General features: G+C 70.9%; 55 protein-coding genes and 2 pseudogenes (2 of these 57 cut by a window edge). 30 read left to right on the forward strand and 27 right to left on the reverse strand.

The window, feature by feature from the left end:
• The 7 genes from YWY_RS0111005 to YWY_RS0111035 all read right to left on the reverse strand — a co-directional run.
• Nucleotides 1-354: the beginning of a S1 family peptidase gene (locus tag YWY_RS0111005; RefSeq protein ID WP_028847640.1), read on the reverse strand. It extends 444 nt beyond the left edge of the window; 354 of the gene's 798 nt are visible here — the first part of the coding sequence; its start codon is at nt 352-354; the stop codon falls past the left edge of the window.
• A gap of 324 nt (nt 355-678) precedes the next feature.
• Nucleotides 679-1,668 carry a S1 family peptidase gene (locus YWY_RS0111010; protein WP_084609191.1) on the reverse strand — a complete coding sequence of 330 codons (990 nt, stop codon included), beginning with the start codon at nt 1,666-1,668 and terminating at the stop codon, nt 679-681.
• A gap of 53 nt (nt 1,669-1,721) precedes the next feature.
• Nucleotides 1,722-2,522 carry a S1 family peptidase gene (locus YWY_RS0111015; protein WP_028847642.1) on the reverse strand — a complete coding sequence of 267 codons (801 nt, stop codon included), beginning with the start codon at nt 2,520-2,522 and terminating at the stop codon, nt 1,722-1,724.
• A gap of 350 nt (nt 2,523-2,872) precedes the next feature.
• Entirely contained in the window at nt 2,873-3,958 is a 1,086-nt protein-coding gene (gene glpX, locus YWY_RS0111020) for a class II fructose-bisphosphatase (RefSeq protein WP_028847643.1), read from the reverse strand.
• Between the two features lie 69 nt (nt 3,959-4,027).
• A complete protein-coding gene (locus YWY_RS0111025; protein WP_028847644.1) occupies nt 4,028-4,270 on the reverse strand; it encodes an exodeoxyribonuclease VII small subunit in 243 nt (80 codons plus the stop codon).
• Complete coding sequence (gene xseA, locus YWY_RS21510) at nt 4,267-5,559, reverse strand: exodeoxyribonuclease VII large subunit (RefSeq protein ID WP_084609192.1); 1,293 nt, start codon at nt 5,557-5,559, stop codon at nt 4,267-4,269. Before xseA ends, YWY_RS0111025 begins: the two co-directional genes overlap by 4 nt.
• Nucleotides 5,556-6,221 (reverse strand): lipid droplet-associated protein, encoded by a 666-nt coding sequence (locus tag YWY_RS0111035; RefSeq protein ID WP_028847645.1) that lies wholly within the window; start codon nt 6,219-6,221, stop codon nt 5,556-5,558. The genes xseA and YWY_RS0111035 overlap by 4 nt, the downstream gene beginning before the upstream one ends.
• Before the next feature lie 341 nt (nt 6,222-6,562).
• On the opposite strand from YWY_RS0111035, the gene YWY_RS0111040 reads away from it, so the two are divergent.
• The gene (locus YWY_RS0111040) at nt 6,563-7,525 is read left to right on the forward strand and encodes a 4-hydroxy-3-methylbut-2-enyl diphosphate reductase (protein WP_156899203.1); all 963 of its coding nucleotides are present in this window, start codon (nt 6,563-6,565) and stop codon (nt 7,523-7,525) included.
• 95 nt (nt 7,526-7,620) lie between these two features.
• Here the strand turns inward: YWY_RS0111040 and YWY_RS0111045 are convergent, their stop codons facing one another.
• The 4 genes from YWY_RS0111045 to YWY_RS0111060 are packed head-to-tail and all read right to left on the reverse strand — an operon-like array spanning nt 7,621 to nt 10,428.
• Nucleotides 7,621-8,022, reverse strand: coding sequence for a hypothetical protein (locus YWY_RS0111045; protein ID WP_028847647.1), 402 nt, complete (start codon nt 8,020-8,022; stop codon nt 7,621-7,623).
• Nucleotides 8,015-8,380, reverse strand: a complete 366-nt coding sequence (locus YWY_RS0111050; protein ID WP_028847648.1) for a hypothetical protein — start codon at nt 8,378-8,380, stop codon at nt 8,015-8,017. Before YWY_RS0111050 ends, YWY_RS0111045 begins: the two co-directional genes overlap by 8 nt.
• A gap of 12 nt (nt 8,381-8,392) precedes the next feature.
• On the reverse strand, nt 8,393-9,469 hold the full coding sequence (locus tag YWY_RS23275) for a DUF6542 domain-containing protein (protein ID WP_051310154.1): 1,077 nt from the start codon (nt 9,467-9,469) through the stop codon (nt 8,393-8,395).
• Between the two features lie 41 nt (nt 9,470-9,510).
• A complete protein-coding gene (locus YWY_RS0111060; RefSeq protein WP_028847649.1) occupies nt 9,511-10,428 on the reverse strand; it encodes a DNA recombination protein RmuC in 918 nt (305 codons plus the stop codon).
• A 145-nt stretch (nt 10,429-10,573) separates the two neighbouring features.
• Between YWY_RS0111060 and YWY_RS21520 the strand changes: the two genes are divergently transcribed.
• Both YWY_RS21520 and YWY_RS0111070 read left to right on the forward strand, forming a co-directional pair.
• Nucleotides 10,574-11,758, forward strand: coding sequence for an exonuclease SbcCD subunit D (locus YWY_RS21520; RefSeq protein ID WP_051310155.1), 1,185 nt, complete (start codon nt 10,574-10,576; stop codon nt 11,756-11,758).
• Nucleotides 11,755-14,706, forward strand: a complete 2,952-nt coding sequence (locus YWY_RS0111070; protein WP_028847650.1) for an AAA family ATPase — start codon at nt 11,755-11,757, stop codon at nt 14,704-14,706. Before YWY_RS21520 ends, YWY_RS0111070 begins: the two co-directional genes overlap by 4 nt.
• A gap of 6 nt (nt 14,707-14,712) precedes the next feature.
• On the opposite strand, the gene YWY_RS0111075 is transcribed toward YWY_RS0111070, so the two are convergent.
• Together YWY_RS0111075 and YWY_RS0111080 are read right to left on the reverse strand one after the other, a co-directional pair.
• Complete coding sequence (locus tag YWY_RS0111075; RefSeq protein WP_028847651.1) at nt 14,713-15,219, reverse strand: methylated-DNA--[protein]-cysteine S-methyltransferase; 507 nt, start codon at nt 15,217-15,219, stop codon at nt 14,713-14,715.
• The gene (locus YWY_RS0111080) at nt 15,216-16,742 is read right to left on the reverse strand and encodes a DNA-3-methyladenine glycosylase 2 family protein (protein WP_028847652.1); all 1,527 of its coding nucleotides are present in this window, start codon (nt 16,740-16,742) and stop codon (nt 15,216-15,218) included. Before YWY_RS0111080 ends, YWY_RS0111075 begins: the two co-directional genes overlap by 4 nt.
• Nucleotides 16,743-16,849: 107 nt before the next feature.
• On the opposite strand from YWY_RS0111080, the gene cutA reads away from it, so the two are divergent.
• From cutA to YWY_RS0111115, 7 genes are all read left to right on the forward strand, one after another.
• Entirely contained in the window at nt 16,850-17,167 is a 318-nt protein-coding gene (gene cutA / locus YWY_RS0111085) for a divalent-cation tolerance protein CutA (RefSeq protein ID WP_028847653.1), read from the forward strand.
• Between the two features lie 179 nt (nt 17,168-17,346).
• Nucleotides 17,347-18,429, forward strand: a complete 1,083-nt coding sequence (gene ychF / locus YWY_RS0111090; protein WP_028847654.1) for a redox-regulated ATPase YchF — start codon at nt 17,347-17,349, stop codon at nt 18,427-18,429.
• 15 nt (nt 18,430-18,444) lie between these two features.
• Nucleotides 18,445-19,320: an alpha/beta fold hydrolase gene (locus tag YWY_RS0111095; protein ID WP_038045011.1), complete on the forward strand. Its 876-nt coding sequence runs from the start codon at nt 18,445-18,447 to the stop codon at nt 19,318-19,320.
• A 169-nt stretch (nt 19,321-19,489) separates the two neighbouring features.
• Nucleotides 19,490-19,813: a nuclear transport factor 2 family protein gene (locus YWY_RS0111100; RefSeq protein ID WP_028847656.1), complete on the forward strand. Its 324-nt coding sequence runs from the start codon at nt 19,490-19,492 to the stop codon at nt 19,811-19,813.
• Between the two features lie 9 nt (nt 19,814-19,822).
• On the forward strand, nt 19,823-20,356 hold the full coding sequence (locus YWY_RS0111105; RefSeq protein WP_028847657.1) for a putative immunity protein: 534 nt from the start codon (nt 19,823-19,825) through the stop codon (nt 20,354-20,356).
• 109 nt (nt 20,357-20,465) lie between these two features.
• Nucleotides 20,466-20,999, forward strand: coding sequence for an MmcQ/YjbR family DNA-binding protein (locus tag YWY_RS0111110; protein WP_028847658.1), 534 nt, complete (start codon nt 20,466-20,468; stop codon nt 20,997-20,999).
• Between the two features lie 45 nt (nt 21,000-21,044).
• Entirely contained in the window at nt 21,045-21,236 is a 192-nt protein-coding gene (locus YWY_RS0111115; RefSeq protein ID WP_028847659.1) for a hypothetical protein, read from the forward strand.
• Nucleotides 21,237-21,355: 119 nt separating this feature from the next.
• Here the strand turns inward: YWY_RS0111115 and YWY_RS0111120 are convergent, their stop codons facing one another.
• Nucleotides 21,356-21,670, reverse strand: coding sequence for a 4a-hydroxytetrahydrobiopterin dehydratase (locus YWY_RS0111120; protein ID WP_028847660.1), 315 nt, complete (start codon nt 21,668-21,670; stop codon nt 21,356-21,358).
• A 53-nt stretch (nt 21,671-21,723) separates the two neighbouring features.
• Between YWY_RS0111120 and YWY_RS0111125 the strand changes: the two genes are divergently transcribed.
• Nucleotides 21,724-22,767: a thiamine ABC transporter substrate-binding protein gene (locus YWY_RS0111125; RefSeq protein WP_028847661.1), complete on the forward strand. Its 1,044-nt coding sequence runs from the start codon at nt 21,724-21,726 to the stop codon at nt 22,765-22,767.
• 6 nt (nt 22,768-22,773) lie between these two features.
• Here the strand turns inward: YWY_RS0111125 and YWY_RS0111130 are convergent, their stop codons facing one another.
• Genes YWY_RS0111130 through YWY_RS0111140 form a run of 3 tightly spaced genes read right to left on the reverse strand, consistent with a single transcriptional unit; the run spans nt 22,774 to nt 25,840 of the window.
• Nucleotides 22,774-23,640 (reverse strand): ABC transporter permease, encoded by an 867-nt coding sequence (locus YWY_RS0111130; RefSeq protein ID WP_028847662.1) that lies wholly within the window; start codon nt 23,638-23,640, stop codon nt 22,774-22,776.
• On the reverse strand, nt 23,640-24,668 hold the full coding sequence (locus YWY_RS21525; RefSeq protein ID WP_051310156.1) for an ABC transporter ATP-binding protein: 1,029 nt from the start codon (nt 24,666-24,668) through the stop codon (nt 23,640-23,642). Before YWY_RS21525 ends, YWY_RS0111130 begins: the two co-directional genes overlap by 1 nt.
• Nucleotides 24,669-24,676: 8 nt before the next feature.
• Nucleotides 24,677-25,840, reverse strand: coding sequence for a LolA family protein (locus YWY_RS0111140; protein ID WP_028847663.1), 1,164 nt, complete (start codon nt 25,838-25,840; stop codon nt 24,677-24,679).
• Nucleotides 25,841-25,979: 139 nt separating this feature from the next.
• Here YWY_RS0111140 and YWY_RS0111145 point away from each other — a divergent pair, with 139 nt between their 5' ends.
• The 4 genes from YWY_RS0111145 to YWY_RS0111160 all read left to right on the forward strand — a co-directional run bounded on the left by YWY_RS0111145 (nt 25,980) and on the right by YWY_RS0111160 (nt 28,810).
• Nucleotides 25,980-26,672, forward strand: coding sequence for a response regulator transcription factor (locus YWY_RS0111145; RefSeq protein WP_028847664.1), 693 nt, complete (start codon nt 25,980-25,982; stop codon nt 26,670-26,672).
• A gap of 14 nt (nt 26,673-26,686) precedes the next feature.
• Complete coding sequence (locus YWY_RS0111150; protein WP_051310250.1) at nt 26,687-28,042, forward strand: sensor histidine kinase; 1,356 nt, start codon at nt 26,687-26,689, stop codon at nt 28,040-28,042.
• The gene (locus tag YWY_RS0111155; protein WP_028847666.1) at nt 28,039-28,431 is read left to right on the forward strand and encodes a (deoxy)nucleoside triphosphate pyrophosphohydrolase; all 393 of its coding nucleotides are present in this window, start codon (nt 28,039-28,041) and stop codon (nt 28,429-28,431) included. The genes YWY_RS0111150 and YWY_RS0111155 overlap by 4 nt, the downstream gene beginning before the upstream one ends.
• 76 nt (nt 28,432-28,507) lie before the next feature.
• Nucleotides 28,508-28,810 (forward strand): YciI family protein, encoded by a 303-nt coding sequence (locus YWY_RS0111160; RefSeq protein WP_028847667.1) that lies wholly within the window; start codon nt 28,508-28,510, stop codon nt 28,808-28,810.
• 522 nt (nt 28,811-29,332) lie between these two features.
• Here YWY_RS0111160 and YWY_RS21530 read toward each other — a convergent pair.
• Complete coding sequence (locus tag YWY_RS21530; protein ID WP_038045012.1) at nt 29,333-29,527, reverse strand: hypothetical protein; 195 nt, start codon at nt 29,525-29,527, stop codon at nt 29,333-29,335.
• A 187-nt stretch (nt 29,528-29,714) separates the two neighbouring features.
• Between YWY_RS21530 and typA the strand changes: the two genes are divergently transcribed.
• Together typA and YWY_RS0111175 are read left to right on the forward strand one after the other, a co-directional pair.
• Nucleotides 29,715-31,616: a translational GTPase TypA gene (gene typA, locus YWY_RS0111170; RefSeq protein WP_028847668.1), complete on the forward strand. Its 1,902-nt coding sequence runs from the start codon at nt 29,715-29,717 to the stop codon at nt 31,614-31,616.
• 113 nt (nt 31,617-31,729) lie between these two features.
• Nucleotides 31,730-33,457 (forward strand): ABC transporter family substrate-binding protein, encoded by a 1,728-nt coding sequence (locus YWY_RS0111175; protein WP_038045124.1) that lies wholly within the window; start codon nt 31,730-31,732, stop codon nt 33,455-33,457.
• Between the two features lie 145 nt (nt 33,458-33,602).
• On the opposite strand, the gene YWY_RS0111180 is transcribed toward YWY_RS0111175, so the two are convergent.
• From YWY_RS0111180 to YWY_RS0111200, 6 genes and pseudogenes are all read right to left on the reverse strand, one after another.
• Nucleotides 33,603-34,601: an ABC transporter ATP-binding protein gene (locus YWY_RS0111180; protein WP_028847670.1), complete on the reverse strand. Its 999-nt coding sequence runs from the start codon at nt 34,599-34,601 to the stop codon at nt 33,603-33,605.
• Entirely contained in the window at nt 34,594-35,631 is a 1,038-nt protein-coding gene (locus tag YWY_RS0111185; RefSeq protein ID WP_038045013.1) for an ABC transporter ATP-binding protein, read from the reverse strand. The genes YWY_RS0111180 and YWY_RS0111185 overlap by 8 nt, the downstream gene beginning before the upstream one ends.
• Nucleotides 35,632-35,636: 5 nt before the next feature.
• Nucleotides 35,637-36,404, reverse strand: a pseudogene (locus YWY_RS24660) (ABC transporter permease); the annotation flags it as partial.
• A gap of 303 nt (nt 36,405-36,707) precedes the next feature.
• Nucleotides 36,708-36,941 (reverse strand): annotated as a pseudogene (locus YWY_RS24795) (ABC transporter permease); the annotation flags it as partial.
• The gene (locus tag YWY_RS0111195; RefSeq protein WP_028847672.1) at nt 36,934-37,857 is read right to left on the reverse strand and encodes an ABC transporter permease; all 924 of its coding nucleotides are present in this window, start codon (nt 37,855-37,857) and stop codon (nt 36,934-36,936) included. The pseudogene YWY_RS24795 and the gene YWY_RS0111195, both read right to left, overlap by 8 nt.
• Nucleotides 37,858-37,991: 134 nt before the next feature.
• Nucleotides 37,992-39,629: a peptide ABC transporter substrate-binding protein gene (locus YWY_RS0111200; RefSeq protein WP_028847673.1), complete on the reverse strand. Its 1,638-nt coding sequence runs from the start codon at nt 39,627-39,629 to the stop codon at nt 37,992-37,994.
• A gap of 379 nt (nt 39,630-40,008) precedes the next feature.
• Here YWY_RS0111200 and YWY_RS0111205 point away from each other — a divergent pair, with 379 nt between their 5' ends.
• From YWY_RS0111205 to YWY_RS0111220, 4 genes are read left to right on the forward strand one after another with little or no spacing between them, the layout of a single operon-like run.
• On the forward strand, nt 40,009-40,290 hold the full coding sequence (locus tag YWY_RS0111205) for a hypothetical protein (protein ID WP_028847674.1): 282 nt from the start codon (nt 40,009-40,011) through the stop codon (nt 40,288-40,290).
• Nucleotides 40,287-41,120, forward strand: a complete 834-nt coding sequence (gene mshB, locus YWY_RS0111210) for an N-acetyl-1-D-myo-inositol-2-amino-2-deoxy-alpha-D-glucopyranoside deacetylase (RefSeq protein ID WP_038045015.1) — start codon at nt 40,287-40,289, stop codon at nt 41,118-41,120. Before YWY_RS0111205 ends, mshB begins: the two co-directional genes overlap by 4 nt.
• Nucleotides 41,117-41,707 carry a hypothetical protein gene (locus YWY_RS24120; RefSeq protein WP_342665109.1) on the forward strand — a complete coding sequence of 197 codons (591 nt, stop codon included), beginning with the start codon at nt 41,117-41,119 and terminating at the stop codon, nt 41,705-41,707. Before mshB ends, YWY_RS24120 begins: the two co-directional genes overlap by 4 nt.
• Nucleotides 41,592-42,359, forward strand: coding sequence for a hypothetical protein (locus tag YWY_RS0111220; RefSeq protein WP_342665120.1), 768 nt, complete (start codon nt 41,592-41,594; stop codon nt 42,357-42,359). Before YWY_RS24120 ends, YWY_RS0111220 begins: the two co-directional genes overlap by 116 nt.
• 86 nt (nt 42,360-42,445) lie before the next feature.
• On the opposite strand, the gene YWY_RS0111225 is transcribed toward YWY_RS0111220, so the two are convergent.
• Nucleotides 42,446-43,234 carry a site-2 protease family protein gene (locus YWY_RS0111225; protein ID WP_028847677.1) on the reverse strand — a complete coding sequence of 263 codons (789 nt, stop codon included), beginning with the start codon at nt 43,232-43,234 and terminating at the stop codon, nt 42,446-42,448.
• Between the two features lie 313 nt (nt 43,235-43,547).
• Here YWY_RS0111225 and YWY_RS0111230 point away from each other — a divergent pair, with 313 nt between their 5' ends.
• Complete coding sequence (locus YWY_RS0111230; protein WP_028847678.1) at nt 43,548-43,832, forward strand: WhiB family transcriptional regulator; 285 nt, start codon at nt 43,548-43,550, stop codon at nt 43,830-43,832.
• A gap of 60 nt (nt 43,833-43,892) precedes the next feature.
• Nucleotides 43,893-47,255, forward strand: a complete 3,363-nt coding sequence (locus YWY_RS0111235) for a glycosyltransferase (RefSeq protein ID WP_342665110.1) — start codon at nt 43,893-43,895, stop codon at nt 47,253-47,255.
• Nucleotides 47,256-47,262: 7 nt separating this feature from the next.
• Here the strand turns inward: YWY_RS0111235 and YWY_RS0111240 are convergent, their stop codons facing one another.
• Nucleotides 47,263-47,697: a metallopeptidase family protein gene (locus YWY_RS0111240; protein WP_028847680.1), complete on the reverse strand. Its 435-nt coding sequence runs from the start codon at nt 47,695-47,697 to the stop codon at nt 47,263-47,265.
• A 216-nt stretch (nt 47,698-47,913) separates the two neighbouring features.
• On the opposite strand from YWY_RS0111240, the gene YWY_RS0111245 reads away from it, so the two are divergent.
• The 6 genes from YWY_RS0111245 (at nt 47,914) to YWY_RS21545 (ending at nt 53,326) form a co-directional block, all read left to right on the forward strand.
• Nucleotides 47,914-48,276 carry a DUF3499 domain-containing protein gene (locus YWY_RS0111245; RefSeq protein ID WP_028847681.1) on the forward strand — a complete coding sequence of 121 codons (363 nt, stop codon included), beginning with the start codon at nt 47,914-47,916 and terminating at the stop codon, nt 48,274-48,276.
• 63 nt (nt 48,277-48,339) lie between these two features.
• Complete coding sequence (locus tag YWY_RS0111250) at nt 48,340-49,698, forward strand: phosphomannomutase/phosphoglucomutase (protein ID WP_028847682.1); 1,359 nt, start codon at nt 48,340-48,342, stop codon at nt 49,696-49,698.
• 25 nt (nt 49,699-49,723) lie between these two features.
• Entirely contained in the window at nt 49,724-49,945 is a 222-nt protein-coding gene (locus YWY_RS0111255; RefSeq protein WP_028847683.1) for a Trm112 family protein, read from the forward strand.
• Complete coding sequence (locus YWY_RS0111260) at nt 49,942-51,036, forward strand: hypothetical protein (RefSeq protein ID WP_028847684.1); 1,095 nt, start codon at nt 49,942-49,944, stop codon at nt 51,034-51,036. Before YWY_RS0111255 ends, YWY_RS0111260 begins: the two co-directional genes overlap by 4 nt.
• A gap of 1 nt (nt 51,037) precedes the next feature.
• Nucleotides 51,038-52,258, forward strand: coding sequence for a mannose-6-phosphate isomerase, class I (gene manA / locus YWY_RS0111265; RefSeq protein WP_028847685.1), 1,221 nt, complete (start codon nt 51,038-51,040; stop codon nt 52,256-52,258).
• 99 nt (nt 52,259-52,357) lie between these two features.
• Nucleotides 52,358-53,326 carry a cation diffusion facilitator family transporter gene (locus tag YWY_RS21545; protein WP_051310158.1) on the forward strand — a complete coding sequence of 323 codons (969 nt, stop codon included), beginning with the start codon at nt 52,358-52,360 and terminating at the stop codon, nt 53,324-53,326.
• A 47-nt stretch (nt 53,327-53,373) separates the two neighbouring features.
• Here the strand turns inward: YWY_RS21545 and YWY_RS0111275 are convergent, their stop codons facing one another.
• On the reverse strand, nt 53,374-55,734 hold the full coding sequence (locus YWY_RS0111275) for a hypothetical protein (protein ID WP_038045016.1): 2,361 nt from the start codon (nt 55,732-55,734) through the stop codon (nt 53,374-53,376).
• A gap of 142 nt (nt 55,735-55,876) precedes the next feature.
• Here YWY_RS0111275 and ahcY point away from each other — a divergent pair, with 142 nt between their 5' ends.
• Nucleotides 55,877-55,939, forward strand: the start of a protein-coding gene (gene ahcY, locus YWY_RS0111280) for an adenosylhomocysteinase (protein WP_028847687.1). The gene runs 1,413 nt beyond the window's last position; the window shows 63 of its 1,476 coding nt (coding positions 1-63); it begins with the start codon at nt 55,877-55,879; its stop codon lies beyond the right edge, outside the window.

Consider the following 55,939-nt stretch of genomic DNA (forward strand, 5'->3'; position numbering starts at 1 on the left):
GCTGGTGCCCAGCCAGCCGGGATGGACGACGAAGCGGTCCGGCTGCACCAGCTCGCCGCCGGAGGTGCGGTCGTTGCTGCCGATGCGCAGCCTGATCTGAGCGGGCCGGAATCCGTCGACGCAGTGCGCGGCGGTCAGCACCCACTCCGGGGCGATGACCGACCCGCCGCAGAAGTGCTCGCCCGAGTACTGCAGCGAGGCGACGAACGAGTATTCCTCGGTGGCCTGTGTCCCGCCGACGATCAACGGCTTGACGTCGGCTGCGGTGTCTGCGAAAGCGCTCGGCGCCGTCAGCCAGCTCACCGCGGTGGCCACCGCCGCGACCAGACCGGTGACCAGAGAGCGTTTCCGCATGCGGTGATTTCTCCTTCCGTAGGGAGCCGGCTCGGCCGACAGCTCTGACAAGTGGAAGGTAAGTGCGGCCCGCTCCGCAACGACACCTGCGAAAGTAGGGGCGCGGCCTGCCGTTTCCCCGGAGGCCAACGGTTTTGCATTCACGGACAATGGGCCGGGTTTCCTCCCGGGTCGGCTTTCCTCCGCTCGTCGGCATTTGCAGCAATGTGCTGCGAGGGTGAGCACGGCCGAGGACCAGCGCGGGGTTTCGCTTGTCGAGGTGTTGGGCCGGCTGGGTGCTCGGCGTGCTGTCCGGCGTCGCAAGTCTTCGCCCGTTCGACGCGGTCAGGGCCGTCCGCTCACGGCACCGTCGGTGGCGTTCGCGATCCATTCGCTGTGGGCAGGTGCGAAGGTGTAGATCGTTGGGGTTTTCCCGCACCCGTCGGCGTCCCCGCCCAAGCGGCTGGCGACCCCTACCAGCACCCAGGCATTGCCTTCCTTGGTGATCATTCCGGTGCCGGAGTCGCCGAAGCAGGGACCGGAGCCGGCCGTCGGCCCGGCGACGCACAGCTCGTCGTCCGGGCTGATCGACGCGTCCCGGCACTCGTGCGGCTCGATCACGGTCACGTCCAGCTCCTGCAGGATGTCGGGACCGTAGTCGTCGGGATCGTTCGTGGTCCGGCCCCAGCCGAGGACGCGCCCGTCGGTGCCGACGTCGGCCGAGGTGCCCAGCGTGATCGGCTCGGCTGTCACCGGCTTCGCCAGCTTGACCAGCGCGATGTCGTCGGAGCCGTCGTGCCAGCCCGGGTGGACGACGATCGTGTCGGCCCGCGCCTCTTCACCGCCTGACGTGCGGTCGATACTGCCGACGCGCAACGTGAGCTGGGCGGGCTGGACGTCGGCGACGCAGTGTGCGGCGGTCAGCACCCACTCCGGAGCGACCAGGGAGCCACCGCAGAAGTGATCGCCGGAGTTCTGAATCGAGACGGCGAACGGGTAATCCTCGGTGGCGTCATGCCCGCCGAGGATGAACGGTCTGACGTCGGAGTTGCCGTCCGCGAAAGCAATCGGCGCCATCAGGCTGCTGAGCACCGCGACTGTCGCAGCCGCCAGTCCTGCCCACAGCAATCGTTTCGTCATGCGGTGTTTCTCCTTCCTCGGTGCGCGAGCGCACCTGAACGCCCGGGCACGGAAGGTAAGTGCGGGATCGGAGGAAAAACACCTGCGAAAGTAGGGCAATGGCGAGAATCGCCCGGCGGATTGTTGTGCTGTGATTTCTTGCCTCCTTACGCAACCTTGCGATGCCTGACGCGTCCGTACCAGTTGCGTGCGCATGAAGAAGGGTCCACCGGTGACCCGGCGGACCCCTCGCTGGTGCTGCGTGAGAATCAGCTCGCTGCGCTGACCGCGCCTCCGGTGACGTCGTTGATCCAGTCGGCGTGCGCGACGGTGCTGGTGTAGATCGACGGTTCGATCGCGCACGTGGAGCTGCCGCCGGAGCGGCTGGTGGCGCCGATCAGCACCCAGTTGCCTCCTTCCTTGGCGATCTGCGGGCCGCCGGAGTCGCCGTAGCACGCGCCCGAGTCACCGCCGGGGTTGTCGGTGCACAGCTCGGTCGCCGGGTCGATGTAGCCGCCCCTGCATCCGCTCGGGTCGACCACCGACACGTCCAGTTCCTGCAGGTAGTCCGCGCCGTTGTCGGCGCCGGGGAACGGCGTGGTCTGGCCCCAGCCGAGGATGCGTGACGTGGTGCCGACGTCGGCCGAGGTGCCCAGCGCGATCGGCGTGGCCTGCACCGGCGCGGCGAGCTTGATGACCGCGATGTCGTTCGCGATGTCGTAGTCCGGGTGGATGGTGATGGAGGCAGCCCGCGCCACTTCGCCGCCGGAGGTGCGGTCGTTGCTGCCGATGCGCAGCTGGATGGACGACGGGCTGGTGCCTTCCACGCAGTGCGCAGCGGTGACCACCCATTCGGCCGCGACCAGCGACCCGCCACAGAAATGCCTGCCGCCCTGCTGCAGCGAAACGATGAACGAGTATTCCTCGGTGGCTTCGTGCCCGCCGACGATGTAGGGCTGGACGTCGTCCTTGGTGTCTGCGGGTGCGGCGAGGGCGCCGGTTGCCGCCACACCACTCACAGCCGTGGCTGCCGCCGCCAGGAGTCCCACCACCAGAGAACGTTTCCGCATGTTCTCTTCCTCCTTCCGTCGTCGCCGGCATCCGCCGACGGAGTGCATTGGTGACGGAAGGTAGGGGTCATGACCGAACGTGTGACACCCGCGAAAGTAGGGATCCGTCAACTGTTTACGTTTGGTCGCGAAAAGTCGTGAACCATGTTCTCGATGACCTGTGCGGCGTTCGCGCATGGGAAAGCCCCGACGTCCGGGTCGGATCGCCGGGGCCGTGGTGGACCGAGTGAGCGGCCGGGCCGTGCTCGAGGAGCGGATCGCGTGCCCGCCGCCTGCTGGGAGGGCGGCGCGGTGCTCACCGGAGCCCCGGCAGCAATGCCGGCGTGCCCGCCGCCTGCTGGGAGGGCGGGCTACGGCAGTGGCGGCACAGCCCGCTCGTCGCCCTTCCGGTCGAAGTCGACCGAGGAGTAGGCGCGCAGCTTGGTCAGCCGGTGGTAGCCCTCGATCATGCGCACCGTGCCCGACTTCGACCGCATCACGATCGAGTGCGTCGTCGCTCCGCCGGACCGGTAGTGCACGCCACGAAGCAGGTCGCCGTCGGTGACGCCGGTGGCGCAGAAGAACACGTTCTCGCCGCTGACCAGGTCGTCGGTGGTGAGCACCCGGTCGAGGTCGTGGCCCGCGGCGATCGCCTTCTCCCGCTCGGCGTCGTCCTTCGGCCACAACCGGCCCTGCAATGCGCCGCCCATGCACTTCATCGCCGCCGCGGCGATGATGCCCTCCGGGGTGCCGCCGATCCCTACCAGCATGTCCACACCGGTGGTGGGCCGCGCCGTCGCGATCGCCCCGGCCACGTCGCCGTCGGTGATGAACCGGATCCGAGCGCCCGCCTGGCGCACCTCCTCCACCAGCTTGGCGTGCCGTGGCCGGTCGAGAATGCACACCGTCACGTCGCTGACGTCGGTGTTCTTGGCTTTCGCCACGCGCCGGATGTTCTCCGCAACCGGCGCGGTGATGTCGACGACGTCCGCCGCTTCCGGGCCGACGGCCAGCTTCTCCATGTAGAACACCGCGGACGGGTCGAACATCGCGCCGCGCTCGGCCACCGCCAGCACGGCGAGCGCGTTCGGCATTCCCTTGCTCATCAGGGTGGTGCCGTCGATCGGGTCGACCGCGACGTCGCACTCCGGCCCGTCGCCGTTGCCGACCAGCTCGCCGTTGTACAGCATCGGGGCCTCGTCCTTCTCGCCTTCGCCGATCACCACCACGCCGCGCATGGACACGGTGCTGATCAGCTGGCGCATGGCGTCGACCGCCGCTTGGTCCCCGCCTTCCTTGTCACCGCGGCCGACCCAACGGCCGGCCGCCATGGCGGCTGCCTCGGTGACCCGGACCAGTTCCATGGCCAGGTTGCGGTCCGGGGCCTCGCCCCGACGGGCGCCGGACCGGTCTGCGGTGGGGCTCGAGGTCTGCGGAGCCGGGTCGGTCGCGCTCATGGTGTCCTCCCGTCGTGACGCTCGTGGATACTCGCGAATCGCCGAGGTCTGGTCGGCTGTCGTGCGGCGTTACTCGCCCTCGCCGGGTTTGTCGGGGTCCTCGCCGACGGAAGCCAGCTTGTCGTCGATGCGTTTGCGGGCGCCTTCCAGGTGCCGCTCGCACACCCGGGCGAGTTCTTCGCCCTTCTCCCACAGCTCGAGGGACTCTTCCAGCGACAGGCCACCCGCTTCCAGCTCGCGCACCACCTCGAGGAGCTGGTCGCGAGCCTGCTCGTAGCCGAGCGCGGAATAGCCGTTGGATTCGCCGCTCATGGTTCGATCCTGGCAGACGATTCGCTGTCACCGGTATCGGGCGTGACGGTGTCGACAACCGCGTGGACCGCGCCGTCGGCCAGCCGCACGCGCAGTTCGGCGCCGACGGCGGCATCCTCCACCGAGCGCAGCACGGTCAGCGATCCGTCCGGCCGGCGCACCTGCACCACGGCGTAACCACGCGCCATCGTCGCCGCCGGTCCCAGCGCCGCGAGCCGGCCGCGTGCGGTGGCCAGCTTCGCCTGTTCGGCGGACAGCGCGGTCAGCACGGCACGGCGGACGCGCTCCCGGGCCAGCCGTATCTCGTCGGCGCGGCGATCCAGCGGGCCGTACGGATCGGCCAGCACCGGGCGGCTGCGGATCTGCGCAAGCCACTCGCACTGGGTCTCCACCCAGCCGCGGAGGGCGCGGCGGCACCGCTGACGCAGTTCGGCGACGCGCTCCGCCTCCACCGCGACGTCCGGCACGATGCGCTTGCCCGCATCGGTCGGCGTCGAGCAGCGCACGTCGGCAACCAGGTCGAGCAACGGGGAATCCGGCTCGTGGCCGATGGCCGACACGACCGGCTTGCGGGTGCGCGCCACCTCGCGGCACAGGCGTTCGTCGGAGAACGGCAGCAGATCCTCCACGCTGCCGCCGCCACGAGCGATGACGATGACGTCGACATCGGGGTCGGCGTCCAATTCCTGCAAGGCACGGACGATCTGCGGGACGGCCATGGGCCCTTGGACCGCGGTGTTGTAGACGGTGAACCGGACCGCAGGCCAGCGGGCGTGTGCGTTCGCCAGCACGTCCCGTTCCGCGGCGGACGCCCGGCCGGTGATGAGCCCGACGCCTTTGGGCAGGAACGGCAGCGGGCGCTTGCGTTCGGGGGCGAACAGGCCCTCGGCGGCCAGCAGCCGGCGCAGCCGCTCGATGCGGGCCAGCAGTTCGCCGATGCCGACCGTGCGGATCTCGGTCGCCCGCATGCTGATGGTGCCCCGGTTGACGAAGAAGTTGGGGCGCGCCTGCACCACGATGCGCGCGCCGTCCCGCAGCGGCGGCTGCACCTCGTCGAGCAGCCCGACCGGGCAGGTCACCGTCAGCGAGACGTCCGCGGCCGGGTCACGCAGGGTCAGGAACGCGGTCCTGGTGCCCGGCCGCGCGGTGATCTGAGTGATCTGGCCTTCCATCCACACGTGCCCGAGCCGGTGGATCCAGTCGGCGATCTTGCGCGCGACGGTGCGTACCGGCCACGGCCGGTCCGGCGTCGGGCGCTCGCGATCCACCTGCGCGGGCTCGGCCGTCACGGCGCGGAGTCACCTCCGGTCAACCGTTCGATCCGCCGCTGCAGCATCCCGGCGTAGGACGGCCGGTTCGAGCTGGCCTTTTCGTAGGCCAGCAGTTCGGACAGCTGCGTGACGTCGAACGTGCGCAACCTGGCGCGCAGCTGCGCCAGGGACAGCTGGTCGTAGTTCGGCAGCCAGCTCGGCGCCCGCGGGCCGTCGCCCTGCTCCGGGTCGTCGTTCGGGTCGGCGTCGCGGGCGGCCACCTCGCGCGCTTCCGCCTCCCACGGAGACTCCTCGCTGTCCTCGACGGCCGTCCGCTCGCTTGCGGCCGCGCGGTCGAACAGGCTGGTGCGGGCGCTGGCCGCGGAGCCGGAGCCATTGCGCTCCGCCCGCGGCGCCGGGACGGAGACCACGCTCGCGAATTCCTCGGCGGTCTCCTCCAGGTCCTCGTCGAACGTCGCCCAGCTCGGGGTTTCCTCCACCGGCCGGAGCGCGGACAGCGCCTCGTCGCCCTTCAACGCCAGCTCGGTGATGTGCTGCTGGACGCGCATGGACGTCTGCAGCACGTGGCTGACCACGGTGATCGGCAAGCCGATCAGCTGACGGGGCAGATCCTTGGCGCGCTCGCGGGCGGTGACGAACAACCCGGCCGCGACCCGTACCGGCAGGGGAAGTGGCTTCATGCGCCCAGTCTCTCTCACCTGAGTGGCGGACCCAACCCTGAGGTGACGGAACTGTGGATGAGTCCACCCCTGTGGAGAACTGCCCCGCCCCAAGCCGGCGGAGGGCCGACACCGCACCGCTGGTCATGCGCATGGAGCAGTGCGGGCTGTGGCCGGGCGCGATGCCCTGGCCACGCGATGACGAAGGACGAAGGTGTCCGTGGCGGGCTCGTGGCCGCCAGGGGTGCCACGGCTCACCTGCGGAGGCTTCCTCGGTCCGGTTGCACGTGGACAGCACCATGACGGTGCCACGGCTCACCTGCGGAAGCTTCACCCGGGTGGATGCCCGTAGGGTAGGGGGCATGAGTATGGGCAAGCGGGTGTTGCTGGCCAAGCCGCGCGGCTACTGCGCGGGGGTCGACCGGGCGGTCGTCACCGTGGAGAAGGCCCTGGAGAAGTACGGGCCGCCGGTGTACGTCCGCAAGGAGATCGTGCACAACCGGCACGTCGTCGACACCCTCCGCAAGCGCGGCGTCATCTTCGTCGAGGAGCTGTCCGAGGTCCCGGAAGGGGCGCTCGTGGTGTTCTCCGCGCACGGTGTCTCGCCTGCCGTGCGCGCCGAGGCGGCCGCCCGCAACCTCCGTACCATCGACGCCACCTGCCCGCTTGTCACCAAGGTGCACAAAGAGGTCAACCGCTTCGACCGCGAGGACTACGACATCCTGCTGATCGGCCACGAGGGCCACGAGGAGGTCGAGGGCACCGCGGGGGAGGCGCCGCACCGGGTCCAGCTGGTCGACACCGCCGACGACGTCGACAAGGTCACCGTGCGCAACCCGGAGAAGGTGGTGTGGCTGTCCCAGACAACGCTGTCGGTGGACGAGACGATGGAGCGGGTCGAACAGCTGCGCAAGCGCTTCCCCAAGCTGGCGGACCCGCCGTCGGACGACATCTGCTACGCCACGTCGAACCGGCAGACCGCGGTCAAGGCCATGGCCCCCGAGTGCGACCTGGTGCTGGTCGTCGGATCGAAGAACTCGTCGAACTCCAACCGCCTGGTGGAGGTCGCGCTGCAGGCCGGGGCCAAGGACGCGTATCTGATCGACTACGCCGACGAGGTCGACGAGAAGTGGCTGGACGGCGTCGAGACGATCGGCGTGACCAGTGGCGCGTCCGTTCCGGACGTGCTGGTGCTGGAGCTGCTGGACTGGCTGTCCGAGCGCGGCTGGCGCGACGTCGAGGAGATCACCACCGCCAGCGAGAAGATCTCGTTCGCACTGCCCAGGGAGCTGCGCGACGCCAAGCAGCGGTCGCAGGTGCGCTGACCGCGTGGTCCCGTCAGCGGCCGGAGCCCGCGTGCCGGCTCGAGGACCCCGTCCGGTAGCCGGATGGTGCAGCCGAACCGGTGCGGCACGTCAGTTCACCGCGCCGTGCGCCGCAGCCAGTACAGCCCGAGCAGCGGCAGGACCACCGGAATGAACAGGTAGCCCTGGCCGAACACCGACCAGACCGTGGCGTCGGGGAACCATTCCGGGCGCAGCAGGCTGAGCGCGCCGATGCTCAGCACACCGGCGAGCTCGACGCTGCACGCGGCGAAGGCGATGCGGCGGGACACGGCGTTCCCCTTGGCCAAACACACCGTGGCCAGCACGTACACCAGCGCGGCGAACGCGGACAGCAGGTAGGCCAGCGGTGCCTGCTCGAACCTGGTGGCGATCTGCACCCCGGACCGCGCCGTGGCGGCGATCGCGAAGATCGCGTACACGGCGACCAGCAGCCGTCCGGGGCCGGAACGGGTGGTGGTGGCCAGATCGTCAGCCATGGGCAGCGTCCCAGATCTGATTCAGCCGCACGATGAGTACGGGGATCACCAGCAGCCCCACGATCAGCACCGTGTTGCCCCAGCGGCTGGTCTCGTTGCGCGCCCACAGCACGGCCAGCGGCAGCACGGCCGCGGCACCCAGCAGATAGCCGACGAACGTCGCGGTGTCCACGTCCCGTTCCGTCGACGCCACCAGCACGATGCTCCAGACCAGCAGCACCAACAGGCCGAGCTCGATCAACCCGAACAGGCTGAACAGCACACCGCCCGGCCGCCGCCCGCGCACCAGCGGGATCAGCAGCAGCGCAGCGGTCACCAGCGAGGCCCCGATCAGCGCCTCGGGCAGAACGTCAGGCATTGCGCAGCTCCGTCAGCCGGACTCGTCGGGATCCCACCGTCGGCTCCGCGGCGGAGGCGGTTGCCGACGCGGGCGAGGTGGTTCCGGACCTTCGCCACGCGGTGGCGGTTTGCGCGCCGGGCCACCCGCCGACGGGGGTGGCACCCGACGACGCGGCGGCACACCCGATGGCCCGCCCTCCGCCTCCCACGGCCTGGTCGGGGGCGGAGTGCGCCTGCCACGCACCGGGGGCCTGCCCACCGGGGCGGCCCGATCCGGACGCGGGTGCGGCCCGCTGTCCTGCATGCGCCGGGCAGGCGGCTCCCGCCGCGGGTGCGGGCCGGAATCGCGCAGGCCAGCGTCACGGCCACGGTTCGGCGCTGCCGGCTCGCGGCGGCGCGGGTCCGCGGGCCGTGCTGGCGGGGTGCTCCGCTCGCGGCTACCGGGCCTGCCTGTCACACCGGCAGCGCCGCGCGCCGCGTCGTCACCCCGGCCGGGACGACGGTCGTCGGCAGACGGGCGGCGCTCGTCCGCCGAGGAACGAGCGCGAGCGGAACGGGGCCGCGGTTCGTCCTCGTCGTCGGCATCGGCCGAGCCACGCTTGCCGTCCGGATCGGCCTTGCCGGAGCCGCGCTCGCGCCGCTGGGGGTCGCGCTCGCGCAGCAACCGGAAGATGCCGATCAGCAGCGTCGCCCCGCTGGTCAGCGCCATGGCCGGGAACGTGTTGATGACCGGGACGCCGTAGTCGAACAGGAGCTCCTTCATGCCCAGCTTCTCGGGCATGCCGTTGGTGGCGATCTCGCCACCGAGCAGCACGAGGGTCAGTACCAACGGCGGCTGCACGATCGGGCCGAACAGGTTGCGGCGGCGCACCCAGCACACCGCGGCAACACAGCCGACGAAGTAGGCCGCCTGCGTGATCAGCGTCGGCGGTTTGTCGCTCAACTGCCCGTCGGCCGCCACCCCGAGCGCGGTGACGCCGATCGCCAGCAGGATGGCGCTCCACCACGGCAGACCGCGGGACTGACCCAGGATCGGACGCTCGTCCCACGACGCCACGTCGGCGTCGCTCGGCGCGCGTTCGTCCTCGCGTTCGGTCCTGGTAGGCACTCGCCAACGGTAGCGTGAACGCGTTACGCGTTCGTGAAGACCTAGGCCGACAACGGCTCCCCGTCGTCTCTTCGCACATCGGACAGAGCGGTCGTGGAACCGGAGGCCTCGCTGAGCGGCTGCACGGTGCGCCGGAACGCCTCCAGCGCGTCCAGTTCCCGCCGCCGCGCGGACAGGAATCGCTGCAGGTGGGTGCTGGAAAGGTTCACCGCCTCGATGGCGTTGCCCGCGGCGCGATGCGCCCCGGACGCCGCGGCCCGGACCCGCTCGACGTCGTCGGCGAGTGCTCGCTCGGTGCTGGCGAACAGGGCGGCCGAAGCCAGCACGGCGAACCCGGTCGGCCCGCACATGAACACCCGCCGGTTCAGCAGCCAGCGGAGCAGTTCCGGTTCGGTGTCCATGGCCGCGACCACCGCCGCGTCGGACGGGACGAACATGATCGTGCCGTAGATGGCGTCCGCGTAGCGCTCGTAGCCGCGGCTGGACAACTCGGCGGCGCGGGCCCGCAGGTTGCGCACGTGCACCCGCAGCGCCTCGGCCCGTTCCGCCTCGTCGTCGGTCTCCACCGCTTCGGCCCAGCAGGCCATGCTGGCTTTCGCGTCGACCGGGACGCTGCGGCCGCCGCCGACGTGCAGCAGCATGTCCGGCTTGACGGCGCCGCCGCCGGCCACGTCCGCCTGCAGCGTGTAGTGCAGCCCTTCCCGGAGGCCGAGCGCCTTCGCCGTTTCCACCAGGACTCGCTCACCGAGCTCGCCACGGCCGTGGATGGAGGCGAACGCCACTTCGTACCGGCGCAGTGCGGTCTGCTGCTCGTCCACCCGCCTGCGCTCGTTGGCCAGCTCGCGCGCTGCCTCGTCCGCCCTGCGCTGACTGTCGGTGTAGAGCCGCCACAGCATGACCATGCCGATAGCCAGCGCCACGGCGATGGCCACCGCGGCCGTTGTGAGCACTGTCGCCATGGACGCAACTTTGGCAGAGATCACCGACAAATCACCGGCGACACCGCCGCCTGCCCCTACCCCCGGACGGGTGGCGCGACGAGCTCACCGAGCGCGCGGCGAGTCTGCGCAACGGCGTCGGCGTTCGAACATAGAGTCGGTCGGCGTGAGGCTGCTGCACACGTCGGACTGGCATCTGGGACGGACATTTCACGGCGCCGATCTGCTTGCCGATCAACAGGCCGTGTTGGCGCATCTGGCCGACGTGGTGCGGTCCGAGCGCGTCGACGTCGTGCTGGTTTCCGGGGACGTCTACGACCGCGCGGTGCCGTCCGCCGAGACGGTTCAGGTCGCCACCCGCGGCCTGGCGCGCATCAGGGAAGCGGGCGCGCAGATCGTGGTGACCTCGGGCAACCACGACTCGGCCATGCGGCTCGGTGCTTTCGCGGACTTTCTCGCCGCGGGCGGCCTGCACCTGCGGACCAGCATCGACACCATCGACGACCCGGTCGTGCTGTCCGACGAGCACGGCCAGGTGGCGATCTACGGCATCCCCTACCTGGAACCGGAGCCCGCCCGCCAGGCGATGGGGATCGAGGCCAAGGGGCACACCGGCGTGCTCACGGAAGCGATGCGTCGGGTCAACGCCGATCGCGAGCGGCGCGGCAGCCGGTCGGTGGTGATGGCGCACGCCTTCGTCACCGGCGGCACCGGATCCGATTCCGAGCGCTCGATCGCGGTCGGTGGGGTCGAGCAGGTCGGTGGCGCGGTCTTCGACGGACCCGACTACGTCGCGCTCGGGCACCTGCACGGCCCGCAGACGCTCACCGAGCGCATGCGGTACTCGGGAAGCCTGCTGCCGTACTCGTTCTCCGAGGCCGCCCACCGCAAGTCCGCCTGGCTGGTCGATCTCGGGCCGGGCGGGCTCGAGCGGGTCCAGCGCCTGGAGCTGCCCGTGCCGCGGGCGCTGGCCACGATCACCGGCGAGCTGGAGCAGATCCTGGCCGACCCGGCGCACGAGGACGTCCGGGACTGCTACCTGGCGGTGACGCTGACCGATCGGGTGCGCCCGCTCGATGCCATGCGCAGGCTGCGCGAGCGCTTCCCCTATGCGGTGCACCTGGACTGGCAGCCGCAAGGAGGCGGGGCGAGCCACGCGTTGCGGTATGCCGAGGCCGTGCGGGGCAGGAAGGACGCCGAGATCGTGGAGCGTTTCCTGGCCGATTGCCGGGGCGCGGGCCCGAGGCCGTCCGAGCGGGCGCTGCTGGAGCGCGCGTTGCGGGCGAGCCATCCGGAACGGGAAGGACGTCGTGAGGAGGGAGCACCCGTGTCGGCAGGTGTCGGCTCGTGAGGCTGCACCGGCTCGAACTGACCGCGTTCGGCCCGTTCCCGCGGACCGAGTCGGTGGACTTCGACGCGCTCGGCGCGGACGGCTTGTTCCTGCTCTGCGGGCACACCGGTGCGGGCAAGACCACTTTGCTGGACGCCATCTCGTTCGCGCTGTTCGGCGTGGTGCCCGGGGCACGCGGGGAGGTCAAGCGGCTGCGCTGCGACCAAGCCGATCCGGCCACGCCGACGCGCGTCGCCCTGGAGCTGACGGTGGGCTCGCACCGGATGCGCATCGAGCGTTTCCCGGAGTACGAGCGGCCCAAGAAGCGCGGAGAAGGAACCACGAAGCAACCGGCCAAGGCGTCACTGACCTGGGTCGGCGATCCGCCCGGCTGGCACAACGGGGACCCGGTGACCCGGATCGACGAGGTGGCCCGCACCGTGCAGCGGCTGCTCGGCATGACTGCGGACCAGTTCTTCCAGGTGGTGCTGCTGCCGCAGGGCGAGTTCGCGACGTTCCTGCGCGCCGACACGGCCGAGCGGGAGCGATTGCTGGACAAGCTGTTCGGCACGCACCGTTTCGAAGCGGTGCAGGACTGGTTCGTCGAGCATCGGCGGCAGCGCCGCGCGGAGCTTGACCTGGCGCGGGCCGATTTCCGGGAGTGGGTCGCGCGGTTCGCCCAAGCGGCCGGGCAGGAGCCGCCGGAGACCGGCATCCTGGAGTGGGCGAAGCAGACCACGCAACGGGCGATCGAGGACTACGAGCTGGCCGCCAAGCAGGCCGCCGCGGCGTTCCAGGCGAGCAAGCAGGCCGAAGCGACACTGGCCGAGCGGCGCGACTTGCGTGACCGTGTCCAGCTCGTCGCCACGCACACCGCGAAACTGGAGCAGCTTCGGGCGCGCGCGGACGAACTGCAGCGCGCCCGCGACGAGCTGGCGCAAGCCCGCCGGGCGGAATCGGTGCGGGCCGCGCATCGCGAGTGGCAGCGGGCTCAGGACGAGCTGGCCAAGGCCCTGCGCGCGGAGGCGGCGGCGGCCGAGGGGGTGGACGAAGCAGACGCGGACAAGCCGGCCGCGCAGCTGCGCGCCAGGGCCGGGGCGCTGCGGGAGCAGGCGGGCCAGTTGGCCGGGGCGATCGAGGAAGCCAGCAGGCAGCGGGAGCGGCAGCAGCGCCTCGATCGGGTCACGGAGCAAGCACAGGACGCCGAGCGTCGCATCGCCGACGTCGACGCCGAGCTGCACGGCCTGCCTGCCCGGCTGGAGGGGTTGCGCGGGCAGCTGGCAGCGGCACAGGCCGCGGCCACGAAGCTGGAACACGCGCGCACGGTGCATCAGGAGCTGAGCGAGGCGCTGGCCCTCGCTCAGCGGTTGCCGGAGCTGCAGCGGGCCCTCGAGCAGGCCGAGGAACGCCTGCGCGAAGCGATCGATACCCACCAGAACGCCAGGGAGGAACGCCAGCGGCTGTACGACCGGCGGCTGGCGGGCATGGCCGCCGAGCTGGCCGGACAGCTCTCCGCCGGAGATCCGTGTCCGGTCTGCGGCTCGACGGAGCACCCGGCACCCACCCGGGCAGGCGAAGGCGCGGTCAGCGAAGACGCCGTCCGGGCGGCAGTCGAGGCGGAGGACGACGCTCACCGGCTGCGGAGCGAGGCTGAGCAAGCCAAGCACGAAGCGCAGGCAGCGGTCGCCGAACTCCGAGCGCGCTTGCGTGGCCGTACCGCGGAAACGCTGCAGCACGAGGTGGCCGAGGCGGAGCGCGAGCTGGCCGGGCTGGAGAAGGCGGCTGCCCGAGCAGAAGAGCTGGAAGCCGCCGTGGCCGGCACCCAGGAGCGCATCGACCAGCTCACCACGGCACGGGCCGGTGCCGAGCAGGCCCGGGCAGCCGCCCAGGCCGAAGCGCGCAGCCTGCGGGAGGCCATCGCCGAAGCGGAGCGGAGGCTGGCCGACGCCCGCGGCGAGTTCCCGTCCGTCGAGCAGCGCCGGTTGTCGCTGCTCGACCGGGCGAAAGCGTGCGAGGTGCTTGCCGACGCCAGGACAACCGTGGCGAGCTGCCAAGCCCGCGTGGCCGAGCAACGGGCCACCGTGGCGGAGGCAGCGCGCTCGGCAGGCTTCCCGTCGGTCGACGCCGCGCTGGCCGCGGCTCGCGAGCCGGAGGTGATCGCGCGGCTTGACGCGGAGGTGACCGACGCCGAGGTCCAGGAGCGCAGCGCGCGCGACATCCTGGCCGATCCGAAACTCGCGGGCATCGAGCCGGACATGCAGGTCGACGTCGCGGGCGCAAAGGCAGAAGCAGAGCAGGCCCGGAAGGCCGCGGACGCGGCGCTGGTGACCGAGCAGTCCGCAAAAGACCGGGTCGAGCAACTGGAAGAACTCGGCGAGCGGCTGCAGGAGCGCAGCGCCCGGTTGGCGCCGCTGGAGGCGGAGTTCGCCGAGCTGGACGCGTTGACCGACGTGCTCAATGGCCGCGGCCAGAACACCAAACGCATGTCGCTGCGCTCGTACGTGCTCGCGGCCAGGCTGGAGGAGGTGGCGGTCGCGGCCACCGCCCGCCTGCGGGTGATGAGCCAAGGCCGCTATGCGTTCGTCCACAGCGACGCGGCGGGCGCCCGCGGCACCAGGGGCGGGTTGGGGCTCGACGTGCTGGACGACTACTCCGGCACCGTCCGCTCGACGAAGACCCTTTCCGGTGGGGAGTCGTTCCTGGCATCGCTGGCGCTGGCGCTCGGGTTGGCCGACGTCGTCTCGGCGGAGGCCGGTGGCGTGCAGCTGGACACGTTGTTCATCGACGAAGGCTTCGGCACCCTCGACGCCGAGACGCTGGATGTCGTGATGGACACCTTGGACGGGCTGCGCGCCGGCGGCCGGGTCGTCGGGCTGGTGTCCCACGTCGAGGAGATGCGGCAGCGGATTCCGACCAAGTTGTTCGTGCGCAAGGGGCGCACCGGGTCGACGCTCCACATGCAGGTGTGAGGCCGCTCAGCGGGCCGCCTCTGCTTCGTGGGCCAGCAGCCAGCGCTTGACGTCGAGCCCCCAGCGGAAACCGCCGAGCGCGCCGCCGATGCGCACCACCCGGTGGCAAGGCACGAACAGGGCGGCAGCGTTGCGGGCACAGGCGGAGGCGGCTGCCCGCACCGCCGAGGGGCGTCCGGCCAGCGCCGCGTACTCGCTGTAGGTGACTGGCTGGCCCGGTGGCACCTTACGGAGGACGTCCCAGGCATGGGTGAGGAATTCCCCGGAGCGCTGCCGCACCGGAATGTCGTCGATGGCGGCGAGGTTGCCGTCGTGGAATCGCTGCACGGCGCGGGTGATCGGCCCGAGGTCGGGCAGCCTGCGCAGCCCGGCGGGGCGCAGCGTCGCCGCGATCAACGGGGTCAGGGTGTCCGGTCCCGCGGTCCAGCCGGAGGCCAGCACGGCGCCGTCGTCGGCCGCGATCGCGGTGAACGGCCCGATCGGAGTGTCCACAGTGGACCAAGTGGCGGTCATGGTCGTCCTTTCCTGGAGGTCTTCTTCGGCGCGGCGCGCCAGAGGTGCATGCCGGCGTACGAGCGCCATGGCCGCACGGCGTCGAGTCGTCGGCTCAGGTCGGCGGGGTCGGTGGGGAGTCCGAGCGCGGCGGCGCCCTGGCGCAGGGCCACGTCGCCGACGAGGAGCACGTCAGGTGCGGCGAGTACTCGCATCACCACGTAGTCCGCGGTCCACGGCCCGACACCGGGCAGGTCCAGCAGCTCGGCCCGCAGCTCGTCCGGGTCTCGACCGATGTGCACGTCGAGCTTTCCGGCAGCGATGGCGTCCGCGGCGTCGACGATGGCCTCGATTCGGCGTCGTGGGCCCGCAAGTACTTCCAGGCCGTGCTCGGCGATGGATTCCGGGGTGGGGAAGAGCGTGGTCAGCTCGCCGTCGGCGGCCGGGAGCCGGTCACCGAGGGCAGCCGCCAGGCGCCCGGCCGCGGTCCGTGCCGCCGCCACGCTGACCTGTTGGCCGAGCAACGCGCGGATCAGCAGCTCGGGCCCGTCGACGGCGCCGGGCACCCGGATGCCTGGTGTGCCGGCGACGCCGGTGACCAGTGCAGGCTCGGCGGCGAGCACGCCGTCGATCGCTGCGGGGTCGGCATCGAGATCCAGCAGGCGGCGCAGCCGGGAGACCGCGCTGCTGAGATCGCGCATGTCGGACAGCCGCAGCAGGCAGTGGACGTGGCGCGACGACGGACCCTTCGGCGGCCACAGCCACGCGGTCGCGGTGCCATGGGGCAGGCGCAGGGTCCGCCCGTAGCCGTCCTCGTGTGCGGTCTCCACGCCAGGAACCGCGCGAGCGGCCAAGAACTCGAAGACGCCGGCGGCGTCGAACGGCTCGCGGAACGGCAGGCGCAGGTTCAGCTCGACACGCCCACCGTGCGACGAAGCGGGGGTGGGGTGCTTGCGGCGAGCGCGCAGCTGCGTCGGCGTGCAGCCGAACACCTCGCGCACGGTGTCGTTGAACTGGCGGATGCTGGAGAATCCGGCGGCGAACGCCGCATCGCCGAACGGCAGGTCGGTCAGCTCGATCAGCAGCCGGGCGGCATGAGCCCGATGCGCACGAGCCAGCGCCAGCGGTCCCGCGCCGAGCTCGGCGGTCAGGGCGCGGTTCAGCTGCCGCTCCGAATATCCCAGCCGGCGCGCCAGGCCCGGCACGCCCTCGCGCTCCACCACCCCGTCGGCGATCAGCCGCATGGCCCGGGCCGCCAGGTCGGCGCGCACGTTCCATTCCGGGGAGCCGGGCACCGCATCGGGCAGGCACCGTCGGCAGGCCCGGTAACCCGCCGCCTGCGCTGCGGCCGCGGTCGGATAGAAGCGCACGTTCTCCGGCTTCGGCGTGACGGCCGGGCAGGACGGGCGGCAGTAGATCCGGGTCGTCGACACCGCAGTGATGAACTGGCCGTCGAAGCGAGCATCCCGAGCGGCAACGGCGCGGTAGCACGCGTCGAAGTCCCGCCAGATGGCGGACCGGACGGCTTTCGCGGTGGCTGTCATGGAGCCGATCCTGCCACCGGCGACGCGGCAGCACTGGCGGAAATCGGACATGATGGCGGGGCGTGCGGGCCCAGGGCCGAGTGGGGGTCGCTCGGTACCCTCGACACATGGCCGAACACGTCGTCGTGGCAACCACCACGGACAGCGAGGACCGAGCGCGTCAGCTGGCCGCGAGCGTGATCGAGGCGAAGCTGGGTGCCTGCGCACAGATCGTGCCCATCACCAGCGTCTACCGCTGGGAGGGCGAGGTCAGGACGGACCAGGAATGGCGCGTCGAGATCAAAACGGCCGCCGACCGGGCCGCCGACCTGACCGAGCATCTGAAGCAGAAGCACACCTACGACGTTCCGGAGATCATCGCGACCCCGGTCGAGGGCGGCTCGGCCGAGTACCTGGCGTGGGTGGTGCAGGAAACCCGCCGCTAGGCCCGCACCGCAGGTCCCGGCGAAGGCAGGGCCGCGTCGCTACCCGGACCAGGCCCGGGCGGCCGACCGGTACGCCAGTGGCAGGCTCTGGAGCTGCTGCCGCCGCCTGAGGACGGCCGTGACCAGCCGCGTCGGCCCGGCCAGCGCGAACGGGGGAGTGCTCCGTAGACTCGGATGGCGTGAGTCTGACCCTCGGCATCGTCGGACTGCCCAACGTCGGCAAGTCCACCCTGTTCAACGCCCTGACCCGCAACGACGTGCTGGCCGCGAACTACCCGTTCGCCACCATCGAGCCGAACGTCGGTGTGGTGCCGCTGCCGGACGAGCGGCTGGACAAGCTGGCGGAGATGTTCGACTCCGCCCGGACGGTGCCCGCCACGGTGTCGTTCGTCGACATCGCGGGGATCGTCAAGGGGGCGTCCGAGGGCGCCGGGCTGGGCAACAAGTTCCTGGCCCACATCCGGGAGGCGAACGCGATCTGCCAGGTCGTCCGGGCGTTCGACGACCCGGATGTGGCGCACGTCGAGGGCCAGGTCGGCCCGGCGGACGACTTGGAGACGATCAACACCGAGCTGATCCTCGCCGACCTGCAGACGCTGGAGAAGGCGCTGCCGCGCATGGAGAAGGAGGCGCGCACCCGCAAGGAAGCCCGCCCCGCGCTGGAGAACGTGCAGAAGGCCAAGGAGATCCTGGACAGCGGCCGCACGCTGTTCTCCGCGAAGTCCGAGGTCGACCTGGACGCGCTGCGGCAGCTGTCGCTGCTGACCGCCAAGCCGTTCCTGTACGTGTTCAACAGCGACGAGTCGGTGCTGACCGACGAGGCCAAGCGCAAGGAGCTGGCCGAGATGGTCGCCCCGGCCGAGGCGGTGTTCCTGGACGCCAAGGTCGAGGCCGAGCTGCTGGAGCTGGACGACCCGGACGACGTGCGGGAACTGCTGGCGTCGATCGGCCAGCAGGAGCCCGGCCTGCACGCGCTGGCCCGCGCCGGGTTCCGCACGCTCGGCCTGCAGACGTTCCTGACCGCGGGGCCGAAGGAGGCCCGCGCGTGGACCATCCCGCAGGGGGCGACGGCGCCGCAGGCCGCAGGCGTGATCCACACCGACTTCGAGCGCGGCTTCATCAAGGCCGAGGTCGTCTCCTACGACGACTTGATCGAGGCCGGATCCATGGCCGCCGCACGCGCCGCGGGCAAGGTCCGTATGGAAGGCAAGGACTACGTCATGGCCGACGGCGACGTGGTGGAGTTCCGGTTCAACGTCTGAGGCAGGGCGGGCCGAGTGAGTTCACTCAGTCAGCAGCCGGGCGGGTCGGACCTGGTCGTGCGGACGGCGGATGGCCGGGCCTTGACCGGGAAGTCGTTCGGTCCGGTGGACGGGAACCCGGTGCTGTTCGTCGCCGGCGCGGGCACCGGCAAGAGCATGCGGTTCGGCGAGCAGATGCTGGACCGTGCGCACGTCCGCCTGCTCACCATGGACCGTCCCGGCATGGGCGGTTCCGACGTGCATCCGGAGCGAACGCTGGCATCGACGGCAGCGGACTACCGAGCCTTCGTGACGGGAGTCCTCGGAGCGGGCGTCACGCTGCCGGTGGTGGCCAACTCGCAGGGCAGCGTCTTCGGGCTGGCCGCGGCCGCCGCGGGCTGGGTCTCCCGGCTCGTGCTGGTCTCACCCGCCGACGAAGTCGCGCACCCGGACGTCCAGGCGCAGGTGCCCGAGGATGCGGCGCGTTTGGCGCAACTCGCCGCGGACGATCCGGACGAAGCGGCGCGCATCCTGGGCGCCTTCACGGCGGACGCCATGGCCGAGATGGTGCTGTCGTCCTCGGACGAAGCCGACCGCCGGTTCTACACCAGCGAGACGTTCCTGCCGCTGTATCGCCGCTCGTTGGCTGAGGGCTTCGCCAACGACGGAGCCGGCTACGTCCGGGACACGCTCATCGCCATGCAACCCTGGCCGCTCCGGCTGGGTGACGTCCGCTGTCCGGTGACGATCTTGTTCGGCGCCCGGGACCGCTCGCATTCCCCGGATCACGGCCGGACGCTGGCCGACCGGATCCCGGACGCGGTCCGCCAGATCGTTCCCGACGCCGGGGGTGCGCTGCTGTGGACGCACTCGGAGAAGGTGCTGGCAGCGGCGCTGGGACAGCGCGACTGACCAGCTCGCGCTCCGGTTGCCGGGCCCTCCGGTGTGGTTCATGCTGCTACCGGAACCCGATGCCGGGCCCGTCCACGAGTCCAGCAGACCGCATCGTCGCCGTCGATCGTGCAGTCACCTGTCCGCCGGGCTGGCGGACGACCGGCCGACACACTCCGAGGAGGACGCCATGCCGACCGTCCCGGAGCCGGTGGCCTCGTTCATCGACGCGGTCAACGCTCACGACGAGGAAGCCTTTCTGAACGCGTTCACCGACCGCGGGGCGGTGGACGATTGGGGCCGGGTCTTCACCGGGCGCGACGAGATCAAAGCCTGGAGCGACAAGGAATTCATCGGTGCGCGCGGCACCCTCACCGTGGAGGAAGTCGACGCGGCCCAGGACACCGTCACGGTCGTCGGCGACTGGCGCTCCAGCTACGCCAACGGGCGCTCGATGTTCGTTTTCGACATCGACGGTGACCGGCTGTCGCGGATGACCATCCGCGCGGGCTAGAAACGCCTTGTGACCGCCGACTTCGAACTCAGCCATGACGAGCTGCGCGCCGTTGTGCGGTTCGTCGCCCAGACGGCGGAAGACCTCCTGCCGGTCTTCGAACGGGCGCAACCCGGCGACCACCGGCCGCGCGCTGCCGTGGCAGCGGCCTGGGACTTCGTCGACGGGGCGCCTCGCTCCAAACGGCTGCGCGTGGCCTCGATGGACGCCCATCGCGCGGCCGGCGCAGCGCCCGACGAACCCGCCCGCCTGGCCGCGCAAGCCGCCGGGGATGCCGCCTCGGCCGCCTACCTGCATCCGATTTCCAAGGAGCACCAAGTCGCCCACATCCTGCGTGCCGCCGCCAACGCGGCACGGATCGCGGAAATCGAAGCGGATGCCGTGGCGGCCGAGAAGGCGATCGAGCTAGCGTGCAGCAGGGCAACGCCCGCGGTGGTCGGCGTGCTTCGCCGATACCCGCCGCCGTCTCCGGGACGACGCCGGGTGACCGAGTTGATGGCCGAAGTGGACTTCAGGCTGCGCAGTACCGGACTCGGCAGCTGATCGACCGGATGGCCGTCGATCACGCGGAAATCGGGCGGGCTCCTGGCAAAATCCGGTGCCGCGTTCTCGCGAAGGCCCGCACCGTAGGTCGCGCGCTTAAACTCTGCTCATGACGTCGATGACGCAGCTGCGCAAGGCCGCGCTGGCGCTCCCCGAAGTCGAGGAAGGCAATCACTTCGGGCTGCAGTCCTTCCTGGTGCACGGCCGCGGCTTCGTCTCGGTCACCTCCGACGGGCAAGTGCAGCTGCGTCTGTCGCCGGAGCAGGTGGCCGAGACGCGCCTGCGGGTGGGCGGTGAGCCGATCGTCCGGGCGGACAGGACGATCGGCCTGAAGATCCCGCTCGCGAAGATCAACGGGCAGCAGCTGAACGAGCTGGTCCGGCAGGCATGGCGGCATCAGGCGCCCAGGAAGTTGGTCGCCGCGCTGGACGCTGCCTACGCCGGCGACGTCGCCGGAAGCGACTTGCCGCGCACCATCCCGGCGCCGGCCAGGCGGGCGCTGCTCGCGGCCGGAATCCGCACGCTGGCCCAGGTCGCCGAGCATTCCAGGGCGGAACTGCTCGCCCTGCACGGGGTCGGCCCCAAGGCCATTCGCGTACTCGAACAGTCACTCAGCGCGAGTGAAATGGCTTTTCGCGGGTAGACTGACGGGTACCGGGACACGTTCGTTCCGGCGAGATGCGGCGATGTGGATGAGTTGTTGGCCCGGATAAGACTTTTCAGGAAAACCCGCGAGAAGTTCGAGCGGATCATCCGCGAGGAAATCGATCAGCCTCGCGAGATGCAAGCGCTCGAGGTCGTCGCGGAAGCCGAAGATGCGCTGCGCACCGCAGAAGTGCGGGAGGAAGACGCGCGCCAGCGCAAGGACCGTCGCGGCTGACCGCCGGCGCAGCCGCGTTCCGCAGCGCTGCAGGCGCGGCCAGCCACGCCAGGCAACAGACCTGCGCCGTCGCCGACCGTGTGGCCGGAGACGAGACGACCACGAGACGCGACACTGCCTCAGTACCCGGCGAGCACGTCGTCGATCTTGTCCGCCAGCTGCATGTCCTTGGCCGTGATGCCGCCCGCCGAATGCGTGCTCAGCGAGAAGTGCAGCGTGCGCCACCGGATGTCGATGTCCGGGTGATGATCCAGCTCCTCGGCGATCGCGCCGACTCTGCCGACCGCCTCGATGGCATCCGCAAACGACGGCAGCTCCACGGTCCGACGCAGCGCGTTGCCTTCCGCGCGCCAATGCGGCCTGCGCGTCAGATCCTCGCTGATCTGGTCGTCGGTGAGCAGCTCGGGTGACCTGGCTGTGGATTCCTCCGCCATGTGCTCCATCGTGCCAGCCGATCGGTAGGCTTGCCCGGGCTACGGGAGGGAACGTGATCAACCGAGTTCGGCGCGCGAAGGTCCCCGCGCTGCTGTTGACGCTTGGCATGGTCGCGGCCGGATGCGGCACCGACGAGCCTCAGCGGCCGGAAGAGCAACGCACCGTCACCCTGGTCACCGATTCGTCCTGGACCATCCCGCAGGAGCTGCACGCGGCGTTCGAACGGCAGACCGAACTGCAGCTGGAGCACCGCACCATCGGGGACACCCCGACGGAGCTGGTCGAGGCGCTCGGCAAGATCACCGCCGGTGACGTGGTGCTCGGCCTGGACACCTCGACCGTCCAGCAGGCCTTGCGGGACGACGTGCTCACGCCCTACACCAGCCCGGAGGCCAATCGCGGCCAGCAGCGGTTCTCGGTGGACGAGCAGCAGCGGCTTTCCGCGATCGACCGGCTCGTGGTGTGCGTGAACGTCGACGAAACCTGGTTCACCGAGCACGACGTGCCGCCACCGGAGAGCGCCGAGGATCTGGCCGACCCGGCCTATCGTGGCCTGCTGGCCATGCCGGACCCGAAGACGTCCCAGCACGGCATGACCTACCTGCTGGGCTCGATCGCCCAGCAGGGCCGCGGTGGCTGGCAGCGCTACTGGAAGCGGCTGAAGAACAACGGGGTGACCGTGCTGCCCACTGACGCCGACGTCCGCCAGCAGTACACCGCCACGGGCGGCAAAGGGGAACACCCGCTGGTCATCGCGTCGGCGACGCTGCCCGGGCAATTGTCCGGCGACGAAGGCGGGCGGACGTCGGTGCTGGAGGACACCTGCCACGAGCAGGTCCGTTACGCCGCGGTGCTGGCCAGCGCGGACAGCGACGAGCGGGCGGGCAAACTGGTCGACTTCCTGCTCACCCAGCAGTTCCAGCAGGCGGTGCCGGAGGCGTACGGGACCTATCCGGTGCGGATGGGCGTCGAGCTGCCGGAGGAGTGGGCGGACAAGGTTCCCGCTCCGGAGGAGCCGGGCGCGCTTCCGGCCCGCGCGGCGGACGCGGGCCGGAAGCAGGTCCTGGCGCGATGGCAGCAGGTGATGGGCGGCTGACCGGGGTCAGCCGTCCCGCGTGACGATCCTGGCGTAGGCCAGCGACAACCCGATGACGACGTAGCAAGCCGCACGCAACGCACCTTCGCCGAGCAGGTCGAGGCTGACCGGATCGCGCATCAGCTGCGGCATCGCGGCCACCCAGCCTTCGGGCAGCAGGAACGGGTGCAACCAGCTGAGCGAGTCGAACACGCTGAGCACCTGCGACACGATCAGCCCGCCGAGCACCAGGGCCACCACCAGCATCGGATGCTCGGTCGTGGTGGAGATCGCCAGCGCCACCGCGCCGACCGCGAGCAGCTGCAGGGTCACCCACGCCACGGCCAGGCCGATGCGGCCGAGCCCGTCGGCGAAGCCCAGCGTGGTGCCGGACAGCGTGATGATGCCGTCCATGCCGTTGAGGATCAGACCGGTGGTCAACCCGGTGAGCGCCACCAGGCCGGCGGCCACCAGCGCCACCGCGAGCACTCCGAACACCTTGACGGCCAGCAGGCGCCCGCGCGAGACCGGGGCGACCAGCCATCCGCGCAGTGCGCCGACCGACTGCTCACCGGCGATCGCGTCCGCTCCCGCCATGGCCACCGCCAACGGCAGGAAGAGACTCATCAGCATCATGAACGATCCCAGCGGTATGGACAGCGCGCTGGTGGCGGCCGCGACGAACAACGGCGCCTCGCCGCTGGCCTCGCCAGGACCTGCCAGGACGATCGAGATGCCGATGATCGGGGGGAAGATCGCCAGCAGCGCCAGCACCACCAGCGTGCGCGGCCTGCGGAAGATCCACCGCACCTCGGCCAGCACCAGCCGCGACAGCGGAGCCCGGTGGCGGCGATCGGTGACCTCCGGGGTTTCGTCCCAGGCAATGGCCGTCATCACGCCACCCCCACGTGGTCGACGTCGTTCAGGTGCAGATCGGTGGGCAGGTCGTCGGACTGCGTCTCGGTCAGCCGGGCGAACAGGTCCTCCAGGCCGGTGCGCTTCCGGCGCGCCTCGTACACCGACACCCCGGCTTGCACCAGCGTTTCGATCACCCGCGGCGCAGGCGTGGTCACCAGGTCGACCAGGATCCCGTCCGGCGCCAGCCGGGCCGGAATGCGGTTGGCGCGCAGCGCCTCGACCGCCTGGGTGGCGTCCGGCGTGACCACCTCGAGCGTCGGGTTGCCGGCTTCCAGCAGCTCGCTGAGCTCGCCCTGCGCCACCACGGTGCCCTTGCTGAGCACGATCACGTGCGTGCAGGTGGCCTCGACCTCGGACAGCAGGTGGGACGACACCAGCACCGTCGTGCCCCTGGCGTGCAGTTCCGCGATGATCCTGCGGACCTCCCTGGTACCTGCCGGGTCCAGGCCGTTGGTCGGCTCGTCGAGCACGACCAGCTTGCGTGGCACCAGCAGCGCCGCGGCCAGTCCCAGCCGCTGCTTCATGCCCAGCGAGTAGCCGCGGTAGCGACGGTCGGCCGCGGCGGTCAGCCCGACCAGCTCGAGCGCGTTCGTCACCGCCGCGGTGATCTTGGCCGAGGGCAGCAACGGTTCGGCGGCGGCGAACCGGAGCAAGTTGTCCCTTCCGCTCAAGAACGGGTGGAAGCCCGGGCCTTCGACGAGCGCGCCCACGTGCGGCAGGGTCGACTCCGCGGACTCCGGCATGGGCTGGCCGAACAGCTCGACCTCTCCCTCGGTGGGCCGTACCAGGCCGAGCAGCATGCGGATCGTCGTCGTCTTCCCCGAGCCGTTCGGGCCGAGCATGCCGACCACGGCACCTTCCGGCACTTCCAGGTCGACCCCGTCCACGGCGATCGTGCTGCGGTAGACCTTGCGCACCCCTTTGGTCCGCGCCACCACGGGGCGAGCCCCCGCGCCCGCCGTGGCAGGCGCGGGGACCGTCCGGGCGAGTTCGTCACGTGCCATGCTCGTCCTCACTTCGCCAGTGCTTGCTCGAGGACCTGCACCGGGACCGCGCCGACGGCGAACCGGCCGTCGTCGGTGATCAGCGCCGAACCTGCATTGCTGGTGATCACGTAGCCGGCACCGAACGCGCCGGTGATCCGCTTGCCGTAGCCGTCCAGCAGGTCCTGCGGCGATTCAGCGTCGCCGTCCCACCGGTCCGACTCCCCGTCCGGGTGGGCTCGCTCCGCCGGCACGTCCTGGGGGACCTTGCCGGTCAGCACGGTGTCCCAGCCGTCACCGACGACGTCGAGCGCGCTGCCGAAGCGCTGCATGGCTTCCTGCTCCTGCGGCGACGGGGCCATGTCCGCGCGTTCCTTCAGCGCCTTCTGCGCGTCGACGATCTTCGCGTCCTTCGGCGGGGTGAACTCGAACAGCCGCTCGGGTTGTGCGCCGACGGTGAACTCCGTGAAACCGAGGCTGAAGATCGGCTCGGTGGACCCGTTGCCCATCACCTCGAACCGCAGCGGCAGCCGGGTCTCGGCGTCGACGGCCACCTTCACCTCGCGCAACACCGTGCGCTCGGTCGGCTTCGGGGTCAGCACCAGCTCGTAGGCCGGGCGGTCGGCCACCATGGCCGTGCCGTCGACCGTGATCGTGCTGGTCTCGGACAGCCGATCGACGATGGCTTGGGCGACCTTGGCCGGGTCGGCCATCTCCGCAGGCTGCCTGCTGGGGATCCGCCGGGGGCCCGGCTTGCCTGCCTGCTCCCTGGCGGCCTCGACGTCGTCGGTGTCCAGGCGGGTGGCGGTGTTCTCCGCCGAGTCGTAGGTCCACAGTTCGTCGGCGTTGCGTACCAGCGTGAACTCGGCGCTGAGGTCCTGGATGGCGATGCGCACGCCCTCGTCGCCGTCGTGGAAGATCCGGGCGGATTCGAACCCGAGGCCGAAGCTGGCGGCGCCCGAGCCGTCGCCGCCGGTCGGGACCGGCAGACCGAGGTTCTGCTGCATCACGACCTTCCCGGCGAACGCCGGCGGGTCGGCCTGCAACGCGGTCCGGACGAGTTCCTGGGCGCTGATCTCGGGCAGCACCGGCGCATCGTCCGCGCCTGCGGGCACGGTCAGCATGACCAGGCCCCCGACGCCGAGTGCCGTCCCGGTCAGCGCCGCGACGAGCCCTTTCGTTCGTGGTTGCATGTCTTCTCCCTGCGTCGTCGACCAGTGTTCCCGGCCTGCCACCCACCTTCCACCCCGGTGGCTGAGATCGGGCTGAGGAGCTGAGACCGCGCTGAGAGGACCGCGCGCCTTCGTCTGCCGGTTCGGGGATAGTGGGTACATGCAACCGCGCGTTTTGGTCGTCGACGACGAACCAGGGGTGCGCAAGGCGCTCGACCGGGGCCTGCGTGCCGAGGGAATGGATGTGGTGACCGCGGCCGACGGGCCCACCGCGTTGCGGTTCGCGCGCACGGGGACGTTCGACGCCGTCCTGCTGGACATCATGCTGCCCGGGCTGAGCGGCTACCGCGTGCTGCAGCAGCTGCGGGCCGAGGGGGTGCGGACACCCGTGCTGCTGGTGTCGGCCAAGGACGGGGAGATCGACCAGGCGGACGGCCTGGACCTGGGGGCGGACGGCTACGTGGTGAAACCCTTCTCGTTCGTCGTGCTGCTCGCGCAGCTGCGGGCCGTGCTGCGGCGGGCGGCGGAGAGTTCGATGCGCGGCACGGTGCGCATCGGCAGGCTGGAGGTCGACCGGTCGGCCCGCACCGCACGCTGGGACGGCACCACCGTCCCGCTGAGCCCGCGCGAGTACGCCGTGCTCGAGGTGCTCGCCAGCCGGGCGCCCGCGGTCGTCACCAAGGACGAGCTGCTGGCCGAGATCTGGGGTGACGAACAAGCGGCCACGCGCAACAACGTCGAGGTCTACGTCGGCTACGTGCGGCGCAAGCTGGCGGCGGCGGGCGCGGACGGGCTAGTGCGCACCGTGCGGGGGCACGGTTACCAGCTGGACGAAGCCCTGCCGCCGGTCTGATGCAGGACCGGCGAATGCACCCGGTCGACTCCCTCCCGGCTCGGCGCCGACGCCGGTTTCCCTTCACCGGCACGCTGCGCGGACGCATCACGCTGGTGGCGACGGCAGTGACCGCCGCCTGCCTGCTCGGGCTGGCCGTGCTCGGCGGGCGGTCGCTCGAGTCGTTGCTGCTGGACTCGCTGGACGAGGACCTGGCGAACACGGTGGAACCGGCGGCCAGGGTGGTACGCGCAGGCGAGCTACCCGCCGAGCGACCCGGTCTCACCGTGCGCGTGCTGGACATCGCCGGGAACCCGGTGGACGGTCGCGGCGACCGGCCGTTGACGGCCGCCGCGGTGCGTCAGCTCAAGGCAGGGCTGCCGGTGCAGACGGCGGGCAACCCACCGGTGCGGTGGCGGGGCACCGTGGCGACCGCGCCGGACGGCTCGCAGCGGCTGGTGGTGGCCGGGGCCGGCCTGGTGGGCTTCACCGCCGCGCTGGCCGGTGGTGCCAACGGCTTGCTGCTGGCCGCGGTCGTCGCGGCGGTGGTCGCCGGCGTCGTGGTGTGGGTGGCCGTCGGGGCGGCGTTGCGGCCGGTCGGCCGGATGCGGCGGGCGGTGCGGCGGCTGGCGGAGTCGGAGCGGTTGCCGGTGCCGCGGACCGGGGACGAGCTGCAGGCGCTGGCGCGCGACTTCAACCACCTGCTGGACCGGCAGGAGCAGGCCGCAGATCGCCTCCGCCGGTTCACCGGCGACGCGGCGCACGAGCTGCGCTCGCCGGTGGCGTCCATCCGGGTCCAGGCCGAGGTGGCGGTGGCCAACCCGGACCCGGACACGGCACAGGAAGTGCTCGGCGACGTGCTGGCCGAGTCCGAGCGACTGTCGGCGTTGCTGGACGGCCTGCTGGCGCTGGCCCGTTCGGACGCCGGTGAGCTTCCCCCGGCAACCCCGGTGGAGCTGGTCACCGAGGCCCGCGCCGCGGTGGGCCGCCTTCCCGCGGACGGGCCGGTGGTCAAGGTCAACGCGGCGTCGCCCGAGGTGTGGGCACAGGCCAATCACGCCGAGGTCGAGCTGGTGCTGGACAACTTGCTGCGCAACGCCGTCCGCTACGCACGTGCGCAGGTGGTGGTGTCCGTGCTGACGGCGCGCTCGGTGGCGCGTGTCGTCGTCGACGACGACGGCCCCGGTGTGGCTCCGGAACATCGCCAACGCGTGTTCGACCGCTTCTACCGGGTGGCGGATGATCGAGCCAGGGACAGCGGCGGTGCCGGTCTCGGCCTGGCGCTGGTGGCCGAGCTGGTCAGGCGGCGCGGTGGCCGTGTCGCCGTGGGGGAGTCACCCGAGGGCGGGGCCAGGTTCCAGGTGGCCTGGCGTGCGATGGAGGCGGAATGACCGACGTGACGGTGGTGGGCGGCGCGCTGGTGCGCCGCGGCCTGCTGCTCGCCGCGCAGCGCGCCCATCCGGCGGAGATCGCCGGCAAGTGGGAGCTGCCCGGCGGTAGGGTCGAGCCGGGGGAGGACGAGGCCGCGGCCCTCCGCCGGGAATTCGCCGAGGAACTGGGGGTCGAGGTCGGCGTCGGCGCACGGATCGGGCCAGACCTGCCGCTGTCCGCCGGGAAGGTCCTGCGCATCTTCCTGGTGCACCTGGCCGACGGGCAGGAACCGCAGGCGCTACAGCACCGCGCGTTGCGCTGGCTGTCGGCGCGCGAGCTGACGGAGGTGGACTGGCTGCCCGCCGATCGCGCGGTGCTGCCGGACCTGCAAGCGCTGCTGGACGGGTGACGACCGGTCGCATCCGGCCGGATCGGGCTTACCGTGGTAGTCGGGCCCCGCAACCACTGGTGAAGGAGGGGCGACCATGTACGTCGTACTGAGCACCTGCACCGCGCCGATCGAAGAGATCGACCTCGTGCTTCCCGACCACGCCGAGTGGTTGTCCCGGCATTACGCGGCCGGTGACTTCCTGCTCTCCGGCTGGCGGACGCCGCGCGTCGGCGGGGTGATCCTGGCCAGGCGGATGCCGCGGGGGAAGCTCGACGCCATCCTGGCCACCGATCCGCTGGCGTACCGCCACCTGGTGCACTACGAGGTCATCGAGTTCGAAGCCACCCGGACCGCGCGCGAACTGAACGAGCTGAACGAGGCACTGGCCGCGCACTGAGTGCGCACTGAGGCGGCGTCGCGGCGCTTCGGCCCTCGGCCGGGCGCGCTCCTGACCGCGTGACAGGCCGGCGACAGGGGCACGCCGGGCTGTGTGTCCGCTGCCGTGTCTGGTTGCGGATTCGGCTGTGTCGGCCGTGGTGTCGGGTTGCCTGGCAGGTCGTTGGGCGGGGCGCGCGCGGGATCGTGTGTCGGCTGCCGTGTTTGGGTACGGGGCGGGTGCATGTCGGGCTGTGTCGAGCGCCGATCGGGCCGCGGCAGGTCGTCGACAGGGGCGCGCTGGTGCTGTGTGTCGGCCGTGGTGTCGGGCTGCGGTGGCGGGTCGTTGGGCGGGGCGCGCGCGGGATCGTGTGTCGGCTGCCGCGTCAGGCCACCAGGCAGGCGGCGTGTCGGCTGTCGCGTCGGGCTGCGTGCCGGCTGTTGCGGTGGCAGTCGTCGTCGTGGGTCGCCGGCCGGGCCGTGTGTCACCCGCCGGAACTTGTTTCATCCGGTGCGTCAGGCCGCGCTTCACCCGGCTCCGCAGTCAGGCCGCGCGGGCCAGCTTCTTCTGTGTCTTTTTCAACGCGCGCACCGGGCATTTCTTGCAGCGCGGCTGGGACTTGCAGCACTTCTTTTTGACCTTGCCCTTTTTGATCAGCTTGCGCACCCTGGCCTTGGCCCGCTGCCTGATCGCATCCGCCGTGGCCGCCTGCGTGGCCTTCGTGGCCTTCTTGCCCACCGAAATGTCCGTTCGCCGCCGAAATCGCTCTTTCCAGGCTAGGTGGCGTGTCGGGAAAGGCGGTGTGCGGATGGCCACACCGGACGGGCAAGTATCCTGAAATGGCCGCCAGGAGCAGCGCGTTTCCCGCGTGCGGATCGCGGTGGCGTCCCGATGCACCCCGAAAACTCCGTGGAGGAGCCGACTCGTGTCCGCATCCGCAGGCAAAGCCCGCGTCCGCACCGACCTGCGCAACGTGGCCATCGTGGCGCACGTCGACCACGGCAAGACCACGTTGGTCGACGCCATGCTCAAGCAGGCAGGCGCCTTCGGGGACCACGCCGAGCCGGTGGACAGGGTGCTGGACTCCGGCGAGCTGGAGCGGGAGAAAGGCATCACCATCCTGGCCAAGAACACCGCGATCACCCGCGGGGACGTGACCATCAATGTCATCGACACCCCAGGCCACGCCGACTTCGGCGGTGAGGTGGAACGCGGCCTGGCCATGGTCGACGGGGTGCTGTTGCTGGTAGACGCCAGCGAGGGGCCGCTGCCGCAGACCCGGTTCGTGCTGCGCAAGACGCTGGAAGCCAAGCTGCCCGTGGTGCTGGTGGTCAACAAGGTGGACCGCTCCGACGCGCGCATCTCCGAGGTCGTCGAGCAGACCCAGGACCTGCTGCTGGAGCTGGCCGCCGACATCGAGGACGTCGACCACGACGCGGTGCTGGACCTCCCGGTGATCTACGCGTGTGCCCGCACCGGGCGGGCGTCGCTGAACCAGCCCGCCGACGGCGGTCAGCCGGACGACGCCACGCTGGACCCGCTGTTCGAGACGCTGCTCGACCACATCCCGCCGCCGACCGGCGACCCGGACGAGCCGTTGCAGGCACTGGTGACGAACCTGGACGCGTCGAGCTTCCTCGGCCGGATCGCGCTGGTCCGCATCCATTCCGGCAGGCTGCGCAAGGGCCAGACGGTCGCGTGGCTGCGCGAGGACGGCAGCGTGCAGCACGTCCGGATCTCCGAACTGCTGGTCACCAAGGGCCTGGAACGGGTGCCCGCCACCGAGGCGGCAGCCGGGGATCTGGTGGCGATCGCCGGCATCCCGGAGATCACCATCGGCGACACGCTGGCCGACGTCGATCATCCGGTGGCCCTTCCGCGGATCACCGTCGACGAGCCGGCCATCTCGATGACCATCGGGGTGAACACGTCGCCGCTGGCCGGCCGCGGCGGCGGGGACAAGCTCACCGCCCGGCTGGTCAAGGCACGGCTGGACAGCGAGCTGGTGGGCAACGTGAGCATGCGGGTGCTGCCCACCGATCGCCCGGACACCTGGGAGGTGCAGGGCCGCGGCGAGCTGGCGCTGGCCGTGCTGGTCGAGCAGATGCGCCGGGAAGGGTTCGAGCTGACCGTCGGCAAGCCCGACGTGGTGACCAAGATGATCGACGGGAAGCTGCACGAGCCGTTCGAGCGGCTGACCATCGACGCACCGGAGGAGTACCTGGGCGCGATCACCCAGCTGCTGGCCGCGCGCAAGGGCCGGATGGAGCACATGTCCGGCCACGGCACCGGCCGGATCAGGCTGGAGTACGTCGTCCCGGCGCGCGGGCTGATCGGTTTCCGCACCGACTTCCTGACCGAGACCCGCGGCACCGGCATCGCCAACCACGTCTTCGAGGGCTATTTCCCGTGGGTGGGCGAGCTGCGCACCCGGCACTCCGGCTCGCTGGTCGCCGACCGCAGCGGCACGGTGACCACGTACGCCCTGCTGCAGCTGGCCGACCGCGGCACGTTCTTCGTCGAGCCGGGCGCCGAGGTCTACGAAGGCATGGTGGTCGGGGAGAACCCGCGCGCCGAGGACCTGGACATCAACATCACCAAGGAGAAGAAGCTCACCAACATGCGCTCGTCCACCGGCGAGGAGCTGGAGCGGCTGAACCGCCCGCGCAAGCTGGGCCTGGAGGAGGCGCTGGAGTTCTGCGCGGCCGACGAGTGCGTCGAGGTCACCCCCAAGGCGATCCGTGTCCGTAAAGTCGTCCTCGAGGCATCGACCCGCGCGAAGGAGCGGTCCCGGGCCCGGTCCCGCGACGCGGCCGCGGTCGGCTGAGCCAGGAATTCCGGCTACCGGCCGAGATCACGGTGCCGTTTCCCGCAAATCGGCGGCGCGCCCTCGAACGCTCTGGCAAAGTTCGCTGCACAGGGTCGAGTGAGGAGATGTTGATGAGCCGTCGTCGGACATGGCGAGTGGGGGCCGCACTGGGTGCGGTTCTGCTGGCTGTGGTGGGCTGCACCAGCACCCCACCGCCGCCACCGCCCCCGACGTCGGTGCCGCCGAGCCCGACCGCGAGCAGCACGCCCGATCAGATCGTCATCGGGGTCGACTCGATCGCCGGCGGGTACAACCCGCACCAGCTGGCCGACATGTCCACCACCACGACGGCGCTGGCCCAGTTGCTGCTGCCGTCGGTCTACCGGCTGGGTCCGGACGGCAAGTACCAGCTGGACAAGACCCTGATGCGGTCGGTGGAGGTCGTCGACGAGGACCCGTTCACCGTGGCGTACACGCTGCGGCAGGACGCCTCGTGGTCCGATGGGGCGCCGATCGCGGCGGAGGACTTCCGCTACCTGGCGGACCAGATGCGCACTCAGCCGGGCACGGTGGGGCCCGCCGGCTACCGGCTGATCACCGACGTGCAGTCCAGGGAAGGCGGCAAACGGGTCGAGGTGACCTTCGCCAAGCGCTTTCCCGGCTGGCGGTCGCTGTTTGCGAACCTGCTGCCGTCGCACCTGCTCAAGGACATCCCTGGCGGATGGCAGGAGGCGATGATCAGCAGCTATCCCGCCTCCGGCGGGCCGTATGCGATCAAGACGATCGACGTCGGCCGTGGCGAGATCCTGATCGAACGCAACGAGCGGTACTGGGAGAAGCCGTCGGCGGTGGACCAGCTGATCCTGCGCGCGGTGGACAGCGAGGGGCCCGCCGAGGAGCTGCGGAACAACAACCTGCAGTTCTCGCTCACCGCGACCGATGCCGGCCGGATGGCCGACCTGCGCGCGCTCGGCAAGGCGGTCGAACTGCACACCGTGCACCGCCCGCAGGTGGCCGAGATCGCGTTGCGCCCGGTGCGCGAACCGCTGGCCGACGAGCAGGTGCGGGAAGCGATCGCGGCACTGATCGACCGTGACGAGCTGATCCGGATCGGCACCGGTGGTGGCCCGGCCGAGAAGTTACGCGCCGACGCCCAGGTCCTGGCCCCTTCGCAGCGCGCCTATCGAGCCACGTTGCCCGCCGACCGTGGCAAGCCCGACCCGCAGCGCGCGGAGTCGCTGCTGCGGCAGGCAGGCTACCGGCTCACCCCGGAGGGCTGGGCCGACGCGGACGGGGAACCGCTGAGCCTGGTGGTGGCGTCTCCCGGCGAGCAGGAGCCGTACGCATCGATCGCCGAGCGCCTCGCCGAGCAACTGACCGAGGCGGGCGTCGAAGCCAAAGCGGTGCAGCCGGACCCGCGTGAGCTGTATGCGGTGGACCCGGCGGACCCGGACGCCGAGCCGATCGACGACGGCTCGGGCAACGAGGTGTTCGTCGACGTGCTGGTCGGGCCGCGAGCGGTGAGCCTGGAGCCTGCCACGGACTTCGCCTCCCGCTTCTCCTGCCGGAAGGCGGACACTTCGGACGACACCGACGCCGACTTCGAGCCCGGCAACGTCGCCGGCTGGTGCGACCAGTACCTGCAGTCCAGGGTGGACGACGTGCTGACGGGGGAGCGCTCGCTGCGCAGCGAGCTGGGCAGTCTCGAACCCCGATTGTGGCGGGAGAACGTGACCATCCCGCTGTTCCAGCTCGCCGACACGCTCGCGGTCGGCCGGGACGTCTCCGGGGTCACCCAAGGGCCTCCGCTGGCCGGCCCGTTCGGCTCGGCGGTGAACTGGCTGCGCATCACCGAGTGACGCCGGGACGGGAGCCGGTGCTCCGCGCTGTGTGCGCCCGCCGGGCAGCGGCGCGCTGCAGCGGGTGATTCGTGACGACACGGACCGACGACAGCGAAAGGCCCCTGCCGCATCCGGCAGGGGCCTTTCGCGCAGGGAGTGAGTGTCACGGAACCACCGATCGCTCCTCGGCGAAGTGACACGCGCTCGGGTGTCCGGCGACCCGGTCCACCAGCTCCGGCACCTTCTCGGCGCACAGTTCCTGTGCCTTCCAGCAGCGGGTGCGGAACCGGCATCCCGACGGCGGGTTGAGCGGGCTCGGCACGTCACCCTCCAGGCGGATCACCTGCCTGGTGCCCCGCACGTCCGGGTCGGCCACCGGGACGGCGGACAGCAACGCCTGGGTGTACGGGTGGGTGGGCCGCTCGTAGATGTCGTCCTCGGTGCCGATCTCCACGATCTTGCCCAGGTACATCACCGCGACCCGGTCGGACAGGTGACGCACCACCGACAGGTCGTGCGCGATGAAGATGTAGGACAGGCCGAATTCCTTCTGCAGCGAGTCCAGCAGGTTCATCACCTGCGCCTGGATCGACACGTCCAGCGCCGACACCGGCTCGTCGCAGATGATCACCTTCGGCCGCAGCGCCAGCGCCCTGGCGATGCCGATGCGCTGCCGCTGACCGCCGGAGAACTGGTGCGGGTAGCGGTTGATGTGCTCGGGGTTGAGCCCGACCACCTCCAGCAGCTCCTGCACCTTGCGCCGCCGGGAGTCCTTCGGCGCGACCTCGGGGTGGATCTCGAACGGCTCCCCGACGATGTCACCGACGGTCATCCTCGGGTTCAGCGACGTGTACGGGTCCTGCAGCACGATCTGGATCTCGCGGCGCAGCGCCCGCAGCTCGTTGCCGCGCAGCTTGAAGATGTCCCTGCCCTCGAACAGCACCGAGCCGCTGGTCGGGGGCTCCAGGCACATCAGCACTTGAGCCAGCGTCGACTTGCCGCAGCCGGACTCGCCGACCACGCCGAGCGTCTCGCCCTTGTGCAGGTCGAACGAGACCCCGTCGACGGCCCGCACGTGGCCGACCGTCTTCTTGAACACGATGCCCTGCCTGACCGGGAAGTGCTTGACCAGGTCACGCACCTGCAGGATGGGCTCAGCCATTGCGGACCACCTCCTCGGCGAAGTGGCACTTGCTGTACCGGCCGTTGCCGAGGTCGTGGTTGCCCGGCACCGTCGTGCTGCACACCGGGGCCGCCTGCGGGCACCGCGGGTGGAACGGGCAGCCGCTGGGGATGTTGAGCAAGCTCGGCGGCAAGCCCTTGATCGTCTCCAGCGTCTGGCCCTTCTGGTCCAGCCGGGGCAGCGAGTTGAGCAGCCCGATGGTGTACGGGTGGCCCGGTGCCTTGTACACCGAGCGGGCGTCGCCGTGCTCGACGATCCGGCCCGCGTACATCACCGCGATGCGGTCGGCGGTCTCCGCCACCACGCCCAGGTCGTGGGTGATGAGGATCAGCCCCATCTGCCGCTCGTTCTTGATCTCGGCCAGCAGGTCCATGATCTGGGCCTGCACGGTGACGTCCAGCGCGGTGGTCGGCTCGTCGGCGATGAGCAGCTGCGGGTCGAGCGCCAGCGACATGGCGATCATCGCGCGCTGCCGCATCCCGCCGGAGAACTCGTGCGGGTACTGCCGTACGCGACCCTTGGCGTTCGGGATGCGCACCAGGTCGAGCAGCTCGATGGCCCGCTTGCGGGCCTCCGCCTTGCTCATCCCCTTGCGGATGCGCAGCTGCTCCTCGATCTGGAAGCCGACGGTGAACACCGGGTTCAGCGCCGACAGCGCGTCCTGGAAGATCATCGCGATCCCGTCGCCGCGCAACAGCCGCCGCTTCTCCGGCGACAGCTTCAGCAGCTCCTGGCCGCGGAACTTGATCGAGCCGCCGGTGACGAACGCCGGGGGCGAGTCGAGGATGCCCATGATGGTCTGGGCGGTGACGCTCTTGCCGGAACCGGATTCACCCAGCACCGCCAGCGTCTCCCCGGCGTCGACGTGGTAACTCACGCCGTTGAGCACCTTCGCCACACCGTCGCGGGTGCGGAACTCGACGTGCAGGTCGCGCACTTCGAGCAGGGGTCCGTCCTGCCCGTTCGTGGTGGGGTCGGTCAACACCGACTCTGACGTGTTGGCAGTCATGGCTCCTACTTCAGCTTCGGGTCGAGCGCCTCGCGGACGGCGTCGCCGATGGTGACGAACACCAGCACGGTGAGCGTCAGGAACGACGCCGGGAAGATCAGCAGCAACGGCGAGGCCCTGATGTAGTCGCGCGAGTCGGCGATCATCACGCCCCACGACACGGCCGGGTCACGTAGGCCGATGCCGAGGAACGACAGCGTCGCCTCGGCGCCGATGAACGCGCCGAGCGCGATCGTGGCGTAGACCAGCACCGGGGCGAGACAGTTCGGCAGCAGGTGCCGGAAGATGATCCGGGCGGACGACGCGCCGAGCGCCCTGGCGGCCTTGACGTAGTCCTGCTGCTTGGCAGCGATGACGGCGGATCGCATGATGCGCATCGACACCGGCCAGGACAGCACCGAGATCGACATGACCACCATGGCCACGATGGCGGGTGCGCTGTCGAACCCCGCCGACCGGAACGCGCTCAGGATGACGATCGCGCCGAGCACGAACGGCAGGCCGAAGAACACCTCGCCGATGCGGGACAGCAGGCTGTCCAGCCAGCCACCGAAGTAGCCGGACAGGATGCCGACCAAGCTGCCGATCAGCACGGTCAGCAGGGTCGCGCTGAACCCGACCAGGAGCGTGTAGCGAGTGCCGTAGACCACCCGCGCGTAGATGTCACGGCCTTGCTGGTCGTAGCCGAACGCCGCCCCGACCTCGACGGTCGACAAATCGTCCAGCGCGATGAACAGGCCAGCGCCACCCGCCACGGCGAGCAGGGCGACCACGCCCCACGTGCCGGCGTTGCCGCGCAGCAAGCGGCTGACCTTCGGCACGCCGGACACCACGCCGCAGGCGAACACGAGCGCCCCGATGACCAGGTACAGCGTAACCGAGTTGATCAAGCCGCCGGCAAGCAGCAGGACGCCGCCGATGCCCGCCACGTAGGGCGCCATCTTCCTGCTGACGCCGTCCCGCAGCTTGCCCACGGTGGCCAGGATCGCGGCGATCACGGTGATGCCCGACCCGATGATGGCCAGCACGGTGGCCAGGTACGGCACGTTCGGCCCGATCCTGGCGCGGTCCAGGTCCCGCAGCCGCGGGTTCTCCTCGGCGAACCAGGACGGGAAGATCGCCACCACGACCAAGAACGCGATGACGGCCATCGAGATGACGAACAGCGGCCGCCTGGTCAGGTCGTGCCATGCGTCCGACCACAGGCTGCGGGTCTTCTCCTTGGTGCCCGTGGCGTGCTCGGCCGCGGTGATGTAGTCGCCGGTCTGACCGGCGGGTACGCCTTCGGCGGCCATCGTGGGGTCACTCATAGCGGATCCTCGGGTCGAGAACGGCGTACAGCAGGTCGATGATCAGGTTGGTGATCAGGAAGACGATCACCAGCAGCACGACGACACCGGTGACGACGGTGCCCTCCTTGGACAGGATCGACGAGTAGACCAGCCCGCCGACGCCGTTGATGCCGAAGATGCCCTCGGTCACGATGGCGCCGCCCATCAGGCTGCCCAGGTCGGTGCCCAGGAAGGTGATCACCGGGATCATCGAGTTGCGCAGCAGGTGCACGCCGACCACGCGGCGCTGCGGCAGGCCCTTGGCCACCGCGGTGCGGACGAAGTCGGCGCGCCGGTTCTCCGCGATCGACGTCCTGGTCAACCGGGCGACGTAGGCCATCGACAAGCTGCCGAGCACGAAGCCTGGGGCGAGCAGTTCGGTGAAGCTCGGATCCGACGACACGGTCAGGTCGATGATGTCCAGCCAACTGCCCAGCACCAGCTGGACGACGAACGCGATCACGAACACCGGGAACGCGATCACCACCAGCGTGGACACCAGCACCAGGTTGTCGATGAAGCTGCCGCGCCGCAGGCCGGTGAGGATGCCCGCGGTGACGCCGATCAGCGCCTCGAAGCCGACCGCGATGGCGGCCAAGGTGATCGACACCGGAGCGGCGGCCTCGATCAGTTCGCCGACCTCCCGGTCGGAGTAGGTGGTCCCGAAGTCGCCCTGCAGCAGATTGCCCAGGTAGGTGAAGTACTGGACGAAGATGTTCTCGTCCAGGTTGTACTTCTCGATCATCGCCTGGCGGAACTCCGGCGGACACGTGCTCTTGCACATGCCGGCGAACGGGTCGCCCGGCAGGGCCCACACCAGCACGTACACCAGGAACGTGGTGCCGATGAACACCGGGATGAGTTGCAACAAGCGTCTTATGACGTAACGGCCCATGAGCTCTCCTTATCCACCGGTGCCGCCGCTACGGGGATCAACCCGCCGGGCACGGTACCGGTTGGCGGTCGGCAGACGGCGGCTGACCCACCAGCAGTGGGCCAGCCGCCGTCGGTGCATGCGACCGAGCGCGGTCAGTCTTCCGACTTGATCCGGACCGAGAGCAGGTCGAGCTCGCCGGTCAGCTTGTCGACCTTGACGTTCTCGAGCCGTTCGGACCAGCCCGCGATGTACGGGTTGCTCCACAGCGGGATGACCGGCATGTCCTGCGCGATCAGCTCCTCGGCCTCGTGGTACAGCCGCGCGGCCTCTTCGTCGTCGACGGTCGCGTCGGCCTCGGCCAGCTTGGCGTCGACCTTCGGGTTCGAGTAGCCGTTGTCGTTCGACGAGGCACCCGTGCGGAAGATCGGGTTGAGGAAGTTCTCCACGTGCGGGTAGTCGGCGCCCCAACCGGCGCGGTAGATCTGGGTCATCTCCCGGTTGTTGACCATCTCACGGATGACGCCGAACTCCTGCACCGGCACGAACTTGCACTCGACACCCAGGGCGTCCTCGATCTGACCGCAGACCGCCTCGATCCACTCCTTGTGGCCACCGTCGGCGTTGCTGGTGATCTCGATCGGCTTGTTGCCCCAGTCGGTCTTGTCGAACAGCTCCTTGGCCTTCTCCGGGTTGTGCTCGCACAGCTCGCCGCAGGCGCCGTCCTCCCACAGCGGCAGGTTCGGCACGCCGTAGCCCTTCACCGGGGTGCGGCTACCGCCGTAGATCTTGTCGGAGATCTGCTGGCGGTCGATGGCCATCGAGATGGCCTTGCGCAGGTTCGGGTCCTTGAACTTCGGGTCGTACAGCGGGAACGACAGCTCCTGGATGGACAGGTTGCCCGACGGGCCGGAGCGGCCCTTGAGGTCCTGCTGCCAGACGTTGTCGACCAGCGCCTTCGGCGGCATGTTGTTCAAGAAGTCGAGGTTGTTGTCGCGAACCGCGTCGTAGTCCGCCTCCGGGGTACCGAAGCGGAACTCGACGGTCTTGATGCTCGGCTTCTTCGGGCCCTGGTAGTCCTCGAAGCGCTCGAGCACGATGCTGTTCGCGGTCTGCTTGACGAACTTGAACGGGCCGGAGCCGATCGGCTTCTTCTCGAACGCCTCCTTGTTCTCGAAGAAGGCGTCCGGCAGCGGCATGAACGCGCTGTAGCCGACCTTGTACTGGAACGCCGGCATCGGCTTGTCGAACTCGACTTGCAGCGTGTAGTCGTCGAGCGCCTTGACGCCGGACATCTCCTTCTTCTTCGGCGTCGGGGCCTTCTTCGGGCCGTCGCCGTCGGGGTCTTCGCTGGTGACGTCCTCGTAGCCCTTGACACCGACGAAGAAGCTGGAGTGCTGTTGGGCGTTCGGCGTGTAGGCGGTGTAGTTCCACGCCTTGACGTAGTGCTCCGCCTTGATCTCGGTGCCGTCGTGGAACTTCCAGCCCTTCTTCAGGGTGTAGGTGATCTTCTTGCCGTCCTCCGAGACGTCGACCTTCTCGGCGTGCTCCGGCACCGGCTCACCGGTGTCGGAGTCGTAGCGCATCAGGCCGCTGTAGAGGACCTCGACGATCTTGCCGCCGCCTGCTTCGCTGGTGTTACCCGGGACGAGCGGGTTCTCCGGCGCGGTACCGCTCACCGTGATCTTGCTGTCTGCCGCCTCGCCGGCGCCGTCGTCGCCGCCGCAGGCGGTCAACGTCAAGGCGACGATGGGCACCAAGGCCACTGCCGCCATCCAGCGTGGTCTACGCATGGGTCTCCTCCGAGCTCATACCTTGAGGTGTCTCGCGTTGCGCGGCACAGGGTTGCCGCGGGCTTTGTCGGAATAGTCGTCGCTCATCCCGGACGTTGGGACGCTAATGCGCCGCTGTCGTGAACTGGCCACGAATGACGTCACAAAGCCGTCACAATCGGACACTACTACCTCTTTTGGGCTAATAATGTCCAGTCCGTCGAGTGGTCCTTTTACCCGACAGTAACAATGCGAATGCGGCCGACTACCCCATGTGTATGGCATTGACGCAGAGCCGCATCGTCCTCGCCGACAGTGTCCGAAGTGAGCCGCCGCGCGGGTCGCGGTTCGCCGGGTCCTAGGCTGTCCGCGTGGGGGTCAGGGACGAAAGAAGCGGCGGATGAAGCATCTGCACAGCGGTGAGGCCCGGGACGCCTGCCACGACGACGGCACCGTGGTGCTCGTCACCTCCGGCCGGATCCCGGTCTTCGACGGGGTGCTGCCGGCACCGGTGCAGGGACCGGGTGGCCAGCAACCTCCGTCCGCCGAGCAGTTCGTGCAGGACCGGGTCGGCTGGAACGAAAGGCCGCCGGGGCCGGTGACCCCGCCGGACGTGGTGGGCGGCGCGGTTGCGCGCCGTGGCCGCCTGCCCAGGATCGACCGGACAGCGGTAGGCGTATGAGTGATCGCACTTTGCTGCTGGTGCACGCGCACCCGGACGACGAAACGCTCGCGACCGGAGGCGTCATTGCCCGTTACGCCGCGGAGGGCGTACGGGTCGTGGTCGTGACGTGCACGCTGGGCGAGGAGGGCGAGATCATTCCGGCCGAGCTGGCGCAGCTGGGCGCATGGGCGGCCGATCAGCTGGGCGGATACCGGCACGGCGAGCTGATGGCCGCGTGCCGGGCGCTGGGTGTCGCCGAGCACCGCTACCTGGGCGGCATCGGCCGCTGGCGGGATTCCGGGATGGCGGGCACCCCCTCGGCCGAGCATCCCCGCGCCTTCGTCCGGGGCGACCTCGACGAGCAGGCGGCCCAGCTGACGGCGATCATCGACGAGCTCCGGCCGCAGGTGGTGGTCACCTACGACGAGTTCGGCGGCTACGGGCACCCGGACCACATCCGCGCCCACCAGGTCACCATGGCCGCCGCGGTGCGGGCCGAGCCGGTGCGGCGGGTCTTCCACGTGGTCTCGCCGCGTACCCCGGTGGCCGAATCGCTGGACCGGTTGCGGTCGGTACCCGGGTTGCCGTTCACGGTGCCGGAGATCGACGACGTGCCCACCGTCCCGGACGACGTGGTCACGACCGTCGTCGACACCCGGAGCGCGGCCGCCGCGAAGCAAGCCGCCCTGCGCGCGCATGCCACACAGATCGCCGTGTGGGACGGTCCGCCGGTGTGCTGGGCACTGTCCAACAACCGGGTGCAGCCGGACCTGACCGCCGAGTACTTCCGGCTGGCGCACGGGCCGTCCGGTGGATGTTCCGACGACTTGTTCGGCGGGCTGGCATGAGTCGTCCGGAAAGCCATGGCAGCCGTGCGGACGTCGCCGACCAGCTGTTGCTCACGCTGCTGCTGGTCGACGCCGTACTGCTGGCGGTGCTCGAGGTGTTCTTCGTGCCGCTGCGGCTGGACGGAGCGGTGTTGCCGCTGGCGGGCTGGTACCCGTTGCCGATCAGCCTGGTGGTGGCTGCGGTCAGCACACCGTGGCTGGTGTCGCAGACTGCCCGGGTGGCCGTCCGCATGCACGCCCCGGTGGGGCTGGCCGCGCTGCCGTTGGCGCTGTGGCTGGCCACGGTGCTGGTGCTCGGCCTGGGCGGCCCGGGCGGCGACATGGTGCTGATCCAGGACTGGCGGGGCATCGGCCTGCTGGCCGCCGGTTCGATTCCGGGTGCGCTGATGCTCGGTGTGCGGTTGGGTCGACAGTCGACGGACAACGGAGTGAGCAGGGGGAGTCGTGGCGGAGCCGATCAGCGACAAGCAAGTGGTGGCGGTGCTGCGCCCGTTCGTGGCGGCCACCGCACCGGTGCTCGACGCTCTGCGCGAGGCCGACCCGCTGGGGCTGCGGGCGAAGATGGCGGCGGCCGAGGAACGCGGTGAGTCGCTTGCCGAGCTGGAGCAGGTCGAACCGACCCTGCGCAGGCGGCTGATCGACGGGCTCGCCGCGGTACGGGTGCCAGGCAGTGCGGGCTGGCAGCGGATGGACGCCGAGGAACGCACGGCGTGGTGGATCCACCGCGTCGGCCGCATCACGGCGCTGATCACCGCCGTTCCGGGCCTCGGCGGTGCACTGGCCGACCGGTTTCCGGTGCAGGACGCGGTCGGCGCCGCCGCCCAGGGGCTGCTGTTGTGCGCGATCGCAGGCGAGCACGGCGTGACGGACAAGGCCGATCGGGTGCGGCTGCTGGCATGGGTGCTGTTCGACCGCGACGTCGACCGGGCGTTGGCGGCCGGTGAGCAGCCAGAAGAACGCCGGCGCATCGGCGAGCTCACCGAGGACCTGCCCGGCAAACCCGGCGGCAAGATGTCGCTGAAGGCGTTGGCGGTCACGTTGTGGCGCCTCGGGCGGACGCTGCTGGCGATCAGCGACGAGCTGGAGAAGCGCCCGCAAGGCCGCTTGATCTATCGGATGTTCGGGGTGTTCCCGGTGATCGGGGCACCCGCGGACTACTTGTCCGAGCGGTCGGCGCTGAAGAAGGCGGCCAAGCGGGCCAGGAGGTGGATGCAACAGCATGCCGGCACGCAGGCGTGAGCCCGCCAGGCCGGTGCGTCGGTGCGCGCCTGCCAGGCCGGTGCGTCGGTGTGGCGATGCCGGGCCACCGGGCGCGGCGGGCCCGGTCAGCGCCAGAACTGGAACAGCTGCAGGCCGATGATCGCGGCCAGCTCGTTCCCGCCGACCAGGCCGAACACGAAGTAGGAGAACTCGAAGAACACCCGCGCCACCGGCTCCACCGCGATCAGCAGCGCGAACAGCACCAGCGGAGCCCACGGCCTGGCCTTGGCGCCGAACTCGCGCGCCTGCGGCGACAGATACGGCTCGATCGCGCCGTAGCCGTCCAGCCCGGGCACCGGCAGGATGTTCAGCACGAACGCCAGGATCTGGAACATCGCCAGCAGCGACAGCCCGCACAGCAGGCCGAACGGCATGTCCGGGAACAGGGCGACGGCGCCGGTGAGCAGCACGCCGAGCGCCAGGTTGGACAGCGGGCCTGCCAGCGACACCGCCGACGAGACCGCCCGGGAGCGCAGCGCCCACTGGTTGATCCACACCGCGCCGCCCGGCAGTGGAATGCCGCCGATGGCCAGGATCAGCAGCGGCAGCACCAGCGACAGGATCGGATCGGTGTAGCGGCGGATGTCCATGGTCAGGTAGCCCTTGTGCGCCACCTCCCGGTCCCCGCCCCGGTAGGCCACCACGGCGTGCCCGAACTCGTGCAGCGTCAGCGACACCGCCCAGCCGCCCAGCACGAGCAGCACGATCCCGGTGATGCCGAGCGGATTGGTGCCCGCCTCGCCGGAGACGTCCAGCTCCACCGGCGGGAAGAACGCGGCGAGCAGGCCCCCGGCCACGGCGACGGCCAGCAGGGCGAGGAAGATCGGACTGGGGCGCACAGCTGATCGAGGCACCCGTTTAGTCTGAACTACCAGCGACCCCGCGCCCGCAGTGGGCCGTATCAAGCCGGCAGCACCGTGAGGAACCAACCAATTGCTCGGCGTGTCGGCTTGCGCGTCGCGGAATTCGTATCCCCCAACTATGGGACTTCGCTTGACCGGGTGGGATCACAAGGGTGTAATCACAGTAATGTCATTTGCGTCGCTGCGCAGGTAGACAGCGGAAATCGTGGTGCGGTTGTCCGGGGACGAATGTGTTCGCCGCAAGCTGCGTGGAGGCAAGGAGGCGGACGTGGGTAACGCGGAACCAAGGCGTCAGGGGGAGGCCATGAGTGGGGTGGGGAACTCCGCACCCGAGCTCGACATCCTGGCCGAGCTGTTCGACGTGGCCGAGGAGCAGGACTGGCAGGAGCGCGCGTTGTGCGCGCAGACCGATCCGGAGGCGTTCTTCCCGGAGAAGGGGGGCTCGACCCGGGAGGCCAAGCGCATCTGCCAGGGGTGCGAGGTGCGCAGTGAGTGCCTGGAGTACGCGCTCCAGCACGACGAGCGCTTCGGCATCTGGGGTGGGTTGTCGGAGCGGGAGCGGCGCAAGCTGAAGAAGCGCACGGCGTAGCCGCGTCCGCTGCGCGGGGTGATGACGGGAGCGCGCCCCGGCGGCGGTTACCTTCTGCACGTGTCGGAAGGCCAGGCAGCGCCGCAAACGGCGCCCGTGCTCGCGGTGATGGTGTGCCACGATGGCGAAGCGTGGCTGCCGACGGTGTTGCGAGCACTCCAGCGCAGCAGTGTTCGTCCTGCACGCATCGTCGCGGTCGACACCGGTTCGGCCGACCGCACGGCGTCCTTGCTGAACGAAGCCGCCGAATCCGCGGCGTCGGTGATCGACGCGGTGGTGACGGTCCCGAGGGAAAGTGGCTACGCCGCCGCCGTCAAGGCAGGCGTGAAGCTGGCCGACGAGACGTTCGACGACGAGGTGCGGTGGCTGTGGCTGCTGCACGACGACAGCGCTCCGGAACCCGATTGCCTGGCCACCCTGCTGAATGCCGCGGAGGCGGCGCCGTCGGCGGCCGTGCTCGGCCCGCTCGGGGTGGACTGGGCCGATCCCCGGCTGGTGGTCGAGGCCGGGCTGTCCACCGATGCGTCGGGGCACCGCCGCCAGGACAGCGGGCTGAAGACCTCGGGCACCCCGTTGGACGACCCGACCGGGCAGAGCACCGAAGTGCTCGCCGTGCCGAGCGCGGGCGCACTGGTCGACCGGGCGCTGTGGGACGACGTCGGCGGGTTCGACGAGTCGTTTCCGCTGCTTGGGGAGGACCTCGACTTCGGGTGGCGGGCCAACGCGGTCGGCAGGACCGTGCTCAGCGTGCCGCAGGCGCACATCCGGCACGCCAGGGCGGTGCAGGCCGGTGACCGGGACACGGCCGCGTTGGAATCGACCGACCCGGCCGCGCTCCGCATCGCCGAGCGGCGCGCCGGGGTGCGCACGTTCCTGCTCAACTGCTCCCGGTTGTCGTTCTTGGTGGGGGTGCCCCGGCTGGCGTTGCTGTGCCTGCTGCGCGGCATCGCCTTCCTGCTGATCGGACGCTCGTTGCGGGCGCGTGCCGAGTTCGCCGGCGCCGGGGTGGTGTTCGGCGGACTGGCGCGCCTCCGGGCGGATCGCGCCCGGCGTGCCGCCGAGTGGCGCCGTCTCGCGCCAGGTGGGAAGCGTTCGCCGGTACGCGGCCTGCTCATCGGCCGGTTCGCGCGTGTCCGCCGCGGCGTCCGCCGTCTCGTGCTGGCGCTGGTGCGGCGCAACGTGGCGCAGGAGGTCGCGCTCGGCCGCCTGCCGGAGATGAAGGCGGTCAGGACGACGTGGACGCCGCCGGAGCAGCTGAAGGCAGCCACCTTCGGTGGCCGGACGCGTGGCGTGGTGGCCGTCCCGCTGGCCGGCCAGGAAGCGGCACGTCAGCTGCCCGCCGAGGACGAACGCGAGGAGGAACAGCGGTGGCGGCCGTCCCCGGGCGCCCACGCCGCGTCCACCGGCCTGGTGTTCGTCGAGATCGACCGCAAGCGCATCCTCACCGCGACCCTGCTCGCCCCCGGACTGCTGCTGACGGTGGGAGCGGTCGCTCTCGCGCTCGCGGTGAACTGGCATCGGCTGGGGCTCGACCTGGCCGGCGGACGGCTGCTGCCGGTCGGTTCGCTCGCGGAGATCTGGACGAGCTACCTGACCGGCTGGCACGCCGTCGGGGGTGGGACGTCGGCGCACGCGCCTGCGGCGCTGGCAGTGCTGGGCACGCTCGGTGCTCCGCTGGCGCCGGTCGGTGGGCCCGCCGCACTGGTGGCGCTCCTGCTGTTGTTCGACATCCCGCTGGCAGCGCTGAGCGCATATGCCGCCACGCGCAGGCTCAGGGTCCGGCGTTGGGTGCGTGCGCTGCTGGCCGCCGTCTACGCGGTGTTGCCGCCCGCCACTGCTGCCGTCGCGCAGGGTCGACTCGACGTCGTGGTCGCGCACATCCTGCTGCCGCTCGTCGTGGCAGGCATCGGTGCGGTGCTCCGGCCGGACGTGCTGGCCAAGCCGGATGCCCGGGACGGACGGCGCTGGCTGTCCACCGCGGGGGCCACGGCGCTCGGGGTGGCGCTGATCGGTGCTTTCAGCCCGCTCACCCACGTGGTGATCGTCATCGGGCTGGTGGCCGGGTTCGTGGTGGCGCCGTCGACCGTGCGGATGACGCGGCGCATCGCCGGGATGGCCGTGGTGGCCTTGCTGCCCCTGGCCCTGCTGCTGCCGTGGCCGACCGAGTGGGTGCGCAACCCGGCTCTGCTGCTGCATGGCGTCGGAGCCCGCCTGCCGGAGGTGACGGCAGGCGGCGGCGAGCTGTTCTCCCTGCACCCCGGCGGTGTCGGCGCCGTGCCGCTGGGTGCGGTGCTCATCGTCGCCGCGCTGGTCGGCGTGATCGTCCGGCCGGCCCTGAGCGCGGTCGTCGGCGGCGGGATCGTGGCGCTGGGTGGCGCCGCGCTCGCGGTCGTGCTGCTGGTGCCGATGGTTCCGCCCGGCGGCGGCGAGGCCCGGGTGGGGTGGGCCGGAGCGCCACTGCTGATCATCGGGCTGGGCCTGCTGTGCGTGTTGCTCGCGGTGACCCAGTACGAGACGGGAGCGCATCTGCGGCGCGCCCCGCTCGGGCTGGCTCAGCGGCTGGCGGTCGCGGTGTCCTTCGGCGGGCTGATCGTCTTCGCCGCGGCCGCGGTGGTCGCAGGCCGCGAAGGCCCGCTGCGCCCGGCCGACCGGATCGAGCCGACCGCGGCGATCGCGTCGGAACTGCGCCGGACCTCGACGGCGATCCTCGAGCTGCGTGCCGACGGTGATCCGCCACGGCTGTCCGCCGGCCGCACGCCTCGGTTCGGCGACGACGATCTCAAGCTGCCGGACGGCGCGGCCGAACGGCTCGCGGCATGGCAGCAGGTGCTGCTCACCTCGCGCGACCCCGAGGCGGTGCGGGACACCATGGCTGCGGCCGGTGCAGCGGGTGTCCGTTTCATCGCGCTCCCGCCGGGCGTGCCCGCTGCGGGTGTGATCACGACCGCAGGGGAGATCGCGACGACGGCGCCGCCGCTTGCCGACGGCCGGCAGCTGATCCGGTTGCGCCCGCCCAGCGGACCGGTCACGTTGATCGCGCCGGAAGTGACCAAGCTGGCGGTGAGCGGCGAGCCGCCGACCGGGGACATCGAAGGCGAAGGTGTCGCGGTGGTCGAGACCAGCCCGCCGGACGTGCGGGTGCGGGTCTCCGACGGCCCGGCGGGGCGCCTGCTGGTGCTGGCCGCCACGCACGAAGCCGGTTGGCAAGCCACCGTCGACGGCAGGCAGCGGCCGATCGTGCGGGCGTGGGGCCACCAGGTCGCGGTCGAGGTGCCGACCCGGTCCGCCGAGGTCGAGGTGAGCCACGACGACACGGTGCGGGAGATCCTGCTGCTGGCTCAGATCGGCGCGGTGTTGTTCACCCTGCTGACCGCGATCCCCAGCAGGCGCAGGAAGACGTCGCCGGGTGGTGACGAAGGCTAGCGGGGTGCTACTCGACGTCGTCGGGATCGACGCCGAGATAAGTGGCGATCTGTTCGACCAACACTTCGCGCACCAGGTCGGCCAGCTCCTCCGGATCCTTGGCGCGCGCTTCCAGCGGACGCCGGTAGACGACGATCCTGGCCCTGGTGGGCACCCCGTTGCGGTCGACCCCGACCGGGACCAGCCGGGACAGCGGCACCAGCCCGTCCAGCAGCAGCCCTTCGTCGTCGGGTTCTCCGCGGACGTCCGGGACCTCGTCCACCGCCACGTCGAGCTCCGCCAGCTTGTGCGCCCAGCGCGCCTCGATGGGCTCCAGCACCTCGACCACCAAGGCGTCGAACTGCTCCGCCCGGGTGGCCGCCGCCGGCAGCGTCGCGGGCAGCAGCGGCCCGCGCAGGCCACGGCCGCGTCGATCCCGTCGGCGGATGCGATTGCTACCCACGCTGGCAGCCTACGTCGTGGCGGTCCGCATCCCGCCGGCATGTGCCGACGGCCCGGTGGTGCCGCCCGCCGCGCGGGTGAAAGGCGCATTCGGGCGGTCGCCGTTGCCCGTGCGGGCACCATCGGACGGACATCGGGGTGGCCCGATGGTGACGATGTGATTTCCCTCGGTGCGCCTCCGCCCAGTGCTGGTCGACTCCGGCTACAGTTTGCGGCCATGCGAACCGTGCGTGTGTGCTCTCGGTCGGGGTGTGGACTTCCCGCGGTCGCCACGCTGACCTACGCCTACAGCGATTCGACGGCCGTTGTCGGTCCGCTGGCCACGGCCTCGGAGCCGCACTCCTACGACTTGTGCGCCGAACACGCGATGCGTTTGACCGCCCCGAGGGGCTGGGAGGTCGTCCGGCACGAGGGTGACTTCTCCGACGAGCCGTCGAGCGACGAGCTGACCGCGCTGGCGGAAGCCGTCCGCGAGGCGGGCAGGAAGGAACCCCCGCCGCAGCAGCAGCCCGACGAGCGGCCGCCGAGCGGCGGCACCCGTCGCGGCCACCTGCGCGTGCTGCCCGACCCGGTCACGTAGGGCCCGGTCCCGGTAGGCTCGGCACCGGTATCCGCTGCTGCTTGTCAAGAAATCGGGGGCCGTGTGACTGACCTGTCGGGCATCGTCAAGGCGTATGACATCAGGGGTGTGGTGGGCGAGCAGCTCACCGAGGAACTGGTCGGTGACTTCGGCGCGGCTTTCGCGCGCCTGATGCGCGGCGAAGGCGCGCGGGCGGTGGTGATCGGCCACGACATGCGCGACTCGTCGCCCGGACTGGCGCGGGCGTTCTCCGAAGGTGTGCTCGCGCAGGGCGTCGACGTGGTGTCGATCGGCCTGGCCAGCACCGATCAGCTGTACTTCGCCTCGGGTTCGCTGGATCTGCCCGGCGCGATGTTCACCGCCAGCCACAATCCGGCCGCCTACAACGGCATCAAGCTGTGCCGGGCAGGGGCCAGCCCGGTCGGGCAGGAGTCGGGCCTTGCCGACATCCGCGAGGCGGTCGAGCAGGGCGTGCCCGGCTACGACGGTCCGCGCGGTACGCGCACCGAGCGGGACGTGCTCGCCGACTATGCGGCCTACCTGCGCAAACTGGTCGATCTCAGCGGTATTCGACCGCTGCGCGTGGTGGTCGACGCGGGCAACGGCATGGGCGGGCACACGGTGCCGACCGTGTTCGACGGTCTGCCGGTGACGATCGAGCCGCTGTACTTCGAGCTGGACGGCACGTTCCCCAACCACGAGGCCAACCCGCTGGAGCCGGAGAACCTGCGCGATCTGCAGGCCAAGGTGCGCGAGCTGGGGGCCGACGCCGGGCTGGCCTTCGACGGCGACGCCGACCGGTGCTTCGTGGTCGACGAGCGCGGCGAGCCGGTCCCGCCGAGCACGGTCACCGCGCTGGTGGCGGTGCGGGAGCTGGCCAAGGAACCGGGCGCCACGATCATCCACAACCTCATCACGTCGAAGGCCGTTCCCGAGCTGGTCCGCGAGCACGGCGGGAAGCCGGTGCGCACCCGGGTCGGCCACTCGTTCATCAAGGCCACGATGGCCGAGACCAACGCGATCTTCGGCGGTGAGCACTCGGCGCACTACTACTTCCGTGACTTCTGGCGGGCCGACACCGGCATGCTGGCGGCGCTGCACGTGCTGGCCGCGCTCGGCGAGCAGGACAGGCCGTTGTCCGAGCTCGCCGCGCAATACCAGCGCTACGCGGGCTCGGGCGAGATCAACTCCCGGGTGGACGACCAGGTCGCGCGCATGATGGCGGTCAAGGAGGCGTTCGCCAAGCGGCCGGGCGTGCGGATCGACGAGCTGGACGGCCTGACGGTCGAGCTGCCGGACGGAAGCTGGTTCAATGTGCGTCCGTCGAACACCGAGCCGCTGTTGCGGCTGAATGCGGAAGCGGCCGACGCGGACGCGGTCGCGGCGCTGGCCGACGAGGTGCTGGCGATCATCCGCGGGTAGCGGCGGACCCTGGTAGGGAGGAAGCGTGGCCGTAGAGCTGGACGAGCAGCTGCTGGAGATTCTGGCCTGCCCGTCGGAGGATCATGCTCCGTTGCGTGCCGGGACGCCGGACGACCCCGACGCCGACGTGCTGACCTGCACCGAGTGCGGGCGGCAGTTCCCGGTGCGGGACGGCATCCCGGTGCTGTTGCTGGACGAGGCGATCCAGCCGGGCAAGGACACGGCGGAGGACGCGGGCGAGCAATGACCGGCTTCGACGACACCCTGCTCGACGATCCGGTTCGGCTGGCCGAGGCGGACACCGAAGCGCGGCTGCGCGCGGCGGCCATGGCCGGTGCGCAGGTGCGGGCGTCCGCGGAGATCGCACGCGAGCAGGATCTGGCCAGGCATCTGGACGTCGACCGGCCGCGGGCGCTGGTGCTGGCCGGAAGGCAGGGCACCGGCCGCGCCGCCATGCGGGTGATCGCGAGCCTGCTGGCTCCGGGGTGTCCGGTGCCGGTGGTGGTCACCGACGTGGTCCCGAACTGGGTCGGTGCGTTGGACGTGGTGTACGCCTTCACCGCCGACCCGGGGGACGACGAGCTGGCCGTCTCCCTGGACCGGGCGGTGCGGTACGGCGCGACCGTGGTGCTGACCGCGCCGCCGGAAGGGCCGGTAGCCGCCGCGGTCGCCGGCCGGGGCCTGCTGATCTCTCCCCAGCTGCGCGGGGCGATCCCGGAGAGCTTCCCGTGCGCGTTGATCACCGGGCTGCTCACCGTGTCCGGGCTGAACCTGCTGCCGGTGGACGTCGACCTGGTGGCGGATCAGCTCGACGCCGAGGCGGAGCGCAACCATCTCGGCCACGAGTCGTTCGTCAATCCGGCGAAGTCGCTGGCGCTGCGCTGGGCGGAGCGCACGCCGCTGCTGTGGGGACTGGATCCGGTGGCCGCCGCGGTCGCGGGCTACGGTGCGCATGCCCTGGCCGCGGACGCCGCGGTGGTGGCCGATGCGGCCGAATACCGGCACGCGGTAACTCGAGTGGCGCTACACCGGGCGGTGGTCAACGAGCACACTGGATCCAGCATCTTCGCCGACCCCGAGGAGGAGGCGCAGGACGGGGTCGTGCCGCGGATCCGGCTGTTGCTGGTGGCGATCCGCACCGACGCGGCGGCCAGCGTGGTGCGGCGGTCGGCGCACGAGGTGTTGCCAGAAGCGGAGGTACTCGACATGGCCGATGAACTGGGTGTGGCGGAGCCGGCGCTGGCCGCGGTGCTGGCGTTGCGCATGGAGATGGCGGCGTTGTACCTGGGGCTCGCCTCGGGGACGGTCGGCGGACGCTATCACTCGGTGCAGGCCTGACATGCGATTGCTGCGCAACGCGGTGCGTCCGTACGCCTGGGGATCGCGGACGGCACTGGCGGAATTCACCGGTCGTCCTGCGCCCACCGAGCATCCCGAGGCCGAGTTGTGGATGGGCGCCCACCCGCAAGACCCCTCGCGGGTGGCCACCCCCGACGGCGGGGAGCAGAGCCTGCTCGAGCTGATCGAATCCGACCCCTCCGGCCAGCTGGGGCCCGAGGTGGCCAGGCGATTCTCCGATCGTCTGCCGTTCCTGTTGAAGGTGCTCGCGGCGGACGAGCCGCTGTCCCTGCAGGCCCATCCGTCGGCCGAGCAGGCCGCGGAAGGCTTCGCCAGGGAGGAGAAGCTGGGCATTCCGCGGAACGCGCCGCACCGCAACTACCCGGACCCGACGCCGAAGCCCGAGCTGGTCTGCGCACTGACCGAGTTCCACGCGCTGGCCGGGTTCGCGCCCGCCGAGCGCACCGTGGCGCTGCTGCGCGCGCTGGATTCGGCGGAGCTGTCCAAGAGTGCGGGACTGCTGGCCGGGCAGCCGGACCGGGACGGGCTGCGGGCGCTGTTCACCACGTGGATCACGATGCCGCAGCAGCACCTCGACGAGCTGCTGCCCGCGGTGCTGAAGGCGTGCGCGGAGCACGTCGACGCCGGCGGCGAGTTCGAGCAGGAGTGCCACACTGCGCTGGAGCTGGCGGACCGCCACCCCGGCGACGCGGGCGTGCTGGCTTCCTTGCTGATGAACCGGCTGACGCTGCAGCCGGGCGAGGGCATCTTCCTGCCCGCGGGCAATTTGCACATGTACCTGCGCGGTATGGCGATCGAGCTGCAGGGCAACTCGGACAACGTGTTGCGGGGCGGCCTGACCCCCAAGCACGTCGACGTGCCGGAGCTGCTGCGCGTGCTGGACTTCACCTGCGGCGAGATGCCGGTGAGCACGGGGGATCCGGATCCGGACGAGCCGCGCATCCGCGTCTACCACACCCCGGCGCCGGAGTTCGAGCTGTCCCGCGTGGAGTGGACCGACGGCGACGACGGGGAGATCGTGCTGGCCGGCGGACGGCCACAGATCGTGCTGTGCAGCCGCGGTTCGGTGGTGCTGCGCGGGGAGCGGGAGCTGACCGTCCCGCGCGGCCGTTCGGTGTGGCTGCCCGCAGGCGAGCCGCCGGTGGCGGTGCGGCCTGCCGAGGCGGGCGGCGCGCAGATCTTCCGGGCGACCACCGGCTGAAGCCTCGCTCGCGCCACACCAGGGCGGAGATCACGCAAGCGGCCACTCGCACGTCCTATAAGCTCCCGTCGACTTCGAAGGACGTGAGGGAGGACGTGCGTGGCCGCCGAGGGCAGTACCAGGGCCATCATCGCTGCGCTGTTGGCCAACGCGGGTATCGCGACGGCCAAGTTCGTCGGTGCCGCGGTCACCGGGTCGTCGTCGATGCTGGCCGAAGGGGTTCACTCGGTCGCCGACACCACCAACCAGGGGTTGCTGCTGCTCGGGCAGCGCACCGCCAAGCGCCGGGCGACCCTGCAGCACCCGTTCGGCTACGGGCGGGACCGGTTCTTCTGGTCGTTCATCGTCGCGTTGATGCTGTTCTCGCTGGGCTCGCTGTTCGCGCTCTACGAGGGCATCGAGAAGCTGTCCGAGCCGCACGAGCTGGACTCGCCGATCGTCGCGGTGATCATCCTGGTGGTGGCGATCGCGCTGGAGGGGTTCAGCTTCCGCACCGCGATCGTCGAGTCGGCCAAGCTCAAGGGCGACGCCTCGTGGTGGCAGTTCATCCGGCAGTCCAGGGTGCCGGAGCTGCCGGTGGTGCTGCTGGAGGACGCCGGCGCACTGGTCGGCCTGGTGCTGGCGCTCGGCGGTGTCGGGCTGACCGTGCTGACCGGGGACCCGATCTGGGACGGCGTCGGCACGGTGTGCATCGGTGTGCTGCTCGGCGTCATCGCGATCATCCTGGTGGTCGAGATGAAGAGCCTGCTCATCGGTGAGGGCTCGCCGCCGGAGGAGCTGAAGACCATCGTCGGTGAGCTGGAAACCGGGGAGAACGTCGAGCGGGTCATCCACATCAAGACCCAGTACATGGGCCCGGAGGAGTTGCTGGTGGCCGCGAAGCTGGCGCTCACTCCGCGGTTGTCGCTGCCCGAGGTGGCGCGGGCCATCGACGAAGCCGAGGCCAGGGTGCGCGCCAAGGTGCCTGCTGCCCGGCTGATCTATCTCGAGCCCGACCTGGACCGGCAGCTGTCCGGGCCGTCGGACAAGGGCACGGCGAACGCGGCGGGCAGCGAGAAGCAGGGCTGAACCGGCGGATCACCGGGACGCGTGGGTGCTGCCCCGCAAGCGGCGGTTCAGTGCAGGCGCGGCAGGTCGCTGAGCCATGACGTCTGCTCGCCGTCGTGTTTGGCGGCGGCTGTCTCCGGCCGTGCCAAGCCCGCGGCGATCGCGACCGCGTGATCCCATTCCGGGTCGACCAGGTAGTCGCTGTGCCGGAGAACGCCCGGTGCCCAGCGCCGGTCCACGTCGGGCTGGCGGGCGACCGGGTCGGCCAGCCAGTGGTCGCCGCCGATGATCAACGCCGACGACGGGCCGCGGATCGCGGGGGCGAGCGGGCTGATGTCGCCGTCCGGGGTGTAGCCGACGCCCAGCAGTTTGCCCGCGACCACCTGGTGCCGCCACGTGGTGACGCCGCCGCCGAACGGGTCGGTGCCCCGGCACAGGCCGCGCCAGCGGCCGGCCAGGCGCCCGAACAGCTCGGCGAGCTCGGCGGTCGGCAGCAGGCTGGGGAAGGCTCGCTGGTAGCCCCACTGGGCCGGGGTGCCCGCCGTGATCAGGCCGAGGCGCTCGACCTGGTCGGGCGGGCAGACGTCGGTCAGCCGTGCGGCCGCGATCAGGGCGAGCAAACCGCCGTGGCTGTAGCCGGCGAGCACCACCCTGGTGTTCGGTTCCGCCAGGTGGTGCTGGGCCCGCTCGACGAGGTCGGGGACGACCTTGAGGGCGTAGGACGGGGGCACGATGGGATGCGCCCGCCGAGGCCAGAAGAACACCAGGTCGGCCAGTGCGCCGAGGTGCCTGCTGCGGCCGGCCTGCCGGGCGGCGGTGTAGACGACCCGGAGCAGCCCGGCAGCCAGCACGCCCAGCGCCACCACGCCGAGGTCGTCCAGCAAGCGCAGCTCGACCGGCACCTCCCAGCCGGCGATCCGGCGGGTGATGAGCACGGCGGCGATCCCGGCGAGGAACAGGGCGAGGGCCGCGACCAGCCGGTGCATGTGCTTGCGCTCGAGGATCGCGGTGGCCCAGGCGCGTGCGGCTTCCTTTTGGTCCTCGTGGTCGTCGTGCAGCAGGCGCACGATCGGCGGGATGCCCCGGCGGCGCCTGCGCAGCGGGAGCGCGATCGTCCGGAATCCGGTCCACAGCACCAGTGCGGCGATGGTGCCCGCTCCCCACAGCAACGTGATCCCCTGGTAGCTGTCGGGCAGGGCCAGCGCGGAGGCGTCGAGCAGTTCGCGAACGGAGATGGCCAGCCCGGCGCCGAAGCCCGCGCCGATCAGGCAGGCCAGCAGCACGGTGGGCGCGGCGGCCCAGCCGCCCAGCCACGGCCGCAGCCGGTGCGGCAGGTCCTTCCACCCCCGCCGGGCGGTCAACGCCAACGGCACGAGCAGCGACGCGAAGCCGAGCCAGGCCAGCACCAGGGCGGCGAGGATGCCTTCGGTCATCGAGTCCAGCCCGGCGCGGCCCGCCCCCAGCGGGGAGCCGGCGAACCCGGCGGCGGGCACGAGCAGCCCGGCGACACCGACCGCCACGGCACGCGCGGGCCGGGGAAACACGCGCCGCAGGTCGGCGGCCACGTCGTCGAGCGCGGCCACGGCCACGAAGACGAGCACCAGCAGCACCAGGTCGACGATCCACACCACCTGCGCCAGGGGATCGTCCTGGCGGGTGAACGGGCCACCGAGTGGCAACAAAGCCACGCACAGCAGCGACGTGACAGTGTGCAATGTCCGCAGGATCGCCGCGTTCGGCCCTGGCCGGAGGACGTCACCGGCAAGCCGCCGTGGCGTTCCCGAGCGTTCGCCTCCCGGCCGGACAGCGGCGGAAGGTCTGACTCCGGCGTGGCGCCAGCTGACCACCGACACGCGATGCATCGCCACGACGACGGCCAGGGGAGGCAGTATGCCCATGGCCATGCGCAGCTGTTCGCTCTCGCGCAGCCATCCGGGTACCCATGGCAGGCAGTCCTCGGTGCCGCCGAGGCATTGCGCGGCGATGAGGTCGAGGCTGATCACGCCGAGCTGGGTGATCAGCAGGGCGGTCAGCAGCAGGCCGACGACCCGCAGCAGCGCTCGGCAGACGCCGAGCAGAACGCGGCCCGGCCGGCCGGTGGGAGCGGGCAGCATGCCGTGCGCGACGTTGGCCAGCGAGAACGGGAACAGCAGCGCCCAGGTGGCCTTCACCGCCCCGCCGGAGGTCATCTTGCCCCACAAGTAGCCTTCCAGCGTGCGGGGCAGCGACCGGCCGAGCGCTTGCAGGACGGGGCCGGGCGCCGGCCTGCGCATCCGGTCCGCCGGGCGCACCAGCTCGCCCGCCGCGTCGCCGTCGACCGTGACCGTCGCGACCGAGTCCAGCAGCTGCTCGCCGGTGACGCCGACCAGGCCGGGGACGCGCAGCTCGACCACTCGGGTGTCGTGGCCGGGCAGTGACCTGGGGGACATGGATGACCAGCGGTCCTTCGGTGTCGGTCGGATGGCTCGGTTTGGCTGGCCGGCGCCGGGTGGGCGGCGGCACCACGCCGGTCTTCCACCGGCAGGCCCACGGTAGTGTTCGATGGACGACCACGCATGGAGGAAACGCCTTATGACCGTAGAAAACACGCCGTCGGTACCGGTGCAGACGCGCAACGGCATCGAGTTCGCCGTT

Source organism: Thermocrispum agreste DSM 44070, from assembly GCF_000427905.1.
Classification (GTDB): domain Bacteria; phylum Actinomycetota; class Actinomycetes; order Mycobacteriales; family Pseudonocardiaceae; genus Thermocrispum; species Thermocrispum agreste.

Coding starts and splice junctions, on each gene's coding strand:
- YWY_RS0111010 (WP_084609191.1), bottom strand. CDS start 1,668: ATGCGCACGCAACTGGTACGGACGCGTCAGGCATCGCAAGGTTGCGTA.
- YWY_RS0111015 (WP_028847642.1), bottom strand. CDS start 2,522: ATGCGGAAACGTTCTCTGGTGGTGGGACTCCTGGCGGCGGCAGCCACG.
- glpX (WP_028847643.1), bottom strand. CDS start 3,958: ATGAGCGCGACCGACCCGGCTCCGCAGACCTCGAGCCCCACCGCAGAC.
- YWY_RS0111025 (WP_028847644.1), bottom strand. CDS start 4,270: ATGAGCGGCGAATCCAACGGCTATTCCGCGCTCGGCTACGAGCAGGCT.
- YWY_RS0111035 (WP_028847645.1), bottom strand. CDS start 6,221: ATGAAGCCACTTCCCCTGCCGGTACGGGTCGCGGCCGGGTTGTTCGTC.
- YWY_RS0111040 (WP_156899203.1), top strand. CDS start 6,563: ATGAGTATGGGCAAGCGGGTGTTGCTGGCCAAGCCGCGCGGCTACTGC.
- YWY_RS0111045 (WP_028847647.1), bottom strand. CDS start 8,022: ATGGCTGACGATCTGGCCACCACCACCCGTTCCGGCCCCGGACGGCTG.
- YWY_RS0111050 (WP_028847648.1), bottom strand. CDS start 8,380: ATGCCTGACGTTCTGCCCGAGGCGCTGATCGGGGCCTCGCTGGTGACC.
- YWY_RS0111060 (WP_028847649.1), bottom strand. CDS start 10,428: ATGGCGACAGTGCTCACAACGGCCGCGGTGGCCATCGCCGTGGCGCTG.
- YWY_RS0111075 (WP_028847651.1), bottom strand. CDS start 15,219: ATGACCGCCACTTGGTCCACTGTGGACACTCCGATCGGGCCGTTCACC.
- YWY_RS0111080 (WP_028847652.1), bottom strand. CDS start 16,742: ATGACAGCCACCGCGAAAGCCGTCCGGTCCGCCATCTGGCGGGACTTC.
- cutA (WP_028847653.1), top strand. CDS start 16,850: ATGGCCGAACACGTCGTCGTGGCAACCACCACGGACAGCGAGGACCGA.
- YWY_RS0111100 (WP_028847656.1), top strand. CDS start 19,490: ATGCCGACCGTCCCGGAGCCGGTGGCCTCGTTCATCGACGCGGTCAAC.
- YWY_RS0111110 (WP_028847658.1), top strand. CDS start 20,466: ATGACGTCGATGACGCAGCTGCGCAAGGCCGCGCTGGCGCTCCCCGAA.
- YWY_RS0111120 (WP_028847660.1), bottom strand. CDS start 21,670: ATGGCGGAGGAATCCACAGCCAGGTCACCCGAGCTGCTCACCGACGAC.
- YWY_RS0111130 (WP_028847662.1), bottom strand. CDS start 23,640: ATGACGGCCATTGCCTGGGACGAAACCCCGGAGGTCACCGATCGCCGC.
- YWY_RS21525 (WP_051310156.1), bottom strand. CDS start 24,668: ATGGCACGTGACGAACTCGCCCGGACGGTCCCCGCGCCTGCCACGGCG.
- YWY_RS0111140 (WP_028847663.1), bottom strand. CDS start 25,840: ATGCAACCACGAACGAAAGGGCTCGTCGCGGCGCTGACCGGGACGGCA.
- YWY_RS0111145 (WP_028847664.1), top strand. CDS start 25,980: ATGCAACCGCGCGTTTTGGTCGTCGACGACGAACCAGGGGTGCGCAAG.
- YWY_RS0111150 (WP_051310250.1), top strand. CDS start 26,687: ATGCACCCGGTCGACTCCCTCCCGGCTCGGCGCCGACGCCGGTTTCCC.
- YWY_RS0111155 (WP_028847666.1), top strand. CDS start 28,039: ATGACCGACGTGACGGTGGTGGGCGGCGCGCTGGTGCGCCGCGGCCTG.
- YWY_RS0111160 (WP_028847667.1), top strand. CDS start 28,508: ATGTACGTCGTACTGAGCACCTGCACCGCGCCGATCGAAGAGATCGAC.
- YWY_RS0111175 (WP_038045124.1), top strand. CDS start 31,730: ATGAGCCGTCGTCGGACATGGCGAGTGGGGGCCGCACTGGGTGCGGTT.
- YWY_RS0111180 (WP_028847670.1), bottom strand. CDS start 34,601: ATGGCTGAGCCCATCCTGCAGGTGCGTGACCTGGTCAAGCACTTCCCG.
- YWY_RS0111185 (WP_038045013.1), bottom strand. CDS start 35,631: ATGACTGCCAACACGTCAGAGTCGGTGTTGACCGACCCCACCACGAAC.
- YWY_RS0111195 (WP_028847672.1), bottom strand. CDS start 37,857: ATGGGCCGTTACGTCATAAGACGCTTGTTGCAACTCATCCCGGTGTTC.
- YWY_RS0111200 (WP_028847673.1), bottom strand. CDS start 39,629: ATGCGTAGACCACGCTGGATGGCGGCAGTGGCCTTGGTGCCCATCGTC.
- YWY_RS0111205 (WP_028847674.1), top strand. CDS start 40,009: ATGAAGCATCTGCACAGCGGTGAGGCCCGGGACGCCTGCCACGACGAC.
- mshB (WP_038045015.1), top strand. CDS start 40,287: ATGAGTGATCGCACTTTGCTGCTGGTGCACGCGCACCCGGACGACGAA.
- YWY_RS24120 (WP_342665109.1), top strand. CDS start 41,117: ATGAGTCGTCCGGAAAGCCATGGCAGCCGTGCGGACGTCGCCGACCAG.
- YWY_RS0111230 (WP_028847678.1), top strand. CDS start 43,548: ATGAGTGGGGTGGGGAACTCCGCACCCGAGCTCGACATCCTGGCCGAG.
- YWY_RS0111245 (WP_028847681.1), top strand. CDS start 47,914: ATGCGAACCGTGCGTGTGTGCTCTCGGTCGGGGTGTGGACTTCCCGCG.
- YWY_RS0111260 (WP_028847684.1), top strand. CDS start 49,942: ATGACCGGCTTCGACGACACCCTGCTCGACGATCCGGTTCGGCTGGCC.
- manA (WP_028847685.1), top strand. CDS start 51,038: ATGCGATTGCTGCGCAACGCGGTGCGTCCGTACGCCTGGGGATCGCGG.
- YWY_RS0111275 (WP_038045016.1), bottom strand. CDS start 55,734: ATGTCCCCCAGGTCACTGCCCGGCCACGACACCCGAGTGGTCGAGCTG.